Below are 57,085 nucleotides of genomic sequence, written 5' to 3' on the forward strand. Positions count from 1 at the left end.
CAGGGCCGCGTCGAGGATGGCCAGCGTGAAGGCGGGCAGGATCATGGAGTTGAGCGTGCCGTCGGAGATCAGCGGGAACAGGCCCAGGTCCACGAGACGCCCTCTCGTCCAGGCGACCTCCGAACGCGACGACGAGGCGGCCGTCCGAGGCGTAGGACCAGGTCAGGGCCCCGGTGTAGGAGGCGCACCGGGAGCCGTTCGCGCCGGTCCAGAACTGGTTCGAGCCGTCGGCGTCGCCGATGGTCCGGTCGTTCGTGCCGCTGCCGGTGCCGCGGCAGGAGGTGTTGCTCCGGAAGACCGAAGTGCCCGCGTCGAAGGAGAAGTTGCGCTGGGCGTTGTCGATGCCGATGTTGTTCGAGACCGTCATCGAGCCGGGGTTGCTGTTGTACGTGAACCCGTGCTTGCCGTTGTGGAAGGCGATCGTGCGCCGCACCACGTGGTTGACGGCGATGTCCTCCCCGCCGAGCTTGAAGCCGTTGCGGTCGCCGGCCCCGGCCTGGGACCCGTCGCTGAGGGTGCCGTTGTCGTAGGCGAGGGAGTCCTCGATGGTCACGGCCCCGATGGGACCGGTGTCGGGCTTGGTGTAGAGGTCCCAGCCGTCGTCGATGTTGTGGTGGGAGACGGCGTGGCGGAACACGTTCCCCGTGCCGACGGTGAGCTTCGCGGCGAAACCGTCGGCGTCCTCCCCGTCGGAGTCGGCGTTGTCGTGCGACTCCGCGCTGAGGATCAGGTTGTCGGACGGCCACTGCTCGCGGGGCGTGGTGGAGGCGATGCGGCCGAGCTGGAGGCCGGTGTCCCGGTTGAAGCGGGTGACCGTCCGCTCGATGACGTCGTGACTGCCGCCGACGTAGATGCCGTTGTCGCCGGCGCGCTCGACGACGAGGCCGTTGACGTGCCAGTACGAACCGTTCACGACGAGGCCGCGGTGGGCGGGGTCCTCGGTCATGGCGGAGAAGTTCAGCACCGGGGTCTCGCCGGGGTAGGCGGACAGCGTCTTCAGGGCGCCGGCCGTGCCGCTGTTGCCGGGCGGGATGGTGACGGTCGTGGAGTGGCGGTAGGTGCCGCCGCGGAGGTAGACGGTCCCGCCGGGGGCGACCCGGCCGAGGGCCGAGGTGAGCGTCGTGGGGTCGGACCGGGTGCCGGAGGCGCCGTCGGTGCCGTTGGGGGCGACGTACAGCGCACCGCCCGCAGGCGGCGGCGGGGCGTCGGCGGCCGTGACGTTCAGGGAGTCGACGTTGGGCAGGCCGGCGGCTGTGGTGGGGTTGAGCCGGATGGTGTTGCTCCCGGCGTTCAGGGAGACGGTCAGGGTCTTGGTGGTCCAGGCCGACCAGGTGCCGGTGGATTCGAACGAGGGCGTCTGCACGGTCGATCCGTTGACGACGAGGCCGGCGGGCCGCGCCGTGGCGGTCCCGTTGGCGAAGCGTACGGCGAGCGTCGCCGTTCCGGCGGCGGGGGCGTTCACCGTGAACTGCGCGTAGGCGCCGAGGGCGTTGGTGCCGTTGCAGAACCCGCTGCCGGTGTAGCCGGACCAGTCGGAGTCCACGGTGCCGCTGCAGACGGCGGGGGAGGTCTCGGCCTCGTACAGGGTGGACGCGGCGTGCGCGGAGTTCACGGACAGGGCGACGAGCGTGCCGGCCAGCAGACCGACGCAGGCCGTGACGGATCGCAGATGCATCTGGGGGCTCCAGGAGGGGGATGGACAGCGTTCCGGGACTGGACGAGAAAGCGCTTTCCCCGGAAGCTAGAGGGGCTGCCGTGCGGGCGTCAATGGATGTGTACGTGAATGACGTTCACATGACTGAACATTTACGAGGCGGAGGAAGCCCCGTGGAACGGCCTCCGGCGCCGGATCGGCCGCCCGTCGGCGGCCGTCCTCCCGCTGTCGTGAAGTCCCGCGTACCGCCCCCCTGTTGCGACAGCGTGTTCCATCGCCGACACGGGCGAGTGATCATTCGCCGTGACCGCCCTCAGGGGGCAGAAGCGACCGCGCGCCGCACCTAGACTCCCCGCACATGTCGCTCTGGCTCCTCAACCACTTCAGCACCTTCACCCTCGCCGTGGTCACCGTCGGCGGGACCGTCGTCCTCGCCGTGGCCGGCAGCGTGCTGCTCCGCCGCAGGTACCCGTCGCTGGCCCGGGGGGAGCACAACGACATGGTCGGGGTGACGCTGGGGATGTTCGGCGCGATCTACGGGATCATCCTCGCCTTCGTCATCGTCACCCTCTGGACCCAGCTGGACAGCACGCAGACCATCGTCGCCAGCGAGGCCACCGACACCGCGCTCATCGCCCGCGACGCCGCCGCCTTCCCGCCCGCGGTCCGCGCCGACCTCGACGCGGCCCTCGGCGGCTACGTCCACGCGGTCGTCGAGGACCAGTGGCCCCGCATGCGCGCCGGGCAGCCGAGCTACGGGACCACGGAGACGCACCTCCGGTCCGCCTTCGACGTCCTCCAGGCGTACGACCCGGCCTCCCCGCGCGAGGAGATCTTCTACGAGCAGGCCGTCACCCACCTCAACGACGTCGCCGCCCAGCGCCGCGCCCGCCTCAACATGGCCCAGCAGGAACTCCCGCCCCTCCTCCAGGTCCTGGCCTTCGGCGGCGCGATCGTCCTCGTCCCGCTCACCTTCCTCTACGGCATGCGCAAACTCCGGATCCAGCTCCTCTTCGTCGCCTCCGTCGCCGGCCTCATCGGCTTCAGCCTGCTCCTGGTCTTCGTCCTCGACCGCCCGTTCGCCGGCGACCTGAGCGTGAGCCCCGCTCCGTACCGGGAGGGGGCGCTCGCCCAGTACTGGGACCGGTGAGCGACGAGGCGCCGCGCCGGGGTCAGGAGTGGCTGATGACCACTTTGCCGAAGGCCGTGCCGCCGGCGTAGTGGCGGTAGGCGTCGACGGCCTCGTCGAAGGGGAAGACGCGGTCGACGACCGGCCGCAGTCCGTGCGCCTCGATCAGGGCGTTCATGGTGGTGAACTGGGCCCGGCTGCCGACCGCCACGCTGCGGATGGTGGCGCCGGAGGCGAAGAGGGCGTGCGGGTCGAGCGGCCGGGCGGTCCTGCCCGTGAAGCCGACGCACGCGATGGTGCCCGCGAGGGCGATGGCGCGGACGGACTCGTGGAGGAGCCCGGCGACGTCGACGACGCGGTCGGCGCCCCGTCCTCCGGTGAGGGAGCGGACCGCGCCGGCCCAGTCGGGGTCGGCCGCGTAGTCGACGACGGCGTCGGCGCCGAGCTCGCGCAGCCGCGCGGCCTTGGCGGGGCCGCCGGTCGTGGCGATCACGCGCGCGCCGAGCGCCTTGGCGAACTGGAGCGCGAAGAGGGAGACGCCGCCGGAGCCCTGCACGACGACGGTGTCGCCGGGGCGGACCCCCGCTCCGTCGCCGGTCAGCGCGTTCCACGCCGTGACCGCCACGCAGGGCAGGGTGGCGGCCTCCGCGTACGTCAGGTGCGCGGGTACGGTCACGAGCGAGTCCGCGTCGACCAGGGCGTACTCGGTGAGCATGCCGTCCAGGGAGCCGCCGCGCTGCGCGATGTGCTCGACGGCGAAGGGGCCGTCCTGCCAGGACGGGAAGAGCGTGGCGGCGACGCGGTCCCCGACGCGTACCGAGTCGGCGTCCGGGCCGACCGCTACCACCTCGCCGGCCCCGTCGGAGAGGGGGACGACGTCCGGCTTGACCGGCAGGACGTAGGTTCCGTCGAGGACCATGAGCTCGCGGAAGCTCAGGGACGTCGCGCGCACCGCCACCAGGGCCTGGCCGGGGCCGGGCGCGGGGACGTCGTGCTCGCGGACGGTGAGGCCGGAGAGTCCGGCCCCGCTGTGCGACAGGTGATAGCTCCGCATGGGGCGTGCCTTTCGTAAGACGTGGGTGGCGCGGGGGAGACGGTCGACCGCGGCGGGGGCCGGGCGGCCCGGTCCGGGCCTCACGCGGCGTCGGACTCGGCGGCCAGGGGGATCTCTCCGGCCGTCTTGCTGAAACCGAGCGCCTCGACGATCCGGCCGTCGGTCACGCGCATCACGTTGACGCCCTGCACCCACTGGTCGGGTCCGTCGCCGAAGCGGTAGGTCCACACGATCGTCGCGCGGTCGCCGGCCACGATGACCTCCTGCGGGGTGAAGCGCGCGGTGTCGTCGTCGACGAGGGCGGTCCACCACTCCGTACAGGCTTCGCGCCCGGCGACCCGCTCCCCGCGCGGCGCGGGCTGGACGCTCTCCATGACGCAGTCCTCGGCGATCAGATCGGCCAGGAGACCGGCCTCGCGGTCGGTGAACGCGCGGTTGAAGCGGGCGATGACTTCGGCGGTGGTGCGTACGGACATGACGCCTCCTCGGAAGAGATAGACCGTTCGGTCTACGAGGAACATAGATAGACCGGTTGATCTACCGTGTCAAGTGCTGCAGAATCACCCCATGAGCACTTCCGTGAAGCCGGGGCCCCGCGAGCGACTCCTGCTCGCCGCCCAGGAGTTGACCTACCGCCAGGGCGTCGGCGTCGGCGTGGACGCCCTGCTCAAGGAGGCCGGCGTCGCCCGCCGCTCGCTGTACGAGCACTTCGGCGGCAAGGACGGCCTCATCGCCGAGGTGCTGCGCCGCAGTACCGCCGAGGACGTGGAGCGGTACCGCGCCACCATGGACGGCGCGGGGGGCGACCCCCGGGCCCGCCTCCTCGCGGTCGTCGACCGGCTCGGCCGCATCGCCGCCGACCCGGACTTCCACGGCTGCCGCTACCTCGCCGCCGACCTCGCGCTCACGGACCCGGAGCACCCCGGCCACGAGGTCACCAGGGAGTACCGGCGCACCCTCCGGGGCCTGTTCGCGGACGAGTTCGCCGCCCTCGGGCACGCACGGCCCGATTTCGCCGCCGACCAGCTGCTCATCCTCGTCGACGGCCTCCTCGCCGCCGGCGCGACCCGGCCCGACGTCGAGCCCGCCACCGCGGCCCGCGCCCTGGCCGAGCACGTCATCGACGCCGGCCTCGCGTAGGACCTGTCCGAAGAGCTCAGTCCGCCCGTCGGAGCATCGCGAGCCGGCTGGCCGTGCGGTCCAGGTCGCGCGTCAGGGTCTGACCGGCGGGAAGGGCGGCAAGCGGGTAGCAGCCGATGAGGACGAGTCGGACGTCCCGGTCGCAGGCGACGTCGACGAGGTTCGCGAACCGCTGCCGTCCGTCCGCGGAGGCCTCGGTCAGCGGGGGCACGCCGTCCAGGACCAGGGTGGCGAACCGTTCGGCGAGGGCCAGGTAATCGGGCACCGCCGTCGCCGTCTCGCAGAGCGCGTCGAAGCCGAACCAGACGAGTTCACCGCGCACCGCGCGGGCCGGGAGCTCTCGCAGGTGGGCCTGGACGGCGGTGGCCTCCGCGGCTGCCGGGGCGGTGAGGCCGAGCGCCTCCAGGGCGGTATCACCCGGGGGCGCGCACAGGCCCGTCGCGAACCGGCGGCCGCCGTCCGCCGCCGCGGGCACCGCGACGCGGCGGAAGTCCACCGGGCCCGTGACGTCCAGGACGTCCATCCGCTCCTCTATGAGCTTGATGGTGGGCTCGAACAAGTGGTGGTAGAGCGGGTCCGGCATCAGCCCGGCGGGTGGGTAGTTGGAGGTGGTGACCAGGGTGATCCGGCGGTCGAGGAGCGTGCGGAAGAGGCGTGCGATCAGCATCGCGTCGCCCGCGTCGTGTGCGTGGAACTCGTCGAAGACCAGGACCCGGCTGTCGCCGATCAGCTCGTCGAGGGCGCTGTCGACGGCGCTCTGACCGTCGTGGCGGGCGCCCGGCCTGGTCACCCCGTCATGGAGCCGCCGGAAGAAGTCGTGGAAGTGCAGGCGGCGTTTGCGCGGGGTGGGCAGCCCTTCGTAGAAGGTGTCCACCAGCCAGCTCTTCCCCCGGCCCACCGGGCCCCAGACGTACAGGTCGCGGGGCGGCCTGGGGAAGGTCCAGGCCGGCCGGGCGAGTTCGGCCGCCAGGTGGGCCAACCGGTCGACGGCGGCCTCCTGCGCCGGGGCGACCGAGAAGCCGCGCCGCGCGGCGGCCTCGTGGAAATGGTGGCGCATGGCTTGGGCGTGCTGGGTCACCGGTCGATTCATCCGTTCGTACGCTGGGGATCCGTCAGGGTGCCGGCAGAGAGATCAGGCCGGCCCGGGAGCCGTCGCCGTCTCCAGGACGGCCTCACCCAGGTTGGCGCTCGTCCACAGGGGGTCGGTGCCGAGGCTGTCGTTCCACACCTCGGGCCGGGGCGTCGCGACCGCGGTGATCGGCCGAGCCTGGAGGATGCGGAAGACACCCGCCTCGCGCGCCCACTCGACGTCGCGCGGCTCCCCGTACAGCTCCTCGATCGCGAGTCCGAGCCGGGCCAGTTCACTACGTGTCCTGCTGGCCGGCGAAGGACGGGTCGGGCAGGTCCTCCGCCGTGGCCGACGACCGCACGGCGACCGTGCGCGCGCCGTCGCCGAGTTCCGCGTACGCCTTCGAGACGGCCCGTTCCAGGGCGGAGGGCAACGGCCCCTCCTCGAACAGCGCCCGGATACGGGCGCCCGCACCCGTGTCCGAGCCGTCGTCCGGTCCGGAGGCGACGGCGAGTTCCGCGCGGATACGGTCGGCCACGCCGGTCGAGGCGACGAACTCCTGGTACGCGGCGGTCGTCACGTGGAAGCCGCCCGGTACCGGCAGTCCCCCGCGCGCGAGCTCGGACAGAGCCGCTCCCTTGCCTCCCGCCGTCTCCAGCGTGGCGGCAGCAGCGTCCAACGGCAGCACGAAGTCCATGCCCTGATCCCCCGACTCGGCACTCGACAAAGGATCATGATCGTACCGGGCGGGTTGCGGACCGGTCCCGTCCGCCGGCTATGCCTCGTGCACCCGGGTCAGCAGTTCCACCAGCCGTCGGGCCTCTGCCGCGCCGAGCGGCGCCAGCAGCGCGGAGTTGGCCCGCTCGGCCAGCTCCGCGCACCGCTCCAGGGTCCGTACGCCCTCCGGCGTCACCGTCACCGCGTTCTTGCGGCGGTCCCGTGGATCGGGCTGCCGTCGCGCGAGCCCGGCTTCCTCCAGGTGGTTGAGCAGGAGGACCACGTCCTTCGCGTCGAAGCCCAGCGCGCGCACCAGGTCCGCCTGGGCGACCGGGCCGTACGCGGCCACCGCCGCGAGCACGGCGTGCTGCGGGAGCTTCAGCCCTTCCTCGGCGATCGCCTCGGCGACCAGGCTCCGGCCGCGCGCCGCCACGCGGCCCAGCAGCCAGCTCGGCAGGGACTGGATGTGCGCCAGGGCGTGCTGCGGGTCTTCCGTGGGGGCCATGGGGTCAGGCTATCCCGAATTCATTGGACGCCCCAACGTTCTTTCCTCTACGGTGAGATTCATTGGGGATCCCAACGACTTTGGAACCCCCTGCCCCTTGTCGCACCTGGAGGTGTCCATGCGTCGTGTCCGGTACGAGGTGACCGGTGGCCCCGAGGTCCTCTTCGTCGAGGAGGCCCCCGTCCCGGACCCCGGCCCCGGTGAGCTGCTGGTCCGCAACGAAGCGGTCGGAGTCACCCTGCCCGCCGTACGGAAGGTGCGCGAGGGGGCCGAGCCCGGCCCGCTCGGCGGTGAGGTGGCCGGTGTCGTCGCCGCCGTCGGGGAAGGCGTCACGGGCTTCTCCGCGGGCGACCGCGTCACCGGCCTCTGCTTCTCCCACGCCTATGCCGAACTGTCCGTCGTCCACCAGGCGATGGCCTCCCGCGTCCCCGAACGGGCGACGGCCGTCGACGCCGTGGCCCTGGTCCGCAGCGGACTGGTGGCGCGCGGTGCCCACCAGGCCGGCCGGCCCCGTCCCGGCGATGCCGTCATGGTCACCGCGGCGGCCAGTGCGGTCGGCACCCTCGCCCTGCAGTACGCCAGGGCGGGCGGGGCCTCCCGCGTGGTCGCGGCCGTCGGCAGCGCGGAGAAGGCGGAGTTCGTCCGCTCCCTCGGCGCCGACGAGGTCGTGCTCTACGGGGACGAGTCCTGGGGCGACCCCGTCGACGTCGTCGTCGACGGGGTCGGCGGAGAGCTCCTCGGCCCCGCGGTGCGGGCCCTCGCGCCCGGCGGCCGTCTGGTCGCCTTCAGCTCGGGCGGCGGCACGGTCGACGCGTACGAACTGCTGGTCCGGGGCGCCTCGGTCATCGGTTTCCAGATGGCGGCCATCGCCCGGGGCGAGCCCGAGGTGTACGCGCGCTGGCTCGACGAGCTGTGGGAACTCCATCGCGACCGCACGCTCCGCCCCCGCGTCGCCGCCGAGATCCCGCTCGCCGAAGCGGCGCGCGCCCATGAACTCGTCGAGTCCCGGCGCAATCTCGGCAAGGTCGTCCTCATTCCCTGAGCACGGGAGGCGAGGCCGTCCTCATCCCCTGAGTCCGGGGATGGGGGCGGGGACGGGAACGGGGGAGGGGCGGGGCTCAGTGGGTGTAGCGGCCCGTGTCGATCTCCCAGCGGTGGTAGCCGGCTATCCAGGCGGCGAGCCCGTCGACGTACCGCCGGGCCGCCTCCCGAGCGGCCGGGGCGAGGCCCAGGAGGTCGCATATCTCGGGGACTTCTGACGACAGCTCCACGAAGCGGTCGACCATCGCCTGTGCCTCGCGCATCACTTCGACGGCCGCCTCGTCGGGGGTGCTGCCGAGCTCCTCGCGGACGATCATCACGATGTTGGCGACGTCGCCGCGGGCGAGTTCCTGCGCGTACGAGTGCACGTCGTTGGTGAACGACGGTATGTCGGCGGCCAGTTGACGCATCCGCCGGAAGGCCGGGTGGTGCAGCACCTCCTGCGGCAGCTCGAAGCGGTTGAGCCGCTCGACCATGTCGAAGAGGGTCTCCATGGCGGCCGTGCCCCGGCGGAGCGCCAGATAGCTCTCCCGGTCGGGGAGGCGCCCGGTGAGCCGGCCGGCGGCCTCGGCGGGGTGGCAGGCGAAGTACCACTCCCAGTTGTAGGCGGACCGGGCGAGCCACCGGGCCGACATGCCGTGCACGCTGCGCTCCCAGAGGTCGGCGAAGGCCTGCTCCACGGCGGTACGGGCGCCGGGCTCGGGGCCGCTGCCGTGCAGAAGGCCCGTCAGACGGGTGCAGATCTCGGCCACTCGGGCCGGGGACCGGCCGAGTTCCGAGTCGAACCGGTCGTCGAAGAGGAAGTAGAAGCCGAGCAGGTCCGCGGCGAGGACGAGGTCGTCGGCGGCGGAGTCCGGGCTGGTGAACGCGGCGAGGCGGGGCACGTCCCACTTCTCGTACGCCGGCAGGGCGATGGTGACGGCAAGGCCCTCGTGATGGAGGAGCCAGTCCCGGTGGCGCTGCGCGACGGACGTCTGGTTCGGGTTGCTGCGAGGTGGAAACGGCAGGTCGAGCATGGTGGCGTTGGACACTGGCACCCCCAGGTTCTGATCCCGGGTCATCCCGTGACGCCCCCGGCGCGATCGAAGATTACTTGAATTGATCATCAACTGCCAGGAGTGGCCGGCAGATCGCTTTCAAGCCAGTGGAAGTGCGGCGTCCGGATCGGCCGGACGGGAGATTTCCGGCCGACCCCGCGGCCGACGGCACCTGTGGCCCATGGCGACGCGTGAGGGGGCGTCATGTCGGTCACGCGTTCCCCCGTTCGTCGCGACGGGTGGTTCGTCCCCTGTCCGCGCCACCCGTGGGCGGGGGAGCGCGTTGGGGTTGCCGTGACGCCTGGTGCAGTGACGGTTCTGCACCCGGGACCTGCGGGTTCTGTATCGACTGCCGATCGCGGTGGGGCGATGGCGAGAGCGAAGATCTGGATGGTGCGCGGTGCCGGAGATGTGGAATCGGGACGAGGGACACGACGCCCGGCTCGTGGACCGCTTCCGGGACGGTCACGCCCTGGTCGGACGCGACGGCGAACTCGCCGCCCTCCGGGCCGCCGTGTCCGGGCACCGGCTGGTCACCGTGACCGGAGCGGCCGGGACGGGCAAGAGCCGACTGGCCCTGGCGGCCCTCATGCCGCCCTCCGACGGCCCCGCGCGGACGGTGGTGCGGGTGCGCTGGCACGACGGGATCCCCGTCGGACGCCGGGCGCTGACCGCGCGGGTCGCCCGGGCCCTGAGCGGAGCCGGCCTGCCATGGGGTGTCGCCGGGACCCCCAGCGGCCCCGGCCTGTCCTGGGACCCGGCACCCGCGGAGCTCGCCGCGCCCGCTCGGCCCGTCCCGGCGGGCGAGGTGCTCCTCCTCCTGGACGACGTCGACCCCGTCCACACCGAATGCATCGGCCTGGTCCAGACGCTGCTGATGGGCCGGCCGGCGGTACGCGTCCTGGTGACCGCGCGGCGACCGCTCGGCCTCGGGGACGAACAGGTGATCCGGCTGGCGCCCCTGCCCGTGGAGGCGGCACCGGGCCGGCCGGGCGCGTCCCCCGCCGCGGAGCTCCTCGTCTCCCGCGCACGGGAGCGCGGATGGACCGGGGAACCCGATCCGGCGGCCGTGGCCCGGGTGTGCCGGCTGCTCGAAGGCGTCCCCCTGGCACTCGAACTCGCCGCGGGCCGGCTGGGGGAGTGGACGATGGAGGAACTGGCCGACCACCTCGAAACCGGCCAGTGCCGGCTGTCCGACCGGGACCCGCTCCTGCTGCGGCACCGCACGCTGCGCACCTCCATCGGGGCCGTCCACGCCCTGTGCGAACCGGCCCAGCGCAAGGTCTGGCGCCGGCTCAGCGTCTTCACCGGCCCCTTCACGGAGGCGGCGGCGGTCTTCGTGTGCCTGGGCTCCGACCTCGCACCGCACGAGGTGCCTCCCGCCCTGGTGATGCTGAGCGCCACGGGCGTGCTCCAGACGCTCGGGGAGGCGGGCGCGGTGCGCCCGCCCCGCTACCGCATGGCCCGGGCCGCCCGCGACTTCGGTGCGGAACGGCTCGCGGCGGCGGGCGAGCGACCGATGACGCGGGACCGGCACGCCGTCCACTTCCGCGGTGTGGCGGCCGTCGCCGAGACCCTGTGGAACACCGGTCTGCAGCGCCAGGCGCTCCAGACCGTCCAGGAGGAGCACGACGACCTGATGGCCCTCGTGCACCGCGCCGGCGACGGGACCGGCCACGCCGAGACGGCCCTGGAGACCATGCTGCACCTGTGGTTCTGGTGGGCGGTCCACGACCACGCCCGAGAAGGCAGCGACCGCCTGCACGGACTGCTGCCGCGACTGCCCGCCGACAGCCCGCTCGTGGCACGGGGCCGATGGCTCGCGGCCTGGCTCAGCGCGGCGTGGGACCCGCGTACGGCGCACCACCTGCTCTCCCTCGCCTGGCCCGCGGCCGTGCTCGCCGGCGACGACGCCCTCCTCGGCCGCATCGCCCACGTGCACGGGACCCTGGCGTGGCAGCGACAGGACCCCGAATCGGCCGCCCAGTACTACCGGCAGGCGGCGGACACCACGCCCGACGGCGCCCCCTGGGGCCCGTCCCCCGCCGTGAGCCTCGCCGCCCTGGCCGTGGTCCAGGCCCACCACGCCCCCGCCGCGGCGGCCCGCACCGCCCGCCGGGCACTCGCGCAGCCAGGCTGCGCCAACGACGCCTGGGCCACGGCGCTGGCCCACTACGCCCGCGCCTTCGCCGACCACCGCTCCGGACGCACCGGCCGCGCCCGCCACCGGGCCGGCCGCGCCCTGGCGGACCTCGAAGCCCGGCTCGACGCCCCGCAGGCCCGCCGTGCCCTGCGTCTCCTCCTCGTCACCCTCGATCTCGCCGCGACGACGGCCGGCGCGCCCACACCGCGTCCTCGCCCGCACGTCCCCGTACCGCGCGACGGAGCCCAGACCCCGTCGGCGACGGCGAGCCTGGCCCAGCGGTGACCTCCCGCCGCCGGTCCGGGCCGCCGCCGAGGAGTCCCTTCCCGCGGCGGCCCCGCCCCGTCCCGGCCCGGCCGGGCCGCGGCGTACGCCTCGACGGCGTCGCGCTGGTACGCGGCGAGCCCCGGAGCGATCGCCCCGTACGCGGCACGCCACCGCTCGTCGTCCACGCAGGAGCGACCGATGGCGCGGTACTCCCCGACGGGGACGGCACGCGGTTCCGTCAGGGCCCGGTACGGGGCGTCCGTCTCGGCCCGTACGGCTGCGGAGTCGGCCGACAGGCCGGCGGCCATCAGCTCGGCGAGCCGCACCATCCGCGCCGTACGCTCGCGCTGTCCGGCCTCGACGTCCTGCGGGGACATCGTGGCGATCCGGCGCGCCACCGCCTCGGCGTGCTCCGGGAAGCCGCGCAGGCCCTCCTCGTACGGGGAGGACCGGACGCCCTCGGACAGGCTCTCGGCCGGTCTCTCCGGACCTGGTCAGGACGGTGGAAGCTGCCGCAACGGCAACTGCAAGCCCGCGTCCCGGACCGTCACCGGCCCGCTCCCGCGACGAGTTCCTCCGCCACGCGCGTGCGGGCGTACAGCACGGACCGGCCCGCCCGGTGGGCCGAGACGAGACCGGCCGCGCGCAGGGCGCCGAGGTGCTGCGACACCCCGCCGGGGGTCAGGCCCGTGCGCCCGGCCAGGTCGGTCGTCGAGGCCGGTGCGGTGAGCTCCGCGAGCAGCTGCGCGCGGGACCGGCCGAGGACCCCTGACAGCGCCCGGGAGGCGGACTCCGGCGGGGCCTCCCACAGGGTGCCGATGCCGCGCGGGGGATAACGCAGGGCCGGCTGGTAGACGGGGTCCGTCGTCGAGAACACCCGGGGCCACACGAACGCCGAGGGCACGAGCAGCAGTCCCCGCCCGTCCAGCCTGCGCACTCCGTGCGCGAAACGGTGTTCGACGCTCAACGTGCCCGACTTCCAGGCCAGTCGGGGTTCGAGGTCCTCGAAGAGGCTCCGTGTCCCGCCCTCCGCGAAGCGACGGGCCCGGTACTGGATGTCGGCCTCCAGATGCGTCTGGACACGAGGCCAGTACGGGGCCATCGCGAGCTCCCAGAAGGCCGCGATGACATCCGCGAGCCGCCCGAGTCCGCGCTCCGGATCGGCCCGCAGCGCCTCCACGCCGGGCTGCGCCTCGCGCGCGGACGCCCGGAGCCGTTCGTGCGGGGTGGCGCGCAGCGCCGCCAGCTCCACGGCGAGCGACGGACCGGACGTGCTGGGCGGCGGACAGAGGAAGCCGGGGATGGACGGCGCGGGCACCGGCACCAGCGAGGTCAGCGGCGTCAGATCGAGCCGCGCGGCCGCGATCCGGGCGCGCACCTGCGCGGCCCATCGCCGGTGCAGCGCCTGCTCGTCGGCCCCCGCAAGCACCCGGGCCCCGGCCACGACCTCCCAGAGCGGCGAGATGGCGAAGCGGGTGCGCGCCACGTCCTCGGCGGAGAACTCGATCTCCAGCACCGATACCCCTGCCCTTCCCGGCCTGCCGGCGTTCCTCGGATTCACGTGAGGCTAAAACATTGGCTCCGGGCTGTGAGAACCGGCCATCGTGACGGCCATGCCCACCTTCCTCCCCGCCTCCCGGCCCGTGCGGGCTCCCCGGCGCGCACGGCCTCCTCACGGCACCCCGTCCCCCTGGCGCACCAAGGACTTCCGCGTCCTGTTCTCCGCGTCCGTCCTGAGCACTCTCGGGACGAACGTCTCCTACCTCGCCGTCCCGATGGTCGCCGTCCTCGCCCTGGACGCCGGTCCCGGCCAGGTCGGCCTGCTCGCCTCCCTGAGCACGGCGGCGTTCCTGCTCATCGGCCTCCCCGCGGGCGCGTGGGTCGACCGGATGCGCCACCGCACCGTCCTGATCGTGGCGGACCTGCTGCGCGCGGCGCTGCTCGCGTGGATCCCGGTGGCCTGGTGGCTCGACGTCCTGACCTTCGGCGGCCTGTGTGCGGTGGTGCTCCTGAGCGGGGTCGCCACGGTCCTCTTCGACGTGGCCTCGCAGAGCGCCCTGCCCCGGCTCGTCGAGCCCGACGTCCTGATCCCCGCGAACTCGGCCCTGGTGAGCCTGACGGCCGCGGGCAACGTGGCCGGCCGGGGCGCGGGCGGCGCGCTGGTGCAGCTCCTGGGAGCACCGCTCGCGGTGGTCTGCGCCGCGGCCGGCCACCTCGGGTCGGGGCTCCGCCTGCTGAGGATGGCACGCGACGACGCGCACACGGCCGCCCCGGATCCCGCGGCGACAATCCCTGCGGCTCCTGCGGCTCCTGCGGCTCCTGCGGCTCCTGCGGCTCCTGCGGCTCCTGCGGCTCCTGCCGGGACCGGCCTCGCGGTCTCCGCGGCTCCCGCCGGGACCGCTGCCGGTCGCGCGCCGGGGCTGCGGGCGCAGATCGCCGAGGGGCTGCGTCACGTCCTGGGCCACGCGGAGTTGCGCGCCCTCGCGCTCACCGGCGCAATCGGGAACCTGGGGACGGTCATGGTGAACACGATGCTCCCCGTGGTGTTCACCCGTGAACTCGGCCTGTCGGCGGGCGCGCTCGGTCTGTTCTGGGCGGCCGGCGGCATCGGGCTCTTCCTCGGGGCCCGCTGCGCCCGCCCCCTCGCCGACCGGTTCGGTCACGGCCGGGGGCTGGTCGTGGCCGGTCTCTGCCTGGCCCCGGCGGGCCTCCTGGTGCCCCTGATGGACCGGGGCCCCTGGCTCTGGGCGGCGGGCGCCGGATGGGTCGCGTTCGCCATGAGGACGGGGGCGGCCAACGTCCTGGGCGTGAGCCTCCGTCAGCGGCTGACCCCGGGCGATCTGCTCGGCCGTATGAACGCCACCTTCCGGTTCCTTCTCACCGGCTCGATGGCCGTCGCCGCCGCGCTCGCCGGCGCCATCGGCGCGCACTGCTCGCCGCGCACGGCCCTCTGGGTCGGCGGAGCTCTCCTCTGCCTGAGCTTCCTGCCGGTGCTCCTCTCCCCGCTCCGTCGGCGCCGTGAGCTCCCGACCGGCGAAAAACCCTGCGGGAGCGCTCCCAAAGTGGCAGGGTGCACCGGGTGACGACCGAACCGTTCATCCGCCCGTACCAGCCATCGGACCGCACCGCGCTCGGCGACATCTGCGTCAGGACGGCGCACGACGGCGGGGACTCGTCGCACCTGTACCCCGACCCGGAGCTGATGCCGACGATCTTCGCCTACCCGTACGCCGAGCTGGAGCCCGACTTCGCCTTCGTCCTGGACGACGGTGCCGGCAGCGCCGTCGGATACGTCCTGGGCGTTCCCGACACGGCGGCCTTCGCCGGACGGTTCCGCACCGAGTGGCTGCCCGGCGTGACGGACCGGTACCCGCCGCCCACGGGGCCGGCCCGCACGCCCGCCGAGGAGATGACCGGACTGCTGCACGCGCCGGAGCGCATGGTCCGCGAGGAGCTGACCGGCTTCCCCGCCCACCTCCACATCGATCTGCTGCCCGCCTGGCAGGGCCGGGGCCACGGGCGTGCCCTCGTCCGGACCCTCCTGGAGGCCCTGCGCCGGCACGGGGTCCCGGCCGTGCACCTCTGCATGGCGCGGGCGAACACCCCGGCCCGGGCGTTCTACGACCGTCTCGGCTTCCGGCTGCTCCCCGTGGACGACCCCGGCCCCGTCTGGTACCTCGGCAGGCCCACGACCGCGCTCTGACGAACCGCGCCCACGCCCCGAAAAAATTCGGCGGCCGATGTCGAGAACCCGCGTCCCGCTCCGTCCCCGGTGTGAGAGCGACCAGAATGGGCCGCACAAGGACCGAGGAGAACACCATGGCCAAGTACCTGCTGCTGAAGCACTACCGAGGCGCCCCGGCTCCCGCCAACGACGTACCCATGGAGAAGTGGACGCCGGAGGAGATCTCGGACCACGTGCAGTTCATGCACGACTTCGCGGCCCGTCTGGAGAGGACTGGCGAGTTCGTCGACGCCCAGGGACTCGCCCCCGAGGGGACGTGGGTCCGCTACGACGGCGAGGGACGCCCGCCCGTCACCGACGGCCCCTTCGCCGAGACGAAGGACCTCATCGCCGGCTGGATGGTGATCGACGTCGACAGCTACGAGCGTGCTCTGGAGCTCGCCGGGGAGCTCTCGGCCGCCCCCGGAGCCGGCGGGAAGCCGATCCACGAGTGGCTCGAACTGCGCCCGCTCATGGCCGCCCCGCCCACCATCACGGAGTGACCGCCACCATGGACGAGGTCCTGCTCCGAAGCCTCATCCCGAGCGTCCTCGCCGTCCTCGTCCGCCGCGGAGCCGACTTCGCGGCGGCCGAGGACGCCGTCCAGGACGCTCTCGTCGAGGCGGTCCGCGTCTGGCCGGCCGGCCCTCCGCGTGACGCCAAGGGCTGGCTGGTCACCGCAGCCTGGCGCAAGTTCCTGGACGCCGCCCGGTCGGACACCGCCCGGCGACGGCGCGAGGACCTCGTCGACGAGGAACCGGCGCCCGGACCCGTGGCCGCGGTGGACGACACGCTCCGGCTCTACTTCCTCTGCGCCCACCCGTCCCTGACGCCGTCGTCGGCGGTCGCGCTCACGCTGCGCGCCGTCGGCGGCCTGACCACCCGCCAGATCGCCGAGGCCTACCTGGTGCCCGAGGCGACCATGGCGCAGCGCATCAGCCGGGCCAAGCGCACGGTCTCCCGGATACGGTTCGACCGGCCGGGTGACGTCGCCACCGTGCTGCGCGTCCTCTACCTGGTCTTCAACGAGGGCTACTCCGGCGACCTCGACCTCGCCGCCGAGGCCATCCGGCTCACCCGGCAGCTCGCGGCCGCGATCGACCACCCGGAGGTGGCGGGGCTCCTCGCCCTCATGCTGCTCCACCACGCCCGGCGCGCCGCCCGGACCGCGCCCGACGGCAGTCTGGTGCCGCTCGCCGAGCAGGACCGCGGCCGGTGGGACACCGACGCGATCGCCGAGGGCGTCGCGATCCTGCAGGCGGCCCTCGCCCGCGACCGCCTCGGCGAGTTCCAGGCGCAGGCCGCCGTCGCGGCACTCCACGCCGACGCCCCCACGGCCGAGGAGACCGACTGGGTGCAGATCGTCGAGTGGTACGACGAGCTCACGCGCCTGACCGACAACCCGGTCGTCCGGCTCAACCTCGCGGTCGCCGTCGGCGAGGCCGACGGACCACACGCCGGCCTGGCGGCCCTCGCGGAGCTGGACGACTCCCTGCCCCGGTACGCGGCGGTGGCGGCGTACCTCCACGAACGCGCCGGCGACCTCACGACGGCGGCGCGTCTGTACGCCGAGGCGGCGAGGAAGGCGACGGACGTCCTGGAGCGCGACCACCTGACCCGTCAGGCCGCGCGCCTCAACACCCGCCTCGACGCGGACCGGCCGCGCTGACGGAACACCTTCGCCCCCGGCCGCGCTGACGGAACACCTCCTCCCTCCGGCCGCGTTGACGGGACGCCTTCTTCCCTCCCGGCCCCGTCTCGCTCGGTTCTTCGACGAACGTGCCCATTTCACGGAGGAGTTCGCGGCACGGCGTGTACGACGTGGAGGCGATGCGGAGAGCTTATTCAGAAACCTTGTTGAATAACCCCGTACCCCCGGTTCGCACTTGATTTGCTCCTGCCAATCCGCACAGGGTTCTCTCGAACGTTTGACGCCCCACACGTCAACACGAGGAGAGAACCTCTTTCATGGCAACTCACAAGCGATCCAAGGGACTTCGCCACGCGGCCATAGCCACAGGTGTGGCAGCCGCCGCCGTCACGGCGCTGCTCGCCGGCAACCTCGCCGGGGCGGCCACCCCGGCCGAGGGGACCGTGCACGGACTCGGCGCTCCCGGCGCCGTCGACGGCAGCTTCGTCGTCATCCTCGACGCGTCCGCGAACAAGGCGGAGCTCGCGAAGAAGTACGGCGGCACCCTCCAGCGCTCCTACGGCTCGAAGGTCAACGGCTTCTCGGCCTCGGGCCTGACCGTCCAGGAGGCCAAGCGGCTCGCCGCCGACCCCGCCGTCGACACGGTCGTGCAGAACAAGCGTTTCAGCATCAAGGAGACGCAGGAGAAGCCCCCGTCCTGGGGCCTGGACCGGATCGACCAGGCCGAGACGGCCGGTGACGAGAAGTACACCTACCCCGACGGCGGAGGAGAGGGTGTCACCGCGTACGTCATCGACACCGGCGTCCGGATCACCCACCAGGACTTCGGCGGCCGGGCCGTCCACGGCTTCGACGCCGTGGACAACGACGACACGGCCGACGACGGCAACGGCCACGGCACCCACGTCGCGGGCACCATCGCCGGCACCGCCCACGGCGTCGCCAAGAAGGCCAAGATCGTCGCCGTACGGGTGCTCGACGACAACGGGTCCGGCACCACCGAGCAGGTCGTCGCCGGGATCGACTGGGTGACGAAGAACCACTCCGGGCCCTCCGTCGCGAACATGAGCCTCGGCGGCGGCGTCGACGAGGCCCTCGACGCGGCGGTCCAGCGCGCCATCGCCTCCGGCGTGACCTTCGCCGTCGCGGCCGGAAACGAGTCCTCCGACGCCGGCCAGGGCTCGCCTTCCCGGGTGCCCGAGGCGCTCACCGTGGCGTCCAGCACCAAGGACGACGAGCAGTCGGACTTCTCCAACTTCGGTGCGGTGGTGGACCTGTACGCCCCCGGCTCGGACATCACGTCGGACTGGAACGACAGCGACACCGGGACCAAGACCATCTCCGGGACGTCCATGGCCACGCCCCACGTGACGGGTGCCGCGGCGCTCTACCTGGCGGCCCACCCGACGGCGACGCCCGCCGACACGGCCGCCGCGCTGACCGGGGCGGCCACGCCGGACACCATCAAGAACCCCTCCTCCGGCACGGCGAACAAGCTGCTGAAGGTGACGCCGTGATCGTGCGGTGAGAACCGCGAGGGATGGCCCCCACACCGTGGGGGCCATCCCCCTTTTTCCGTTCGCTCCTTTCGCCGGGAACCGGCCGTGGCCAGAATCTGTCCCTGTGGAGGAAGGCTGCCGCGGCGCCGAAGGGGGACGGGGATGAGCGCATGGGTGGTCCCGGGGTACACGGAGTCCCGAGAGCTGGGCGCGGGCGGCAGCGGACGCGTGGCGCTGGCCACCCACGACGCCACCGGCGTACCGGTGGCCGTCAAGTACCTCGGTGAGCGGCTCCGTTCGGACGAGGCGTTCGTCCGCGGCTTCCGCTCCGAGGCCCGGCTCCTCGGCGCCCTCGACACCCCGCACGTCGTCGGGTTCTACGAGTACGTCGAGGCGCCCGGGGGAGCGGCCATCGTCATGGAACTGGTGGACGGCGTCGCGCTGCGCGCCCTCCTCGCCCGGGAGGGCTCCACCGGCCCCGAGGCCGCCCTCGCGGTCCTCAAGGGCTCCCTCCTCGGACTCGCCGCCGCACACCGGGCGGGCGTCGTCCACCGCGACTACAAGCCCGAGAACGTCCTCGTCGCCGCCGACGGGTCCTCCAAACTGGTCGACTTCGGGATCGCGGCCGGACGGGACAGCAGCCCGGGCATCGCCGGGACACCCGCCTACATGGCACCCGAGCAGTGGAATGGCGCCCCCGCCTCGCCCGCGGCCGACGTCTACGCGGCGACCGCGACCTTCTTCGAGTGCCTGACCGGACGCAAGCCCTTCACCGGGGACAACTTCGCCGAACTCGCCCTCCAGCACCTGGAGGCGCCCGTACCCGACGGACAGGCACCGGAACCGCTGCGCCCGCTCATCCGCCGCGGCCTCGCCAAGGCGCCGCACGACCGGCCGGAGAACGCGGACGCGTTCGTCAGCGAACTGGAGTCGGTCGCCACCGCCGCGTACGGACCGGACTGGGAGGAACGGGGACGGGGCCGGCTCGCGGCGCTCGCCGCACTCCTGCCGCTGCTCTTCCCCTCCTCGGGCGGTACGGCCCAGGGCACGACGGCGCTCGCCACGACGACCCTGCCCGAACCGCCGCCACGGCTCCGGCGGCGCATCCCCCACGGGCTGCCCGCGGCCGCGGCGGCCCTCGTCCTGGCACTCCTCCTCGCCCTCGCCGCACGGGCCGGGGGAGAGGAGGCGGCCGAGGACGGGGCCGTCCAGGCCGTCGCGACGACGAACACGTCACCGAGCGCCCGCCCACCGACCCCGAGCCCGACACCGACTCCGAGCCCGACACCGACTCCGACGACCCGGGAACCCTCCCCGTCCTCGGAAACACCGGAACCCCCCTCTCCCACCGGCACGACGGCCGAGCCGACCACGACACCACCGCCCCCGCCCACCACGACGGAGCCGGCGCTCCCGCCCACCACGCCCCCCACGACACCGCCCACGACCCCACCGACCACCCCGCCGACGACGCCCCCGGTCTCCGTCACGGCCGTCTCGGTCACGAGCCTGCGCCAGGTCGGACCGACGGACGCGGAAGCCACCGTCGAGCTCACGACGGACGGAACCGGGCCGGTGACGCTCCTTGTCGAGTGGTTCACCGGCGACGAGAAGGGCACGCCCGGCACGCCGGACGGCTCGGAGACCGTCCGTCGCGAAGGGGCCGACCGGTACACCCTCACGCTCCCGCACACGGTCCGGGGTCCCGGCTGCTACTGGGGAGTGCGCGCGACCACGGACCCCGCCGCCGCGAACGGCGGCTCCCTGCAGCAGATCTTCATCCGGCGGTGTGTGATCACATGAACGACGACGACTACAGCGCCACGGAACTGGGCAGCCACTGGTTCGAGGGCCCGAGCCCGGACCCGGTCCCCGACCGCGTCGAGGGCGAAGTGCTGCGCTTCGGCCCGGGGGTGACCGCGGCCGCCGCCCGCCGCGCCGAGAACACCCCGACGGCGGCCCAGATCTGGCACGGCACCCTGCCCGGCACCCCGCCACCTGGCAGGCCCCGCACGCGCCGGCCGCTCCGGTACGCGCCCGCGGCCGTCATCCTGCTCGTCGTCCTGGCCCTCCTCGCCTGGCGCGAGTACGGCCCCCGGGTCGCGGTCCGATCCGTCACGGTCACCGCCCCCGAGGGGCCGCTCGGCTGCGACGGCACGGCGAACGTGCTGGGCGTCGTACACACCGACGGCCGCCCGGGCACCCTCGCGTACCACTGGGAACGCAGCGACGGCACCCGCTCGGCACCCCTGCGCGAGACCCTGCCCCGCGGCCGGAAGGAGGCCCGCCTCCACCTCCTGTGGACCTTCCAGGGCCGGGGCACCCACCACGCCGTGGCACGCCTGGTGGTCACGTCCCCGTCCACCCACACGGCGGAGGGCACCTTCACGTACCGCTGCGGGTGAATCCGAGCGAGGCGCGACGATCGGCGGCGTGGCGATAATCGCTGGTGCGCGGGGCGACGTGCGTTGTACGTTGGCCCCGCGACCGCGCCTCCGATGCGCTCGGCTGCGGCTACTTCCTTCGAATCCAAGTGATGCCGCCGCCTTTCTGGATCTCGGTGGGCGCGGGCGCCTTCGCCCCGCCGGACGTCGTGGCCGGGGCCGTCCGATCGTTTGAATCCGGGGGGATTCACTGCCTCGTCACACCCCACGCGTCTCCAAGATGTGGTCCGACATGCTCGTCGCCCCGCACGTCCTGGCGGCCGCCCGCGCCGTGCCCCCGTCACCACCACGGCTCCACCACAAGCCCGCCGGGCCCGAGTTCCGCACCTACGCGGGCGGCCCGGCCTTCGTCCGGGAGCCCCGCGACGAGCTCTTCCTCCTCGCGGTCGGCAACTTCGTCTCCCAGCGGACCTTCTACGAGACCGGCGTCGAGCGGGACGACCGGTACACCCGTCTCGTCCGCGAACTCGCCGTCGAGGACCCCGAGTGGACAGCCGGCCTGCTGCGCTGGCTGCGCGGCGAGGGCAACATGCGCACCGCGTCCCTGGTGGGCGCCGCCGCGTACGTACGGGCCCGGCTCGACGCCGGGGCCTCCAAAGGCCCCTCCAACCGGTCCGTGATCGACTCGGTGCTCCAGCGCGCCGACGAGCCCGGCGAGCTGCTGGCCCACTGGATCTCGACGTACGGGCGGAACGTGCCGCAACCCGTGAAACGGGGCGTCGCCGACGGTGTGCGCCGCCTCTACACGTCCCGGTCCCTGCTCAAGTACGACACCGCTTCCAAGGGCTTCCGCTTCGGCGACGTGCTCAACCTGGTGCACGCCTCCCCGGATCCGGCCAAGCCGTGGCAGGGCGCGCTGTTCCGGTACGCCCTCGACCGCCGCCACCACCCGGAGCGGGCCGTTCCGCCGGCCTCCGACCCTCTGCTGACGGCGCGTCGGGCGCTGATGGAGACGGCGGCGGACGACCGGCGGGCCGTGGCGACCGGGCCGGACGGCCCCGCGCGGCTGGCCGCGGCCGGCATGACGTGGGAGGCCCTGGCGGGCTGGCTCCACGGTCCGATGGACGCCGCCGTCTGGGAGGCCGTGATCCCCACGATGGGCCCGATGGCCCTCCTGCGGAACCTGCGGAACTTCGACGGGGCGGGAGTCTCGGACGAGGTCGCGGCCCGGGTCGCCGAACGGCTCTCGGACGCCTCCGAGGTGGCCCGGTCCCGGCAGTTCCCCTTCCGCTACCTGGCCGCCCACCAGCAGGCGCCGTCGCCGCGCTGGGCGGCCCCGCTGGAACGGGCCCTCGGCCACTCCCTGGCCGCCGTGCCCGCCCTGCCCGGCCGGACCCTGATCCTGGTGGACCGCTCCGACTCCATGTTCTGGGACACCGTCTCCGAGCGGTCCGAGCTGACCCGGGCCGACGCGGCGGCCGTCTTCGGCACCGCGCTGGCCATGCGGGCCGAGCAGGCGGATCTGGTGGAGTTCGGCTGGGGCAGCGCGGAGGTGCCGTTCGCACCGGGCGAGCCGGTGCTCGACGTGCTGAAACGCTTCCGGAGCCTGGGAGGCACCTACACCGCGAAGGCGGTACGGAAGCACTACCGGGACCACGACCGGGTCCTGATCGTCACCGACGAGCAGACCGCCCCCTACGAGCCCGTCGGACCGACCGAACCGGTCCCGGCCGACGTCCCGGTCTACACCTGGAACCTGGCGGGATACCGGCCCGCCCACGGCCCCACGGGCCCCCACCGCCACACCTTCGGCGGCCTCACGGACGCCGCCTTCCGGATGGTCGGCCTCATCGAGGCGGGCCGTGCCGCCAGTTGGCCCTGGGCGGAGGGGGTGTCGGGGACGCCGGGGACGGCCGGTACGGCCTGACCCGATCGCCGTCGCCTACCGGCCGACGGCTTCGGGAGCGTGCCGTCGTACGCCGGTGGCTGCCACCACGGCGCCCAGGACGCACAGGGTCCCCGCGACGAGCACCGAGGTGTGCACGCCGTTCATGAACGCCTGGTGGCTTCCTTCGGCGACGGCCGTCCTGAGCGCCGCGGGCATGTCGGCCGTGACGGGCGCGACGCCCATGGCGACGGCGTCCTTCGCCTCGTACAGACCGGCGGCGGTGGGTGCGGGGACCCCGGCGGAGGCGAGCTCGCCGGTGAGCGTGGTGCCGACGCGGCTGCTGATCAGGGAGACGAGGACGGAGGTGCCCAGCGCGCCGCCGATCTGCAGGGTGGTGGCCTGGAGACCGCCGGCCACCCCGCCGTCCTCGACGGGGGCGTTGCCCACGATGGCGTCGGAGGAGGACGCCATCACCATGCCGACGCCGAGACCGAGCGCCACGAACGGCGGCCACAGCACCGCGTAGGAGGAGTCCGGGCTCCAGCCGAGCATCACGAAGCAGGCGACGGCCTGCAGGGCCATGCCGAGCGGCATCGTCAGCCGGGGGCCGAAGCGCTCGGTGAGCGCGGCGCCCAGCGGGGACGCGACGACGGAGGCCAGGCTCAGCGGCAGCGTGCGCACGCCCGCCTGCACGGGGGAGAGGCCGCGGACGTTCTGCAGGTAGAGCATGACGAAGAAGATCACGCCGAGCAGGACGAAGAAGTTGAGCGCCGTGATGACCGTGCCGATGGTCAGCGCACGGTTGCGGAACAGCCGCATCGGCAGCAGCGGCGAGGCGACCCGCGTCTCGTACCGGCCGAAGAGCAGCAGGACCGCCACGCCGGCGGCGATCGCGCCCACCGTGCCGGCCGAGGTCCAGCCCCAGGTCTCGCCCTTGACGACGCCGAACACCACGGCCAGCAGTCCCAGGGCGAGGAGTACGACACCGGCGAGGTCGAACTTCCCTTGCGCGGCCGCGGAGTTCCGGCTCTGCGGCAGGACGGCCGCGCTGAACACCAGCGCGATCACGCCGATCGGGGCGTTGACGTAGAAGACGGACTCCCAGCTGACGTGCTCGACGAGCAGGCCGCCCACGATCGGCCCCAGGGCGGTGGAGACCGAGGAGACCATGGCCCAGATGCCGACCGCCATGCCGAACTTCTTCGGCGGGAAGACGGCGCGGAGCAGGGCCAGGGTGTTCGGCATGAGCAGGGCTCCGAAGAACCCCTGGACGGCGCGGAAGGCGATGACGCCCTCGATGGATCCGGCCAGGCCGATGGCGACGGAGGCGAGGGTGAACCCGGCGACGCCGATCAGGTAGAAGGTGCGGCGGCCGAAGCGGTCTCCCAGCTTGCCGCCGAGGATCAGGGCCGCCGCGAGCGCCAGGAGGTAGGAGTTGGTGACCCACTGCAACTCGGCCGTGGAGGCGCCCAGGGCGCGGCCGATCTCCGGGTTGGCGATGGCGACGACCGAGCCGTCGAGCCCGACCATGAAGAGCCCGAACGCCACGGCGGCGAGAACGAGCCACGGGTTGGCGCGACGGCCGCGGGCCCGCTCGGCCACGGGCCGCGCGAGGGTGGGTGGGGCGGTGGAGGTGGCGGAGGGCATGAAAGTGCCTGTCCTTACGTATGGCAGGGGAAGGAGCCGCAACGGGACGGGCCCGCTGCGGTGAAGGGGGAAGGGAGGAGCACCGACGTACGCGTGTCAGGACGGCAACGCCCCGCCCGGCGGTGTGCTCAGGGCGCGTGGGAGCGGCCCGGAGATGCGCTCCGGGCGAGGGGGACCGGCATGCGGCCGGCGCCGCTGCTCAGCGCGTGGCGCGGTGAAGGTGTCGGCTGAGTGCGTTGAGGGCGCCCAGGGCGGAGCCGAGGGCGTCCCGCTCCCCGTCGCTCAACGCGCGCAGGGCGCGGGCCACGTGCCCGCCCATGAGGTGCTCGACCTCGGCGATCTCCCGCCGGGCGGTCGCGGTGAGGTGCAGGTGCGCGACCCGCTTGTCGCCCGGGTCCTGCCGGCGTTCGAGCAGTCCCTGCCCGGTCAGCTGCCCGACCAGCACGCTGACGTTGTTCGGCTTCATCAGCAGGGCCTCGGCGGCCTCGCGCACGGTGATCCCGTCGTACGCCTCGACGTGGCGCAGCAGCGCGAGTTGGGCCTCGGACGGCTTGGCGGGCTTGGGGCGGGCGTCGTCCAGGTCCACCTGCCGCTCGACGGCCCGGGCCAGCGCGGGGAGGCAGGCCACGAGCCCGGAGGCCACACGGCGGAGGTCCTCGTCGGACGCGCTGCTGTTCAGGGGCACACCCGTACTTTAGATATGGGCGGATAGGTATGTCAACATACCTACTGGGTGCTTCACGAGCCGCCGGTGCGCGTGAACTTGCCCAGGCCCTCGTGGTTCAGGTACTCGACGGTGAAGGACTTCCCGTCCGGGGTGAAGGTGACCCCGGTGGGACCCACGGCGTTCTCGCCGGCCGTCGGGAAGCTGAACGTGTCACCGTCGTAGTGCGTGAGCCGGTACGACTGCGGCTTCGGGCCCAGCTGGAGCGTCAGGGTGCCGTCCGTGGCGGCGACGACCTTCGCGCGCCCGTAGTACGAGTTCTCGAAGGTGCCCGCGTACGTGTCGGCGGCCTTCGCCGGTGCGGCGCCGGACGGCGGGTGGGCGTAGTCGGTCTTCGACCGGCCCGCGTCCGCCTCCTGCTGGTACAGCGCGTCCACGAGCGGAATCCAGTCGCGGCTGACCTTGCCGGTCTGCGCGATGTCGAAGAAGTCCAGGGCGACGGCGTCGGCGACGCCGACCGGCGAGGTGTTGGTCAGGACGACGATGCCGAGCTGCTCACCGGGCAGCATCGTCACGTTGGTGTGCGCGCCCTCCGCGAACGCTCCCGTGTGCGAGAGCCTGAGCCGGCCCTCGTCGTCGTAACTCACGTTCCAGCCCAGGCCGTAGAAACCGGTCCGGCCGGCCGGTGCGTGCGGCGGGTTCGAGACCGACTCGGGCCAGTGGGTGCGCTCCAGGGCGGCGGCGTCGACGATCTGCTTGCCGTCGAGCTTGCCGTTCGCGAGCTGGAGCCTCAGCCACGTCGCCATGTCACGGGCGCTGGAACTGACTCCACCGGCGGGGGACTGGGCGTCCGGGTTCCGTACGAACTCCGCCTTCCAGGCGCCGTCGACCTTGACGTGGCCCCAGGCCCGGTCGGACGCCTTCGCGAAGTCCTGGAAGCGCGAGCTGGTGGAGTTCATGCCGGCCGGCTTGTAGAGCGTGTCGGCGGCGAGCTTCTCCCACGGCACGCCCTTCTCGTCGGCGACCGCCTGGGCGGCGGCCGTGAGCCCGAAGTTGGTGTAGGCGTAGCTGGCACGGAAGGGGGTGAGGGGTTCGTAGCGCAGGTGGGACAGGATGTACGCGCGGTCGTAGCCGAGGTCTTCGAGCAGGTCGCCCGCGTGGTCGGGGAGGCCGCTGCGGTGCGCGAACAGGTCGGCGGCCGTCACGTGGGAAGTGACCCACGGGTCCTTGAGCTTGAAGTCCGGCACGTTCGGGGCGACCGGCTCGGCCCAGCCGTCGACGCCCACGGCTCCGGAGACGACGGTCGAGGCGATCGGCTTCGAGACGGAGGCGAGCTGGAAGACGGTGTCGGCGTCGACGGCGGCGCTCTCGCCTGCTTTCCGTACGCCGTACCCCTTCAGGTGGACCACCTTGCCGTCATGGACCACGGCGACGGCCACGCCCGGCGCTCCGGTGCGCTTCATGGCGTCCCGGACGACTCCGTCGAGCCGGTCGACGGCGCGCTTCACGTCCGCGTCGTCGAGCCGGGGCGGGGGCTGGGCGGGAGGCGGTGAGGGAGACGGCGAGGGTCCGGGCGCCGCGGCGCCGACAAGCGCCGCCGCCAGTCCTGCTGCGGCAAGCCATCGAACGGTGCTCACGTCTCCATTGAAATGCTTGCGCCGCTGTCTGTCGCGCGCTGCCGCAGCCGCCCCCGCGCCGCACGCCGTCGAAGTCCGGTGGATCCCGGGGGAACGGCTTGCCGGACCGGCGATGCTGTTCCTAGCGTCGGAGCATGACCCCTGCTTCCGCCGGTGCCTCCGCCGAGCCCCGCCGCACCGTGACCGTCGCCGTCGCCCAGGCGGCCGCCCCGCTCTTCGACACCCCGGCCGCGGTCGCCCGCGCCGAGGAACTCGTCCGCGAGGCCGCCGCCCGCGGCGCCGAGGTCGTCGTCCTCCCCGAGGCGTTCATCGGCGGCTATCCCAAGGGGCTGGACTTCGGCATCACGGTCGGCAGCCGCACCCCCGATGGCCGCGACCTCTTCCGCCGCTACCACACCGCCGCCATCGAGGTTCCAGGACCGGAGACCGAGACGCTCGCCGCCGTCACCCGGGAACTCGGCTGCCACGCCGTGATCGGCGCGGTCGAACGCCAGGGCGGCACCCTGTACTGCGTCGCGCTCTTCTTCGGCCCCGACGGCTACCTGGGCCTCCACCGCAAGCTCATGCCCACCGCCGCCGAACGCTACCTGTGGGGCCAGGGCGACGGCTCCACCCTGACCGTCGTCGACACCGGTGCCGCCCGCATCGGCGCGGCCATCTGCTGGGAGAACTACATGCCGCTCCTGCGCACCGCCATGTACGCCAAGGGCGTCGACCTGTGGTGCGCTCCGACCGTCGACGACCGCGACGCCTGGCAGGCCACCATGCGCCACATCGCCCTGGAGGGCCGCTGCTTCGTCCTCAGCGCCTGCCAGTACCTGCGCCGCGACGCCCTGCCCGGCGACCTCCACCCCGTCCAGGGCGACGCGCCCGACACCGTACTGATCGGCGGCGGCTCCGTCATCGTCTCCCCGCTGGGGGAGGTCCTCGCCGGGCCGCTGCGCGACGGCGAGGGCGTCCTGACCGCCGAGCTCGACCTCGACGACCTCGCCCGCGCCCGCTTCGACCTCGACACCACCGGCCACTACGCCCGCCCCGACGTCTTCACCCTCCACGTCGACGAGACCGCCCGCACCACCGTGACCAGCGGGTAGAGGGCGCAGCACGCCACCGCCGGTCGGGTTCGCCCCGCGGCCGGCGGTAGACTCGGCGACCGTGGCGGATACCCAGTACGAAGACTTGTTGAAAATGGTGCTCACCTCGGGGACGGCCAAGGCCGACCGGACGGGCACAGGCACCCGGAGCGTCTTCGGACACCAGCTCCGCTACGACCTCTCGCAGGGATTCCCGCTGGTCACCACCAAGAAGGTGCACCTCAAATCCATCGTGTACGAGCTGCTGTGGTTCCTCCGCGGCGACTCCAACGTCGGCTGGCTCCAGGAGAACGGCGTCACCATCTGGGACGAGTGGGCCGACGACAAGGGCGAACTCGGCCCCGTCTACGGCGTGCAGTGGCGCTCCTGGCCCACGCCGGACGGCCGGCACATCGACCAGATCAGCCAGGTCCTCGACACGCTGCGCCGCGACCCGGACTCCCGCCGGATGATCGTGTCCGCCTGGAACGTCGCCGAACTGGACCGGATGGCGCTCGCCCCGTGCCACGCCTTCTTCCAGTTCTACGTCGCCGACGGCAGGCTCTCCTGCCAGCTGTACCAGCGCAGCGCGGACCTGTTCCTCGGCGTCCCGTTCAACATCGCCAGCTACGCCCTGCTCACCCACATGGTGGCGCAGCAGGTCGGCCTCGAGCCCGGCGACTTCATCTGGACCGGCGGCGACTGCCACATCTACGACAACCACGTGGAGCAGGTGACCGAGCAGCTCACCCGCACCCCGTACGACTTCCCCGAGCTGAAGCTGCACAAGGCCGACTCGCTGTTCGACTACGCCTTCTCCGACGTGGAGATCGTCGGCTACCGGCACCACCCGGCGATCAAGGCTCCGGTCGCGGTATGAGTACGGGTGTGAACATCGGGCTCATCTGGGCGCAGACGACCGACGGCGTGATCGGCGCCGACAACACGATCCCGTGGCGCCTCCCCGAGGACATGGCGCACTTCAAGGCGACCACCCTCGGCCACCCCGTGATCATGGGCCGGAAGACCTGGGACTCGCTGCCCGCGCGCTTCCGCCCCCTGGTCGGCCGCCGCAACATCGTGGTGACCCGCGATGCGCGGTGGACGGCCGAGGGCGCGGAGCGCGCCGGGTCCATCGAGACGGCGCTGGAGCTGGCGGCCGGACCGCCGGAGCCGGCCGGCGAGGCTCTCGCCTGGGTGATGGGCGGCGGCGAGATCTACCGTGCCGCCCTGCCCCACGCCAGGACGCTCTCGGTGACGGAGGTCGACACCGCCGTCGCAGGCGACACCTACGCCCCGGCCGTCGATCCCGACTGGCGGATCTCGGAGGACACCGGCTGGCGGGACTCCACGACGGGCCTGCGCTACCGCATTCGCCGCTACGACCGCCCGTAACCGCCTGGCCGAGGCCCTCACGGCCGCGTCCGTCAGCGCGCCTCGCGCACCCCGAGGACGTACGCGGCGGTCAGCGCGACGACGCGGTCCCCGTCGTGGGACAGGTCCGCGAGGGCCCGTGACGCGGCGTGCCCCGGGATGTCGGCGAGGGCCTGGGCCAGGCGCCGACGCGCGGACGGCCCCGTGGCCTCGTGGGCGAGGCGGTCGACGAGCAGGCCGGTGATCCGGTCCGCGAGCGCGGGACGGCTCGCCAGTGTGCTCAGCGCGTCGGCCGCGTCGACGTCGTTCGCCTCCCCGACGACCATGTCGACGAGCGTCGGGACCGCCTCGGGCGCGCCCCGTGCCCCCAGCTCCAGGGCCGCGCACCTGCGGACCGCGATGTCGGCGTCCCCGAGGGCCTCCCGCAGCAGCTCGGTCGCCCTGTCGCCCGGGATCTCCGCGACGGCCCGGACGGCACGGTCGCGCACCTCGGCCAGCGGTGACCCGAGGCCCCGCGCGAGCAGCGGCAGTCCGCCCCCGCCCGAGCGCGCCAGCGCCCAGCGGAGGGCTCCGGCCACGCTCGGGTCCGTCTCGCTCAGCACCGCCTCGACGAGCGCCTCCACCGGCACCGGAGCCTCATCGGCCGAGGACAGGGCCGCGCGCTGCCGCGTCTCGGGACTCTTCGACGCCAGCGCCTGGAGGAGGGCGACGGTCCGGAGGACGTCGTGCCAGCCGGCGGGCTCCGCGGAGCCGATCCGGCGCAGCCGCGTGAGCAGCTCCGTCTCGGCCGCGATGCGTTCGCGCGTCTGCCGGATGAGGTCCTCGACGAGCTCCGAGGGCGCGAAACCGGGATCGTCGAGCGCGCGCCCCACCTCGCGGAGCGACAGCCCCAGGGACCGCAGGCTCTCGATGTGGAAGATGCGCCGGATGTCCTCGTCGGAGTACTCCCGGTAGCCGCCGCCGGTCCGGTCCGTCGGCCGCACCAGACCGAGCGAGTCGTAGTGCCTGAGCATGCGGGCACTGACCCCGGAGTAGCGGGCCACCTCACCGATCAACACCGTCGGTCACTCCTCCTGCTGCCGGTCCGTCCGTCACTTCTCCTGCCGGTCCGTCGGTCACTCCTCCCGCCGGTCCGCCCGTCACTCCTCCCGGCCGGTCGTGCCGAGGGCCACGATCCGCTTCGCCTCCTCGACCGCGAAGTCGAAGCCGGCCTGCGGGTCGCGCGACAGCTCCTCCGTGGCGATCGCGTGCCGGCGCACGGGCGGGCGGGGGTCCGACAGCGCGGCGCGCAGGACCGGGGTCATCGCCTCACCGAGCGCGATCAGCGCCCGGCTGAGGCTCAGCCACGTCTCACGCCCGCCCCGCCCGAGCTGAGATGCCAGCACTCCGGCCAGCTCGGGCTCCTCGCCTTCGGGGACGAGGACGACCGCCGCCCGCCAGGCGCTCCGGGCCACCTCGTCGTCGGCGTCGGTCAGGAGTTCCCGTGTGATCGCCGGCCAGGCCCGCCCGTCGCCGATCTTGGACAGGGTGTGCAGGGCCTGGCTGCGTGCCCGGGCGCGCTCCGAGCGGAGCTCGTCGAGGAGTCGGGGGAGCGTCAGCGCCGACGAGTGGCGGGTGAGCGCCCACGTGAGCATCTCGCGGACCTGGAAGTCCGGCTCGACCGCGCACCGCCCGACGAGCTCGTCGACGCACCGCGGGTCCGGTGCCGTGCCCACCGCCAGCGCGGCCCGCAGCCGGACCGAGGGGCTGTCGCTCCCGAGCCCCCGCAGAGCCCGTGTCGTCTTCGTGTCGTCGTTCGCCATGGTCATCGGGACCACCTCCTCGGCCACAGTGAAGACCTTGTCACCGTGTCAAGGTCAACTGCGGCCGGGCGGACGGCTCTGCGGGGGAGAGGAGTTCAGTACGTGTGTCCGACGTGGGCGAGGGCCTGCTTCAGGAGCGTCCCCTGACCGCCGGGCATCTCGTTCTGCACGGCCGCGGAGGCTGCTTCCTGCGGGCTGAACCAGACCAGGTCGAGAGCGTCCTGCCGAGGGCGGCAGTCGCCGGTCACCGGGACGATGTAGGCGAGGGAGACGGCGTGCTGGCGCGGGTCGTGGTAGGGCGTGACGCCGGCCGTGGGGAAGTACTCCGCGACCGTGAAGGGCTGCAGGGAGGCCGGGACGCGGGGCAGGGCCACGGGCCCGAGGTCCTTCTCCAGGTGGCGCAGCAGCGCGTCGCGGACCCGCTCGTGGTGCATGACGCGGCCGGACACCAGGGTGCGGCTGATCGTTCCCTCCGCACCGATCCGCAGGAGCAGTCCGATGCTGGTGACTTCACCGCTGTCGTCCACGCGCACGGGGACGGCCTCGACGTAGAGGATCGGCATCCGGGCCCTGGCCGTGTCCAGTTCGTCGGTGGTCAGCCAGCCGGGCGTGGTCTCAGTCATGTCAGACATCGCTTGATCATACTTTCCGGGCTGCGTTTCGGCCCAGGCCGCGTGTCCGCCGGCCGGGTGGGACTTCGGAGCGGCCGCCGCGAGGGGGAGGCGCTCAGAGGGGCTGGATCCGGGTCCGCAGAAGACAGAACTCGTTGCCTTCCGGGTCGGCCAGCACGTGCCAGCTCACGCTGTCGCCCTGGCCGACGTCGGCGGGCCGGGCGCCGAGGGCGAGCAGCCGCTCCAGCTCCGCGTCCTGGTCGCGGTCGGTGGGGTTGACGTCGATGTGCAGGGGGAGCTTCCCCCTTCGGGGGTCGCTGCTGGGGCTGAGGAGGAGCGTCGGCTGCGGGTCGCCGAAGACGGCGCCGGGCGGCCCGATCTGGATGCTCCCGTCGTCCTCCCGGCCGATCTCGACGTATCCGAGGACCTCGCTCCAGAACGCGGCGAGCCGCTCGGGGTCGGCGCAGTCGAGGACCAGTTCGGTGATACGGCATGCCATGCCCGCCAGTGTACGTGCGGCGGCGGATGAGGTGACGTCAGATCCCTTCCGGGGGAGCCTTGTTGGTGATCGCATCAGCAGGAAGCCCGGGTCCCGGACCAGCGGGCCCGTGCCCACCGAGTCGCTCACGTTGAAGGCGACGCTCCCCGCGCGGTAGCGGTCCTCCGTCCATTAAGACGCCGGCCGCGGTCCGCCGGATCGCCCACCGGGCGCGCGCCCACGCCGCCGCGCCGAACGTGCGGGGTCGCCTCCCCGGGGGAGACCCGCCGCACCGTCGAGGCGTTCCGCCGGGCGGTCGAGACGGGCGACCTGCGGCGCCTGCTCGATGTCCTCGCACCCGACGTCGTCCTGCCGACCGACGGCGGCCTCACCACCGGCCTCTACGCCGTACGCAACCCCGAGAAGCTCTCGTACCCGGACGAGGAGACCGCCCTGAGCCGCTGAGCCGTCGAGCCCGTTCCCGGAAAGGCCCCGGCTGTCCCTCCTCACCTCTCCTTCCTATGCTGGGGGAAGGAGAGGTGAGGAGGGCCGCGATGGCCGCCGTCGCCGTGCACAGCGCCGTCCTGGGGGAGGGGCGCCCCACGCTCCCGTACGCGGAAGCCGGCCACCCAGGGGGCACACCGCTCGTCCTGGTGCACGGCTACCTGGACTCCTGGTGGACCTTCGAGCCGCTGCTGCGCCGCCTGCCTCCGGGCCTGCACGCGTACGCCCCCACCCAGCGCGGCCACGGCGACGCAGACAAGCCGCCCGACGGCTACCTGCCGGAGGACTTCGCCGAGGACCTGGTCGCGTTCATGGACGGCGTGGGCATCGAGCGGGCGGTCCTGGTCGGCGGGTCGAGCGGCGGGGTGCAGGCCCGTATCGTCGCGGGCCGCCGACCGGACCGGGTGGCGGGCCTCGTCCTGCTCGGCGTCCCGGCCACCCTCGCCGACAAGCCGCAGGTCGTCCAGTTCTGGAACAGAGTGAGGGAGTTGCGGGATCCGGTGGATCCCGCACTCGCGGCGGAGCTCACCGACGGCCTGACCGCGACCCCCATGGGACGCGGCTTCCTGAAGACCGTCGTCGACGAGAACCTCAAAGTCCCGGCCCACGTCTGGCGCGAGACCCTGCGCGGCCTCCTCGAGACCGACCTCCGGGCCACCCTCTCCGGCATCCTCGTCCCCACGCTGGTCGTCTGGGGCGACAAGGACCCCCTCCTGACCCGCGAGGACCAGCGGACGATCCTCGACGCGATCCCCGACTCCCGCCTCCTCGTCTACGAAGGCGTGGGCCACCTCGCGTACTGGGAGGCTCCCGAGCGTGTGCTCCGCGACCTGGCGGACTTCCTGGCCGACCGAGCGTGAGGCCCGGAGGCCAGTGCCGGTCCGCGGCCTTTCCGGGTCTGCGGACCCGATCTCTTGGGCGGTTCGAGTGATGGCATGTCCTTCCCCCTGCCCTTGGGCTGCGCACAGGCCGGCACGATTCAGTTGGCGGACACGTTTCGCTGCTGCTCGATCCGTGAGAGCTCCCGGTCGGCGACGTCCTGCGGATAGAACTGCCGGGCCCAGCGCCGGAACGGGCCGATGGGACCGTCGCCCTGGGCCAGTCGCGGGCGCTGCTCGTACTGCTTGTGGCTCCAGATGGGGAAATCGGCGGCCGTGAAGTCGCAGCTGGACCGGAACAGCGGACGTTCCAGCAGGCGCGCGGCCGTGCGGCTCACCGCCCGGGCGAGGGGGCGCGGCAGTCGGGAGGGTTCGGCCAGGGCGATGCGGTTCGACTGCCTGAGCTGCATCCGGTTGGGCGCGATCGCGGTGGGCATGATCATCGTGCACATCGTGAGTCCGAACCGCGCCGTGTGGATGTCGGCGTGAAGGCAGCTGAGGCCGTACCCGTCGACCTCGACCGTGACGTCGAACTCGCCGATCACCGGAGCACTCTCGCGCACCCGCATCGATACGTGGAATTCCTTGTCGCGATAGGCGACGGGGGCGCCCAGACCGGCCTCGACCCAGCCGTGCAGCGTGGCGAAATGCCCGATGTCCACCGAGTTCTCGATGACCTCCTGGGCGTTGCCCGCCATTTCCCACGCGGCTTGCCGAGCGGGCCGGTGGCCGATCGCGTGCCAGCCGGGGATCTCCCAGTCCGGCTGCCGGCCGTCCTCGTGCCGCCAGACGAAGACGGCACCGTTGACCTCGTGCACCGGCAGCCGGGCCAGGGGCGCCTTCGGGGGTGGTGTGCCGTATCCCGTACGCACGCAGGAGCCGTCGGGGCCGAACGCGAACAGGTGGAAAGGGCACACGAGGTCGTTCCCGTCGAGCTCCGCCAGGCCGAGATGGGCACCGAGATGCGGGCAGTAGGGGCGGATGGCCCGGACATCACCGGTGCGCAGGCGGTAGAGGACCACGTCCTCACCCATGAGGGGTCGGGTCAGAACAGCTCCGGGTTTCAGTTCGTCGGAGAAGGCCAGCGCCGACCAGCCGCTCGGGTAGGGCAGGCCGGGAGCTCCCGCCACGTCGGCCGGGGTCGGACCCTCACTGATCGTGCGTCCGCGTGTGCGTGTCGATCCCATGCGATTCTCCTGAATCGGTGTGGCGGCCTTCGGCTTTCACGCGGGCGTCGTGTCCCGGACGGGCGAAACGCGGCCGCGCAGGTGGTGGGTGAGTGCGAGGCGTCGCAGGGCGGCGAGGAGACGCTCGCCGAGGACGTTGCCGACGATCAGGGTCTCGGTCGTGCGGGCGGGGTCGGTGCGGCGGTCGAGGCCGTCGACATCGCTCGCCGCCACCGTGTCGGCGGCGCGCGCGTACGTGTCCAGCCGCTCGGCGAAGTCCTGGCGGCCGAGCTGGAACAGGGCGGCCAGGACCTCGGCGGCGGCCTCGACCGCGGGGTCGCCGGGGGAGACGAGCCAGCCCTGCCGCCGGACCAGCGCGAGGACCTCGTTCGTGGCGTGGGCGTCCGTGCCCCGTCGGATGGTGCCGGGGGCGGGCTGCTGGGCCACCCGCGGCAGGTGATCCGGGCCGGTGTCGCCGCTGGTCAACGCCGCGAGGACGTCTCCGATCGCCGCCAGGGAGAGGCCGCCGATGTCGAGGAGGGCGCGGATGAGCCGAAGACGGTGAAGGTGCCCTGGGCCGTACTGGGCCTGATTGGTGTGCGTACGGACTCCGGGGCTCAACAGCCCTTCCCGGAGGTAGTACTTGATGGTGGGCGCGGGTACGCCACTGGTGCGGCTGAGCTCCGAGAGGCGCATGGATCTCCTGACGTGGGACTGCGCTCCAGTGATCCAGCAGGTCCTTGGTGTTCGTGCTGGTCAGCGGGGACGATGCGGAGTTTAGGGGTCTGACGGTCCGTCAGGCGCACTCTCGGTGAGGGTCCCCCCGATCGTGTGGATCCGGCACCGGAGTGGACGGGCTCTCGCCGGTGGTCCGGAGCGGGGTCACGGGCCGCCCGTGCCCGGTGCCGGGCCGGACGAAGGCGACCTGCGAGGGGTGCCCGCCCCGGTCAACGCCCGTCGACCCCGTGACCCTTTCGGCGTTCACTCCGCGTCAACATGCATGGGATGCGTTCTGTGTGCAATAGATTACTCAGCGCAATCATCGCTGCCTCTGGGGGGTGCACGAGCGCCTCGGCAGTCTCTGACGTCGTCGGGACACCCGGCCGCCCGTCGCCAACGGCGGGCGGTCCCGCTTGTCCGCAACGCCGCGCACCGGACCACGACCTCACGGATTTCGACATGACAGACACGGGGAACGCCATCAGTCGCGACAAGATCGCAGTCATCGGGATCGGCTGCCGGTTTCCGGGCAGCGCGTCCAACTACCGGACCTTCTGGCAGAACCTGATCGACGGCAGGGACTGCATCACACCGACACCGGCCGACCGGTACGACGTCACGACGCTCGGCAGCCGGGACAAGACCAAGCCCGGGCGGCTGGTCGGCGGTCGTGGCGGCTACATCGACGGCTTCGACGAGTTCGATCCGGCGTTCTTCGGCATCAGCCCGCGCGAGGCGGAGCACATGGATCCGCAGCAGCGCAAACTCCTCGAGGTGGTGTGGGAGGCCCTGGAGGACGGTGGGCAGAAGCCGGCGGAACTGGCGGGCCGTGACGTCGGCGTGTTCGTCGGCGCGTTCACCCTCGACTACAAGATCCTGCAGTTCGCCGACCTCGGCTTCGACACGCTGGCCGCGCACACCGCCACCGGCACCATGATGACGATGGTGTCGAACCGCGTCTCGCACTGCTTAGACTTCCGCGGTCCCAGCCTCTCCATCGACACCGCGTGCAGCTCGTCACTGGTGGCCGTGGACCTGGCGTGTCGGAGCCTGCTACGCGGCGAGAGCGGCCTCGCGCTCGCCGGAGGCACGCTGCTGCACATGGCGCCGCAGTACACCATCGCCGAGACCAAGGGCGGCTTCCTGTCACCCGACGGCCGGTCGTGCACCTTCGACGCCTCGGCCAACGGCTATGTGCGCGCCGAGGGCGTCGGCATGGTCGCGCTCAAGCGGCTGGCCGACGCCGAGCGCGACGGCGACCCGGTCCACGCGGTGATCATCGGCAGCGGCGTCAACCAGGACGGTCGTACCAACGGCATCACCGTGCCCAACGCGGACGCACAGGTGGCGCTCATCGAGCGGGTCTGCGCCGAGGCGGGCGTCGCACCCGGCGACCTGCAGTACGTCGAGGCGCACGGCACCTCGACACCGGTCGGCGACCCGATCGAGGCGGCCGCGCTCGGCCGCGCCCTGTCGATCGGGCGGAAGCCGGGCGCCAGGTGCTACGTCGGCTCGGTCAAGACCAATATCGGGCACACCGAATCGGCCGCGGGTATCGCCGGACTGATCAAGACCGTCCTGAGCCTCAAGCACCGCACCATCCCGCCGCACATCAACCTGACGCGGATCAACCCCGCCATCGACCTGGCGTCCATGCCCTACGAGATCCCGACCCGGCCGGTCGACTGGCCCGAGCACGACGGGCCCGCGCGCGCCGGAGTGAACGCGTTCGGCTTCGGCGGCACCAACGCGCACGTGGTACTGGAGGAGGCGCCGAAGACGGTGGTACGCCACGGGGCGGGCCCGTCCGGTGCCGACCGGTCCGCGGCCGACCTCTCCGGGGCTCCGGCGGCCCCGGCCCTGACCATCCTGCCGCTGACCGCACGGGACCCGGCCGTCCTGCCCCGCCTGGCGGAGGGCATCCGACAGGAGCTCGCGGGCGTCGGCGCCGAGGGGACGCCCGTCGCGCTGTCCGACCTGGGCCACACGCTGGCGCACCGCCGCCAGCACCTGGAGTCGCGGCTGTCCGTCGTGTACTCCTCACGGGCGTCGCTGGAGGAAGCCCTGGAGGCGTACGGGCGGGGGGAGGATCATCCCCGCGTGCTCGTGGGCCAGGAGCGTGATGCCGTAGGACGTCGCCTGGTCTGGGTGTTCACCGGCATGGGGCCGCAGTGGTGGGCGATGGGGCGCGAGCTGTTCGAGAGCGAGCCGGTCTACCGGGAGGCGGTCGAGCGCTGCGACCGCGAGATCGCCAAGCTCACCGGCTGGTCCCTGGTCGAGGAACTCGCCGCCGACGAGGCCGACTCGAGGATGGACGAGACCTGGCTGGCGCAGCCGGCCAACTTCGCCGTGCAGGTCGGCCTGGCGGCACTGTGGCGTAGCTACGGGGTACGTCCCGACGCCGTCGTCGGACACAGCACCGGCGAGGTCGCGGCGTTCTACGAAGCGGGTGTCTACAGTCTTGAGGACGCGGTCGCGGTCGTCGTCCACCGCAGTCGTCTCCAGCAGCGGCTGACCGGCACCGGCACCATGCTCGCGGTGAACCTGCCCGCGGCGGAGGCAGCCCGCCGCGTGCGGCCGTACGGCGACCGGGTGTCGCTGGCCGCGTCCAACAGCCCGGGCTCTGTCACGCTCTCCGGGGATCAGGACGCGCTTCAGGAGCTGGCCGACGAACTCGGCGCCGAGCAGGTCTTCGCCAGGTTCCTCTCCGTGCGGGTGCCGTACCACAGCGCGCGGATGGACCCGATCAAGGGCGATCTGCTGTCCTCACTCGCGGATCTCAAGCCGCGCGCGGCACAGGTGCCGCTGTACCTGACCGGCCGGGAGGGCACCGCCCACGGCACCGAACTGGACGCCGACTACTGGTGGGAGAACGTCCGGGGCAGCGTGCACTTCCGCGCGGCCGTCGACCGCCTGGCCGACGACGGCTACAGCATGTTCCTGGAGATCGGCCCGCACCCCGTCCTCGGCCACGCGATCCAGGAGTGCCTCTCCGCCCGGAACGTCGAGGGCCGTACGCTGCCGTCGATCCGCCGCCGGGAGGACGAGCCGGAGCGGTTCATGAGGTCGCTGGCCGCGCTGCACACCATGGGCGTCGACATCGCGTGGGACGTACTGCAGCCCACCGGACGACCGGTGACGCTGCCGCCCTACCCCTGGAAGCGGGACCGCCACTGGACGGAGCCCGACTCGGTGCGCCGGATCCGGCTCGGTCGGCGGGACCACCCGCTGCTGGGCCGCCGCACGGCCCATGCCGAACCCACGTGGGAAGCGACGCTCGACGTCGAGACGATGCCGTACCTGAGCGATCACCGCATCCAGGGGAGCGTGGTGTTCCCCGCGGCCGGGTACGTGGAGATGGCCGCGCAGGCGGTGCGGGCGATGACCGGGGGCACCGAGGCGGTCCTGGGCGACATCGAGCTGCGCAAGGCGCTGTTCCTGTCCGACGACGAAGCCGCCACGGTACAGCTGTCCTTCTCCTCCGAGGGCGCCGGGTTCACCATCGCGAGCGTGACGGGCGACGGCCGGGACCCGGCCCTGCACGCGACCGGGGTGGTACGTACGGGGCAGCGCCGTCGCGACGGCGGGACACTCGACGCCGACGCGGTCCGGGCACGCACCACCCGCCGTCTCGGCAGCGCCGACTGCTACGCGGAGCTGGCCGCCGCGGGGTACCACTACGGGCCCGCGTTCCAGGGGATCGAGGAGGTGTGGACCGGCCCCGGCGAGGCGCTGGCCCGGATCCGTCCGCCCGAGCCCCTCGGAGACGACGCCGCGCACCACCATGTCCATCCGGCGCTCCTCGACGCCTGCTTCCAGACCCTGCTGACGCCGGGGCTGCCGGCCGACCCCTCGGAACCCCGGGGCACCGGAGTCGTGCTGCCGCTGTCCATCGAGGAGGTACGCGTCGAACCCGTCGGCGACCAGCCGCTGTGGGCGCACGCGACCGTCTCGCGACGCGGCGACGACGAGCTCGTCGGCGACATCGCCCTGTACTCCGACAGCGGCGTGCCGCTCGGCAGGATCGGCGGCTTCCGCGCGGCCGACATCGAGAAGGCGGCGACCACGGTCGGCCTGGGCACGATCGACGGCTGGCTGGCCGATGTGACGTGGGTCGACCCGCCGCTCGACGCGGACGCGACCGAGAGCGCTGCCGCGGCACAGGGCACGGCCGGAACCGCCGGGACCGACGCCGCGCGGGACTGGCTGGTGTTCGCCGACGCGCAGGGTGTCGCCGACGAGCTCGCGGCCGCGGTGAGCGCGGCCGGCGGCCGCTGCCATCTGGTCCGCCCGGGCAGTGGCTACCGCAGGGCGAGCGAGGGCCGCCCCTGGACGGTCGCACCGGACTCCGCCGAGGACATGGCACGCCTGTTCACCGATCTGCGCGAGGACGGCGGGGCGCCGCCCCGCGACATCGCGCACCTGTGGAGCCTGGACCTGCCGTCGATCGACGGGCCCGACCGGCCCGCCTTCGACGGGCACACCGGCACCGGCGTCTACTCGCTGATCGCACTCGCCCAGGCCCTGCCACGCGAACAGCCCGACGCCAGGCTGCACATCGTCACCCGCGGCGCGCAGGCCGTGGCCGCCGAGGACGCGGTGGAGCCGCTGGGCGCGCCCGCCTGGGGCATCGGCCGCGTACTGCGTCACCAGGAGCTCACCGCCCACCGGGGCAAGCTCATCGACCTCGACCCGAACCGGTCGGACGACGCCGGGGACCGCCGGTCCGAGGCCGAGGCGCTGCTGCGCGAGATGACGGCCGACGACGAGGACGAGATCGCCCTGCGCGCCGGCCGCCGCCGCACCAGCCGGCTGACACCGGCCGCCGGCCTCACCCGTCCCCTGCCGCTGAGGCTGCGCGCCGACGGCAGCTATCTGGTGACCGGCGCCTTCGGGGCGCTCGGCCGGCTGCTGTGCCGGACCCTCGTCCGGCGCGGCGCGCGCCGACTGATCCTGATGAGCCGTACGGCCCTTCCCGAGCGCGACCGGTGGTGCGACCTCGACCCCGACACCCCGGCCGGGCGTCACGTGCGCTTCGTCAAGGAGCTGGAGGCACTCGGGGCCCACCCCGTCCTGGCACCGCTGGACATCACCGACGAGGCGGCGCTGACCGAATGGCTGGCCGGCCACCGGGCCGCCGGCTCGCCGCCGATCCGGGGCGTGTTCCACCTCGCCGGACAGGTACGCGACACGCTGGTACCGGAGATGGACCGGCAGGTCTTCGACTCCGTGTACGGCCCGAAGGTCGTCGGGGCCTACCTCCTGCACCACCTGCTGCGCGACGAACCGCTCGAACACTTCGTGCTGTTCGCGTCCGTCGCCTCGCTGCTCACCACCGCGGGACAGACCAACTACGCCGCCGGCAACGCCTTCCTGGACGCGCTCGCGCACCACCGTCGCGGCCGGGGACTGCCCGCGCTGAGCATCGACTGGGGCCCCTGGGCGACCGGGATGATCGAGGAACTCGGCCTTGTCGAGCACTACCGGGTGAGCCGCGGCATGACCTCGCTCTCCCCGGACACCGGCATGGCCGTGCTCGAACGCGTCATCGCTCAGGACCGCGCGCAGTTGCTCGTGGCCACGGTCGTCGACTGGCCGACGTTCCTCGCCTGGTACCCCTCCCCGCCGCGGCTGGTCACCGAACTGGCCGCCGCGGGCGCCGCGGGCGATCACCGCACGGACGGCGCGCACGGCAGCCTCGTCGAGACCCTCCGCGAGGCCGACGACGAGGAGCGGCGACGGCTGCTGACCGAGCGGTTCGCCGCGCTGGTGGCGGGCGTCCTGCGGGTGAACGCGCAGGACGTCGGCCCGGCGGACACCCTGGGCGCGATGGGACTGGACTCGCTGCTCGCGATGGAGCTGCGCGCCCGTATCCACGCGGAGCTGGGGATCGCCCTGCCGGTGGTGGCACTCCTCGGCAACGCGCCGGTCGCCGAACTGGTCGAGCAGGTGCACGCCGCACTGGCCGACCTGCTCGCCGGGGACCCGGCCGAGGGCGACGACGCCGCGGCGGTCGAGGTGTACGACGACGAGCTGCGGTATCCGCTGACCCAGAACCAGAAAGCGCTGTGGTTCCTCAAGCAGCTCAACCCGGACGGCTTCGCCTACAACATCGGCGGCGCGGTCGAGGTGCGCGTCGAGCTCGACCCCGAGCTGATGCGCGCCGCCTTCACCGCCATGATCGAGCGCCACCCCAGCCTGCGGGCCAACCTCGTCATGGACGACGGGCAGCCGGTGCAGCGGATCTCCACGGTGGCCACCCCCGACTTCGGCGCGTACGACGTGCGGGGGTGGGAGTGGGAGGACATCCGGCAGCTGATCATCCGCGAATACCGCAAGCCGTACGACCTCGAACGTGACCCGCTGGTCCGCTTCCGCCTCTTCCAGCGCGAGCCGGACCGCTGGGTGATCATGAAGGCCGTCCACCACGTCATCTCCGACGCCGTCTCGACCTTCACGTTCATCGAGGAGCTGCTCGCGGTCTACGAGGGGCTGCGACACGGCCGCCCCGCCGAGCTGCCTCCGGTGTCCGCGCGCTATCTCGACTTCCTCAACCGCCAGAACCGGTTCCTGGCCGGCCGCGACGCACGGCGGATGCTCGACTACTGGCGGGGCCACCTGCCCGACGAGGTGCCCGTCCTCAACCTGCCGACGGACAAGCCGCGCCCCGCCGTACAGTCCCACAACGGCGCGTCCGAGTTCTTCGTACTGGACGAAGAACTGAGCGCGCGCGTGCACGCCCTGGCGCGCGAGCACAACGCGACCGTGTTCATGGTCCTGCTGAGCGCCTACTACCTGCTGCTGCACCGCTACAGCGGACAGGACGACATCATCGTGGGCAGCCCCGTCACGGGCCGCACCCACGAGGAGTTCGCCTCCGTCTACGGGTACTTCGTCAACCCGCTGCCGCTCTACGTGAACCTGGCAGGCGAGCCGTCGACCGCCGAGCTCCTGTCACGGGTGCGCGACACCGTCCTCGGCGGCCTCGACAACCAGGAGTACCCGTTCGTCCTGCTGGTCGACAAGCTGGGTCTGCAGCACGATCCGAGCCGTTCGGCCGTGTTCCAGGCGATGTTCATCCTGCTCACCCACAAGGTCGCCACCGAACAGTACGGCTACCGCCTGGAGTACATCGAACTCCCCGAGGAGGAGGGGCAGTTCGACCTCACGCTGTCCGCTTACGAGGACGAGGCCGAGCGCCGCTTCCACTGCGTCTTCAAGTACAACACCGACCTCTTCGAGCCCGAGACGATGCGGCGGCTCTCCTCCCACTACGTCCATCTGCTCGACGGGCTGACCCGGGAGCCTTCCGCCCGTCCGGCCACCCGCCTCGCCATGCTCGCCCCCGGCGAGCGCGAGCACATCCTCCGCGAGTGGAGCGGGTCCGGGCGCCGTGCGGCCCACGACGTTCCGGTTCACGAACTGTTCCGCCGGGTCGCCGCCGCGCACCCGGACACGGTCGCCGTGTCGGCCCCCTCGGAGTCCGGCGCCACCCGCCGTCTCACGTACACCGAGATCGAACACCGCTCCCGCGCCCTCGCGCACCGACTGCGGGAGCTGGGGGTGGGCGAGGGCACCGTGGTCGCCGTGTGCCTGGACAAGTCGCCCGAGCTGATCGTCACCCTGCTCGCGGTGCTCCGGGCCGGCGGCGCGTACCTGCCGCTGGACCCCGCGTACCCCGCGGACCGCCTCGCCTACATGGTGGGCAACGCCGACGCCTCCCTCGCCGTCGTGGCGGACGAGGACGGACGCGGGCGGTTGGCCTCGGCGCCCGCCGAGGTGCTGACCCTGGACGAGCTGCACCGGCACGGGCCTCGCGCCGACGCGCCGCTCGACGTCACGGTCGGCCCCGACGCCCCCGCCTATGTCATCCACACCTCCGGCTCCACCGGACGGCCCAAGGCCGTCCGGGTCAGCCATCGCAATCTGGCCTCCGCCTACAGCGGATGGCGCGAGGAGTACCGCCTCGACCAGGACGTGCGGGTCCATCTCCAGCTGGCCAACCCCTCGTTCGACGTATTCACCGGCGATCTGGTCCGCGCCCTCTGCTCCGGCGGCACGCTGGTCCTGATCGGCCGCGAGCTGTTGTTCGACACGGCCCGCCTGTACGAGACGATGCGGGCGGAGCGGGTCGACTGCGGCGAGTTCGTGCCGGCGGTGGTGGTCGGACTGATGAACCACTGCGAACGCGAGGGCGTGCGGCTCGACTTCATGCGGCTGCTGATCGTCGGCTCCGACGCCTGGAAGGTCGAGGAGTACGAGCGCCTGCGAGCCCTGTGCGGCCCGCGGACACGCCTGGTCAACTCCTACGGAGTCACCGAGGCCACCATCGACAGCAGCTACTTCGAAGGCCCTGCCGACGGTCTGGAGCCCAGCCGGATGGTGCCCATCGGGCGGCCCTTCCCGAACAGCGACCTCTACATCCTGGACGGGTACGGCGAGCCCGTGCCGGCGGGCGTGCCGGGCGAACTGTGGATCGGCGGAGAGGGCGTCGCGCTCGGCTACGCGGGCGATCCGGAACAGACCGCACAGCGCTTCGCCACGCTGGCGCTGAACGGCGAGCCCGACGCCGAACCGGTACGGGTCTACCGCACCGGCGACCTCGCGCGCTGGGACGCCGGCGGTGGTGTGCAGCTGCTCAGCCGCCTCGACTCGCAGATCAAGGTCCGCGGCCACCGCGTCGAGCCCGGCGAGATCGAGTCGCAGCTGGCGCTCTGCCCCGGAGTGGCGCGGTCGGTGGTGACGGTACGTGCCGACATGCGGGGAGAGCCGGTTCTGTGCGCCTACTGCGTCCCCGAGGCCGGTGCGGAGCTGGACCAGCGCGAGCTGCGGCGTCATCTCGCCGGCTGTCTGCCGACGTTCATGATCCCGTCGTACTTCGTCCAGCTGCCCGCCCTGCCGCTGTCCGCGAACGGCAAGATCGATCAGGCCGCCCTGCCGGCGCCGCGAGCCGGCGGCGACGACGCCCACGAGCCCCCGGTGACCGACCACGAGCTCCGGATGGCCGAGCAGTGGAAGGCCGTTCTCGGCCTGGAGCGCGTCGGCCTGCAGGACGACTTCTTCGAGGTCGGCGGCAGCTCGATCAAGCTGATCGAGCTGATTCACCGCCTCCAGACCGAGTTCGGCGTCCCGATCCCCGTCAGCCATCTCTTCAAGATCACCACTCTGCAGGGCATGGCCTGGACGGTGGAGCAGATCGCCACGGGCCGGATCGCCGGCACGCAGCCCTACCTGCGGTTCAACGGCGGCGACGGGCCCCAGCTCTTCTGCTTCCCGCCGGCCGGAGGCCACGGCCTGGTCTACCGCCAGTTCGCCGCACATCTGCCGGAGTACCGGATCACCGCGTTCAACTACCTGCCGGACGACGACAAGACCGAGCGCTACGCCGACCTGGTCGAGTCACTCCAGGCCGAGGGGCCCTGCACCCTGCTCGGCTACTCGCTCGGTGGCAACGTCGCCTTCGAGGTGGCCGGGGAGCTGGAGCGGCGCGGACGCGAGGTGTCGCACGTGGTCGTCGTGGACTCGTACCGCATCTCGGAGACGTTCAGCCTCGCCGACGAGCACCTCGAAGCCTTCGAGCGGGAGCTCGGCGAGCACCTGCGCAAGCACACCGGGTCGGAGACCGTCACGAAGGAGACGCTCGACCAGGCCAGGGAGTACATCGACTTCTGCGGCCGCACCCCGAACCTCGGAGCGGTCACGGCCCCGGTCAGCGTGATCTCCGACGAACAGAAGGCCGAGCTGTACGCCGTCGGCCACGAGGGCTCCTGGCACGGCAGCTCCACCACCCGCACGGCGGTCGTCCAGGGCTCCGGTGCGCACGCCGACATGCTCGACCCGGACCACCTGGAGCTCAACACCCGCCTGGTGCGGAACCTTCTGAAGGGAACCGGGTCAAATGCCTCGTGACGCCTCTATGCTCCCGCCGCCGGACTCCAGCCGACAGGAAAGGTCGGCACCCCCCGTGCGCACGCGGAGCGAGCCGCTCGTGTACCCCTTCGAGCGGGGCGCCGGACTCGCGGTTCCCCCCGTCTACGCGGAGTTGCGTGATCAGCCGCTGGCGCGGGTCCGGATGGCCTACGGGGAGGACGCCTGGCTGGCCACCCGGTACGCCGACGTGAAGACGGTGCTTTCGGACCCCCGCTTCAGCCGGGCCGGAGCCGTGGGGCGGGACCAGCCGCGGATGGAGGTGATGGTCCGGGACTACGGCGGGCTGATCTCCCACGACGCGCCCGAGCACACGAGGCTGCGCGGCCTGATGGCCAAGGAGTTCAGCGCGCGCCGGATCGAGCGGCTGCGCGCCCGCGCGCGCGAGGTCGCCGAGGAACTCCTCGACGGCATCGTGGAGTCGGGCCCGACGGTCGACCTGTTCGAGCGGTTCGCCACGCCCTTGCCGACGACCCTCAACTGCGAGCTGCTCGGAGTACCTCTCGAGTACAGCCGTTTCTGGGCTTGGGCGGAGGCCGAGGCGTCCGGGGTCGCACCCGGCGCGGACCCCGGCGAGCTGGCCGCGGCGTTCTTCTCCCAGGTGGCCGCACTGGTCGAACTGCGCCGCGGGGATCCGGGCGACGACGTGTTGAGCTCGCTCGTGCGGGCCTGTGACGAGGACGGCCGGATCACGCAGGACGAGCTGCGGGTCCTGGCGGCCGACCTTCTCCTCGCGGGCTTCGCCACCATCGCCGGCCAGATCGCGGCCTCCCTCTACCACCTGCTGATCCGCCCCGGCGAACTGTCGCGGCTGCGTGAGCGGCCGGAGCTGATCCCCCGGGCCGCCGAGGAGCTGTTGCGGTACGTGCACCTCGACGACTTCATCCTCCCGCGCTACGCCACGGAGGACATCATGCTGGGCGGGGTCCTCGTCAGCGCCGGTGAACCCGTCCTCGTCTCGCCGGCGGCCGCCAACAGGGACCCGTCGGTCTTCCCCGACGCCGACGACCTCGTGCTCGACCGCACCGGCGCCCCGCACCTCGGCTTCGGGCACGGCGCGCACTTCTGCCTCGGGGCCCACCTGGCGCGGCTCGAACTGCAGGTGGCCCTGGAGACGGCGCTGCGACGCCTGCCCGGACTGAGACTCGCCGTCCCCGAGGACGAACTGCGCTGGAAGACGGGGGGCATCGTCGGCAGCCTCGTCGACCTGCCCGTCACCTTCGACCGGCCCACCGGCGTGACGGGTGACGCGTGACGGCTGACACCGAGCAGGACTGGGACACCCGCGATCGCGCTCCGGGCAGCAAGCCCCGGGTCCTCATCATCGGCGCGGGTGTCGGCGGACTGTCGACCGGCTGCTACGCGCAGATGAGCGGGGCGCGGACCCGCATCCTGGAGAAGCACGTCCTGCCCGGAGGCTGCTGCACGGCCTGGGCGCGGGACGACTACCTCTTCGACTACTGCATCGAGTGGCTGATCGGTACGGGTTCGGACAACGAGGCCGCCACGATCTGGCGTGAGCTCGGCGCGCTCGACGGCAAGACGATCACGAACTTCGACACGTTCAACACCGTGGTCGGAGAGGACGGCCGGTCGGTCACGTTCTACAACGATCCCGACCGGCTCGAGCGGCACCTGCTGGAGATCTCGCCGGCCGACGCACGCCTGATCCGGTCCTTCTGCCGGGATCTGAGACGGTTCATCGACATCAACCTGTACCCGTTCCTGACCGCGCCGCCCCTGCGGTCGGTACGTGAGCGGCTCAGCCTGCTCCGTACCGTCCTGCCCGCCTTCCGGCTGTTCTGGCGCACCGCCGCCACCTCCATGGAGTCCTTCTGCGGCAAGTTCCAGGACCCGCTGCTGCGCCGGGCGTTCCCCTTCATCTTCTACCAGGACCACGAGGTCTTCCCGCTGCTGCCGTACCTCTTCAACATGGCGGGCGCGTACCACGGCAACGCCGGTTTTCCACAGGGCGGGTCCCTGGGACTGTCACGCTCCATCGAGGAGCGGTACACCTCGCTGGGCGGCCGGATCGACTACCGGGCGCGGGCGGAGCGCATTCTCGTCGAGGACGGCCGTGCGGTGGGCGTGGAACTCAGGAACGGAAGACGGCACTACGCCGAGCACATCGTCTCGGCCTGTGACGGCCGCACCACGATCTACGGGCTGCTGGACGGGAAGTACACCAACCCCACCATCGACACGCTCTACACCGAGATGCTGCACGAGCCGGAACTCGTCTACCCGGGCGTGGTCTCCGCGTTCGTCGGCCTGACCGGCGACGTGGACCCCGCCACCCCGCACAGCACCACCTATCTGCTGTCGCCGCAGGACAGCACGGAACTCCCGGCCGTGCGGCAGAACAGCATGGTCGTGCAGATGCGGTCGCGTTACTGCGACTCCTTCGCGCCACCGGGCAAGACGGTCATCCACTGCACGTACTTCAGCGACTTCGCCTACTGGAAGACGCTGCGCGGCTCCGACCGGAAGGAGTACCGGGCGCGCAAGCGCGAGGTCGCCGACTTCGTCCGGGGCTTCCTGGAGCGGCACCATCCGGGCATCACGGAGCGCATCGAGGTGATCGACGTGGCCTCACCCGCCACGATGCTGCGCTACACCGGCAACCACAACGGCAGCATCCTCGCCTGGAAGGCCTTCACGAAGGCCGAGGACCTGACGACCAAGCTGGTCAACAAGGACCGTATGCGGCTGCCGGGCCTGCGCGGTTTCTCCATGACCGGTCAGTGGGTCGGCGGTGGCGGCCTGATCCGTACCGCGTCCGCGGGCCGTTTCGCGGTCCAGTACCTGTGCGAGGAGCTCGGCCTTGAGTTCACGGCCTGGGACAGCCCCGGTGCCGGGCCCTGGCACCGCGGAAAGCTGGGCCGGCTGCCCCGACTGGACACCAGGCCCGTGGGCCGGCCGGCCCACGGGCAGACGTGAGGAGGGCGTCGGCGATGCCACGGTCCCAGCAGGACAGACAGTCCATGATCATCATCGGTGGCGGCCTCGGTGGCCTGTCCACCGGCTGCTACGCGCAGATGAACGGGTACCGGAGCCGGATCTTCGAGATGCACGAGATCCCCGGCGGCTGCTGCACCGCCTGGGACCGAGGCGACTTCACGTTCGACTGCTGCGTCAGCTGGCTGCTCGGGAACGGGCCCGGCAACGAGATGCACCAGATCTGGCTCGAACTCGGCGCACTGCAGGGCAAGGAGATGCGGCACTTCGACGTCTTCAACATCGTCCGCGGCCGGGACGGCAGAGCCGTGTACTTCTACTCCGACCCGGACCGGCTTGAGGAGCACCTGCTCTCCCTCTCGCCGGCCGACGCCAGACTGATCCGGGACTTCTGCGCGGGCCTGCGCAGCTTCCGCAAGTGCCTGGCCGTCTACCCCTTCCTCAAGCCGGTCGGTCTGATGGGGCGCCTTGAGCGCTGGCGCATGCTGGCGTCGTTCGTGCCCTATTTCAACGTCATCCGCAAGTCGATCACGGTGCTGATGACGGACTACTCGGCGAGGTTCAAGGACCCGCTGCTGCGAGAGGCGTTCAATTTCATCCTCTACGAGAAGCACCCGGCCTTTCCCGTGCTGCCGTTCTACTTCCAGCTGGCCTCGCACGCGAACCGGTCCGCCGGCGTGCCCGAGGGCGGTTCGCTCGGCCTCTCCACCTCGATCGAGCAGCGCTACCGGCGGCTCGGCGGTGAGATCACCTACAACGCCAAGGTCGAGGAGGTGCTCGTCGAGGACGACCGCGCGGTGGGCGTACGGCTCAGCGACGGACGCGAGTTCCGCTCCGACATCGTGGTCTCCGCCTGCGACGGCCATACGACGGTGATGAAGCTGCTGGGGGGCCGCTACCTCGACGAGACGTACCGGAAGCTCTACACCCGCACCATCGAGGAGCCGGGCATGGTGTTCCCCGGCTACGTCATGCTGTTCCTCGGCCTCAGCCGGCCCTTCCCGCAGGGCGATCCGTGCACCACCCACCTGCTGGACGATCAGATGGCGTCGAAGCTGACGGGCATGCGCCACCCCAGCCTCAACGTGCAGTTCCGCAGCACGCATTACCCGGAACTGTCCCCCGAGGAGACGACGGTCGTCTACGCCACCTACTTCGCCGACGCCGCCCCCTGGCGTGCCCTGAACGCCGGAGAGCCGGAGCAGCGCACTCGCCGGCACCAGGGGAAGACCGTGCACACGGGTCCGCTGCGGCACGGGCGCGAGTACTACACGGCCAAACGCGAGGTGCGCGACGCCCTGGTGACGTTCCTGGACGAGCGGTTCCCGGGGCTGCGGGACGCGATCGCCGTGCGGGACCTGTCGACCCCCCTCACCCAGGTCCGCTACACGGGCAACTACGACGGGACGGTTCTCGGCTGGCAGCCCTTCGTGGAGAGCGGCGAGACCCTGGAGGAACAGATCAAGAAGAACGGGCCGGCCCTTCCCGGCCTGGAGAACTTCTACCTCTCCGGTGTGTGGGCCACCACCGGCGGCCTCATCCGCGCCGCCGCGGCGGGCCGCCACGTCATGCAGTTCGTCTGCCGGGACGACGGCAGGCCGTTCACCGCCGACGTCGACACCAGCGCACCGCCCCCGACGCACGTCGTCATCCCCGTGGGCGAGCGGCCGCCGACCGTGGCCGCCCCCGCGGAACCCTCAGCCATCACGCACTCGGTCCATCGCATCACAGACAAGGCACGCACATGAAGCTTGAGAAATGGGTGGTACGGGAGCACGCCGAGGGCGTGCCCGACGTCAACAGGGTCTACGAGAAGGTGGTCGAGGAGTTCGACGTCACGCTCAAGGACGACGAGATGCTGCTCAAGACCCGGTACGTCTCGGTCGACCCCTTCCTGAACGGACTCACGCAGGTGACCCCGCTGGGCCATCACGCGCCCGGCATGTCGATCATGGAGGTGCTCGACGCCGGGCCCGACGCCTCCTTCCGGCCCGGTGACCTGGTGGAGGGGTTCGGCGGCTGGCGCACCCATGTCGTCAGCGACGGCAGCCCCTACGTGTGGGACACGGGCTCCTTCGAGTTCGACGTCTCCCCCTTCCGCAAGCTGCATACGGAGCGCTACGACCATGAGCTGCCGCTCACGACGGCGCTGGGCGTCATGGGGATTCCCGGGCTGACCGCCTGGGGGACGATGACGAAGTTCTTCACGGTCGAGCCCGGCGACACGGTCGTGGTCAGCGGTGCGACCGGCGCCATCGGAACCCTGGTCGGGCAGCTGGCCAAGCGCGCCGGCGCCCGCGTGGTCGGCACCACCGGCACCCCGGAGAAGGCGGAGTACCTCACCGGCCTCGGCTTCGACGAGGTGATCGTCTACCGACAGGGCGACGACGCCGACACGGTGTACCCGGCACTGCGCCGGGCCGCGCCGGACGGCGTCGACAAGTACTTCGACAACATGGGCGGCACCTTCACCGACGCGGTGTTCACCATGCTCAACCGGTACAGCCAGGTGGCGGTTTCGTGGCAGTGGGAGACCACGGTCGGGGGAGACCGGGTCGGCCCGCGCCTGCTGGAACACATCATGCGACCCCGCACCACGATCCGCGGCATCTACGCGCAGGACTGGTACACCGAGGAGGACTTCGCCGCCCTTCACGAGGAACTGGGCGGCATGATCCGGCGCGGCGAGGTCAGGTACGACCAGACCGTCCATCAGGGTTTCGACAGCATCCCCGAGGCCTACCAGGGCCTCTACAGGAACAGGGCGGCGAGCCGCGGGAAGCTGCTCGTCGAGGTGTGACCCTCACCCGCTCGGGTCGGTGGACGGCACGCATTCGAAGAGGTGGTGTCCACCGGCCAGCCGCTCGACGGCGACGGGGTCGAAGCCCGACCGCCGAAGGAGCCGGCGCAGGTCGCTCTCCCCGAAACCCCCGATGTCCTTCCCGCACATCACCATCTGGAAGAGCACATGGGGGGCGTCGGACTCCTGGTCCAGCAGAGGCTCCACCACGAGCAGCCGGGGCGGGGCCAGGCCGGGCTCACGCGCTTCGGCGGTGCGGCGCATCGCCCGGCCGACGGCGGTCAGGAGACGCACGCACGTCTCCGGCGACCAGTCGTGGAGCACGTTCTTCAGCAGGTACCGGTCGCCGCCCTCCGGCACCTCCTCGAAGATGTCCGCGGGGTGGAAGGTGACGCGTTCGGCGATCCTGTGACCGGCGGACGCGCGCAGGGCCTCCCCACCCCTCGCGCACACGCTCGCGCGGTCGACGCAGACTCCGGTCAGGTGCGGGTGGTCGGCGAGGATCCCGGCGAGCATCGTGCCGTCGCCGCCACCGACGTCCACCACCGTGTTCACGGAGGAGAAGTCGTGGCGTCGCACCAGTTCCGCCACCATCGGCCGGGCCAGCTCGGACATCGCGCCGTCGAAGATCCGCCCGGCCTCCGGATCCCGCTCCAGGTACTCGTAGAGCGGCACACCGAACACCTCCCGGAAACCGGACTCCCCGGTCCGGACGGTGTGCGGCAGCGCGCCGAAGGCGTCGTCGTACGTCTCGGCCATCAGGATGCAGAAGTTGCGCAGGGACCGCGGGTGGTCACCGCGCAGCGCCGCGAACGCCTCGGTGACCCCGAAGGAACCGTCCTCGTCCCGCTCGACGACGCCGCCGAGGCCGAGCACCTGCAGGAGCCGCAGCATCACGTCAGGGTCCGAGCCGGTGCGCTTCGCGAGGTCGTGGTGGGGCAGCCGGCCACCGTCCAGGACGTCCGCGATGCCGAGTCTGGCGGCCGTCGCGAGTGCTCTCGAAAAGCAACCGCCCGCGGCGAGCCGCGCGATCTCCATCTGGTTCGGTAGCGGTTCCATGGACGCCATCGCCTTTCCTCGGGTATCGGTCGTCGACCGGTGGCCGGGCCGGACGCGGCCCTGCGACCACCAGGCGCATTCCGCCCAACGAGCAGGCGTCGCCGGAGAAACGGCACCACGTAGCCGAAGCACCGCCGGGCACCAGGAGGTCGCCCTCGCCGAGGCTGCGTGAGCTCACGGAGGCTGCTTGAGCCCACGCCGTCATCGCGCAGCGCCGCAACCTCGGCAAGGTCTCTTCGGTCCCTGAACGCTTCCTGTGGGATCAGTCCCGCGGCGCGATGCGCTCCCCCGTACCGGCCAGCCGAACGGTGATGGCTTCGGTGGGGCACAGTTCCGCCACTTCGACGAGGTGCTCCCGGGCGGCTCCTGGGGCCGTTGCAGTGCGGGAGCGCGCGTGGCCGTCGTCCAGGGCCAGGTAGGCCGGGGCCGCCATCACGCACTGGCCGCTGGCGGCGCAGGCCCAGGGGTCCACATGAACGGTCAGCTCGCCGGAAGCTTCCGGGGCGAAGTCGGGGGCGTCCGGGGACACGTCCGCTGTCTCGCCCTGAGGCACGTCGGCGGTCACCAGGTGACCTCCAGCCGCAGCGGACTGCGGGTCAGACCGCCCCGACGCCATTCGATCTCCTCCACCGGACCGGCCAGGCTGAGCCCCGGCCACCGGTGGGCGAGGCGGTGCAGAGCGAGCTGCATCGTCATCCGGGCCGTCCAGGCGCCCATGCAGTGGTGAGGGCCCGCGCCGAAGGCGAGGCTCGGGGCGGGGAGGGGGCTGAAGAGGCCGTCCGTGCTGGCACGGAGGTCCGGCGGATACACCTCCGGGTCCGTCCCGGCCGCCATGACATCCGCGACCAGCACGTCGCCCGCGGCGACGGTGACGCCGCCGATCTCGACTTCCGCCGTCGCCCGGCGCTGCAGCCCGGCGCCCTCGACGACATCTGCGCGGGGAACGAACCGCAGAAGGTTCTCCACCAGGGGTTCGGCCTTGTCCTCGTCCTGCTCGGCGAGCCGTTGCCATGCCTCCGGGGCCTCGTCGAGCAGATAGAGGAGGCCGTTGCCCAGGGCTGACTGGGTCGTCTCCAGCCCTGCCACCACCAGCGTTCGGGCCAGCGAGACGAGCTGGGATTCGCTGACGTCGGGAGACTCGTCCGCCGCCGCGATCAAGCCGCTGATCAGGTCGTCACCGGGGTGGCGGCGGCGTGTGGCGAACAGCCTGGCCAGGAAGGAGTGGAACGCGACCAGGGCGTCCCGCGCCTCCTCGGGGGTGGAGGTGCCGTAGGAGAAGGCCATGCCGCTCCAGCGGTACATCTCGGCGTGATCCTGGCCCTCCAGGCCCATCAGGCGACTGATCACCAAGGCGGGCAGCGGTCGGGCGTAGCCCGCGATGAGATCTACCGGCGGCCGCCGGCGGGCCATTTCGTCCAGCAGCTCTTCGACCACCGAGGCGATCCACGGGCGCCAGCGGGCGATGGCCCGGGGGGTGAACGACCGCTGCGCGGTCTGACGCAGCCGACGGTGCTCCGCACCGTCGAGGTGGATCAGCGCTTGTGGGTCTTCCCGGGCGATCGCGACCTCGGGAAGGGGCGGGGCGTCGGGAGCGAGCAGCGACGACCGCCCGATCCTGGGGTCGGTGAGCACCTGGCGCACATCGGCGTGGCAGGTCACCAGCCACACCGAGTGGCCGGTGGTCAACCGCTCCAGCCGGGGCGGCCCAGGCGTACGCAGGGCCGTCCGGTGCATGGGGGGCAGGGGGCAGGAAGGGGCGGGGGGAAGGTCGTTCACAGGCATCCAGACACGGGGGTCTCGTGGATCAGCAGGACACGACCGGCCGCCGAATGCTCGGGACGGCGCAGCCGCCATTCCAACGAGACTCGCAGCGAAGAAACACGGCCTTGTCAGCGCCCCAGGGTGCTTGACACACGATGGTGTGAATCGATTCCGGACTCTGTCGATGCGGCCCCGCGGTCACCGGGGAGACTGTGCCGGGGGCGCCGGTCAGCCTCTCGGCCGCACGCTCTACGCCCCGCTCGCCCGCCACACCAGCACGGCCATCCGCGCGGTGGCCCTCATCGTGCTCGGCGGCCTGACCACCGCCGTCCCCGCCCTCACCTCCGGCCCGTACGGCTGCGTGATCCGAAGCTGAACGCGGCCGGTGAACTCGACTGGTCACGGGCGTGCGTGGACGGTTCCCACGTTCGCGCGAAAAAGGGCGCAGGACGACGGCACGGGATCCTCCTCGTACGGCCGCGGTCGGACGGCCGGCAAGTCCGTACGCTGGACCGCCGACCGGCCGGAGATCCGGCGAATCCCCAGGGAAGCCCCGCAGGGGTGACACCGGACGGAACGCCGGTGCCGGCTCAGACCTCGGGGAGGGAGGGGTCGGGCGTCCACGGCCGGGGTGCGGTGACGGCCCAGCGCTCGTGGTCCCGCCAGTCCCCGTCGATGTAGAGATAGGCGGGCGACACCCCTTCGTAGCGGAAGCCAAGCCGCTGGACCAGGGCCAGGGACGCCTTGTTCGCCGGCTGGATGCAGGCCTCCAGCCGGTGGAGCCGCAGTTCGGTGAAGGCGTACCGAAGGGCGAGGGCGACCCCTTCGGTCATGTACCCGGACCCCGCGGACGGGGCGAAGGCCGCGTAGCCGAGGGACGCGCCCTGGTAGCGGCCCCGGATGATCGAGTTGATGTTGACCGTGCCCGCGGCCTCGCCGGTCTCCCGGACACGGATCAGGAACCCCTGGTTGGTGCCGTCGTCGAAGCGGCGCATCCAGTCCTGGAACGCCTCCGCCGTCGCGGGCAGTTGCATCCACGGCTGGTGCAGTGCGGAGCTGGCCCGCACGAGCGTGCAGAACTCGTCCTGATCGGAGCGGGTGAGCGGGCACAGTTCGACCCGCGGTGTCGTCGTGAGCATGGCCCCACGTTAGGGCCTGTCCGCGGCGGGCTCCGAAAGCCGGTACAGCTCGGGCACCGGGACCTTGACCGGTTCCTGGGTGGTGCGGGCGATCACGACGACCGCGGGCTCGTGCGGGTCCGGGTTCTCCTCGCGGTGGGGGACGAACGGGGGGACGAGGAAGAAGTCGCCGGGTGCGCCGGAGAGGCGGACCTCGCCGGTGCCGTCGTGGAAGACGAAGACGGGATGGCCGCTGACCACGTAGATCCCCGCCTCCGAATCGCCGTGATGGTGGTTGTCCGTCGAGCTGAGCGGCGGGTTCTCCACCAGCCCCATCCAGAGCCTCCTCGAACCGACCGTGCCGCCGCTGATGGCGGCGTGGCCGTCGAGCCGGCCGGAACGGACGTGGTGGACACGGTTGTTCAGCGGGGCGCCGTCCTGGCTCGTCATCGTGTGGTCCTCCGGGTTTTCGATGACCGTCTGTGGAGCCACAGACTGCGCCCGCAACTCCCTTGGCAGCAACCGAAGTTGCCGTTATGGCAAGCCTTCGAGGTGCCCGCCGTGGCAGGGGCGAGGACCCGGCGGGCGAGACTGCCGCACGATTGCCGCTGCCGAGTGCCGACCCCGCGTCTCCGGCGTACCTACGCTCCTGACTCCCAACCACCGTGAGACAGGAGTACGTCATGGAGAGTCCGACGCGTAGGGCGGCCGCGGCCGGTGCCGCCGCGTTGCTGGCCGCGGGCCTGGTGGCCGTGGTCGGTGCGGAGAGCGGGTCGGCGCCGGTCCGGTCCGACCGGATCACGACGGTGGCCCAGCTCAAGGAGAGCATCGGAGTCGCCGCCGAACTCGACCGGCAGGACGGGGCCGCCGAGATCGGCGGCAACACCGGCGGCCAGGCGACGCTCACGTCCCGCACCGCCTGCTGAGCCGGAGAGGTGACCACCGTGGGCGGAAACGAGCCGGTGCAGACGTGGTGCCCCAGCGGCGAGGCGCACACCCCGGAGTCCGTCGTCCTGGGCGTACGGTCCGGGCAGGACGGGAGCGTGGTCTATCTGGCCGACCCGGTGCCGGCGTCCGAGGTGCTCGGCGATGTCCCCCCGGACATCGAACCGCGCCGTATCCTGCGCTTCGCCTCGCACTGCGTGAGCGACTGCGTGAACCGCCGGGGCGCCGACTGCACGCTGGTCGAACGCGTCATGGCGCGGCCGGTCGCGCGTGAGGACGGCTCCGTCCCCCGGTGTCACCTGCGGCCCCGGTGCCAGTGGTGGACCCAGACCGGCGTCGCCGCGTGCCTGCGGTGCCCCGCGGTCGCGACCCGCCATCGCGTCGACGACACCCTGGCCGAACTGGTGGCCGACCCGGCCACGACGCAGGAACAGCTCGACGCCTGGATCGCGGCGGCCGGCTGAGCACCCTGCCGACCGCGTGGAGGCCCCGCCCATGCGGCCGGAGGCCTCCACGCGGTCCCTCTCCACCGGCCGACGGCGCTCCGGTGCCTCAGCCGAGCTCCGCCGGGTCACCGGTGGGGATCTCGAGCCGCTCGGCGAGGCTGGTGAGGGCCGCCCCGAGGGGAAGGGCCACACGGGAGAGGGCGTGGCGGTCGCCGCGCGTCGGATCCCGGTTGATGATCAGGACGGGCTTCCCCGCCTGGGCCGCCTGGCGGACGAACCGGAGGCCCGACATCACCGTGAGCGAGGAGCCGAGCACCAGCAGCGAGGCCGCCTCGTCGACCAGCCTGCGGCAGTGCTCGACCCGCCGGGCCGGGACGGCCTCCCCGAAGAACACCACGTCGGGCTTGAGGACGCCGCCGCAGTGCGCACAGGGCACCACCTGGAAGTCGCCGACCTGCTCGTCGGTCAGATCGGCGTCGCCGTCCGGGTTGATCCCGGCCGCCACCGGCCGGAAACCCGCATTGGCCTCCTCCAGTCGCCGCGCGAGCTCGCGGCGCGGGCTGTACGTGCCGCAGGAGAGGCAGACGACCCGGGCCAGACTGCCGTGGAGCTCCA

48 protein-coding genes and 2 pseudogenes (1 of these 50 cut by a window edge) are annotated in these 57,085 nt (G+C 72.4%); 25 read left to right on the plus strand and 25 right to left on the minus strand.

Annotated features, from left to right (window positions below):
• Window positions 1–1,675 (minus strand): CBM35 domain-containing protein (locus tag ABZ318_RS11505; RefSeq protein ID WP_356902258.1); only part of this gene is annotated, 1,675 nt, incomplete at its 3' end.
• A gap of 337 nt (window positions 1,676–2,012) precedes the next feature.
• On the opposite strand from ABZ318_RS11505, the gene ABZ318_RS11510 reads away from it, so the two are divergent.
• A complete protein-coding gene (locus ABZ318_RS11510) occupies window positions 2,013–2,804 on the plus strand; it encodes a hypothetical protein (protein ID WP_356902259.1) in 792 nt (263 codons plus the stop codon).
• A 22-nt stretch (window positions 2,805–2,826) separates the two neighbouring features.
• Here ABZ318_RS11510 and ABZ318_RS11515 read toward each other — a convergent pair whose 3' ends face one another.
• Together ABZ318_RS11515 and ABZ318_RS11520 are read right to left on the minus strand one after the other, a co-directional pair.
• A complete protein-coding gene (locus tag ABZ318_RS11515; protein ID WP_356902260.1) occupies window positions 2,827–3,837 on the minus strand; it encodes an NAD(P)-dependent alcohol dehydrogenase in 1,011 nt (336 codons plus the stop codon).
• A gap of 80 nt (window positions 3,838–3,917) precedes the next feature.
• Complete coding sequence (locus ABZ318_RS11520; protein WP_356902261.1) at window positions 3,918–4,313, minus strand: nuclear transport factor 2 family protein; 396 nt, start codon at window positions 4,311–4,313, stop codon at window positions 3,918–3,920.
• A 91-nt stretch (window positions 4,314–4,404) separates the two neighbouring features.
• Here ABZ318_RS11520 and ABZ318_RS11525 point away from each other — a divergent pair, with 91 nt between their 5' ends.
• Window positions 4,405–4,977: a TetR/AcrR family transcriptional regulator gene (locus tag ABZ318_RS11525; protein ID WP_356902262.1), complete on the plus strand. Its 573-nt coding sequence runs from the start codon at window positions 4,405–4,407 to the stop codon at window positions 4,975–4,977.
• 16 nt (window positions 4,978–4,993) lie between these two features.
• On the opposite strand, the gene zapE is transcribed toward ABZ318_RS11525, so the two are convergent.
• From zapE to ABZ318_RS11545, 4 genes are all read right to left on the minus strand, one after another.
• Window positions 4,994–6,067 carry a cell division protein ZapE gene (zapE, locus tag ABZ318_RS11530; protein WP_356902263.1) on the minus strand — a complete coding sequence of 358 codons (1,074 nt, stop codon included), beginning with the start codon at window positions 6,065–6,067 and terminating at the stop codon, window positions 4,994–4,996.
• 42 nt (window positions 6,068–6,109) lie between these two features.
• Window positions 6,110–6,337 carry a PEP/pyruvate-binding domain-containing protein gene (locus ABZ318_RS11535; protein WP_356902308.1) on the minus strand — a complete coding sequence of 76 codons (228 nt, stop codon included), beginning with the start codon at window positions 6,335–6,337 and terminating at the stop codon, window positions 6,110–6,112.
• A 4-nt stretch (window positions 6,338–6,341) separates the two neighbouring features.
• Complete coding sequence (locus ABZ318_RS11540; protein WP_356902264.1) at window positions 6,342–6,743, minus strand: PEP/pyruvate-binding domain-containing protein; 402 nt, start codon at window positions 6,741–6,743, stop codon at window positions 6,342–6,344.
• A 78-nt stretch (window positions 6,744–6,821) separates the two neighbouring features.
• Window positions 6,822–7,268 carry a MarR family winged helix-turn-helix transcriptional regulator gene (locus ABZ318_RS11545; RefSeq protein WP_356902265.1) on the minus strand — a complete coding sequence of 149 codons (447 nt, stop codon included), beginning with the start codon at window positions 7,266–7,268 and terminating at the stop codon, window positions 6,822–6,824.
• A 118-nt stretch (window positions 7,269–7,386) separates the two neighbouring features.
• On the opposite strand from ABZ318_RS11545, the gene ABZ318_RS11550 reads away from it, so the two are divergent.
• On the plus strand, window positions 7,387–8,310 hold the full coding sequence (locus ABZ318_RS11550; RefSeq protein WP_356902266.1) for a zinc-binding dehydrogenase: 924 nt from the start codon (window positions 7,387–7,389) through the stop codon (window positions 8,308–8,310).
• A gap of 76 nt (window positions 8,311–8,386) precedes the next feature.
• Here the strand turns inward: ABZ318_RS11550 and ABZ318_RS11555 are convergent, their stop codons facing one another.
• Window positions 8,387–9,346: a terpene cyclase gene (locus tag ABZ318_RS11555; RefSeq protein ID WP_356902267.1), complete on the minus strand. Its 960-nt coding sequence runs from the start codon at window positions 9,344–9,346 to the stop codon at window positions 8,387–8,389.
• Between the two features lie 409 nt (window positions 9,347–9,755).
• On the opposite strand from ABZ318_RS11555, the gene ABZ318_RS11560 reads away from it, so the two are divergent.
• The gene (locus tag ABZ318_RS11560; RefSeq protein ID WP_356902268.1) at window positions 9,756–11,774 is read left to right on the plus strand and encodes a hypothetical protein; all 2,019 of its coding nucleotides are present in this window, start codon (window positions 9,756–9,758) and stop codon (window positions 11,772–11,774) included.
• A 71-nt stretch (window positions 11,775–11,845) separates the two neighbouring features.
• Here ABZ318_RS11560 and ABZ318_RS11565 read toward each other — a convergent pair.
• Window positions 11,846–12,238 (minus strand): annotated as a pseudogene (locus ABZ318_RS11565) (TipAS antibiotic-recognition domain-containing protein); the annotation flags it as partial.
• Between the two features lie 65 nt (window positions 12,239–12,303).
• Window positions 12,304–13,272 carry a DUF5937 family protein gene (locus ABZ318_RS11570; protein ID WP_356902269.1) on the minus strand — a complete coding sequence of 323 codons (969 nt, stop codon included), beginning with the start codon at window positions 13,270–13,272 and terminating at the stop codon, window positions 12,304–12,306.
• Between the two features lie 97 nt (window positions 13,273–13,369).
• On the opposite strand from ABZ318_RS11570, the gene ABZ318_RS11575 reads away from it, so the two are divergent.
• From ABZ318_RS11575 to ABZ318_RS11610, 8 genes are all read left to right on the plus strand, one after another.
• Window positions 13,370–14,839: an MFS transporter gene (locus ABZ318_RS11575; RefSeq protein WP_356902270.1), complete on the plus strand. Its 1,470-nt coding sequence runs from the start codon at window positions 13,370–13,372 to the stop codon at window positions 14,837–14,839.
• Complete coding sequence (locus tag ABZ318_RS11580; RefSeq protein WP_356902271.1) at window positions 14,836–15,459, plus strand: GNAT family N-acetyltransferase; 624 nt, start codon at window positions 14,836–14,838, stop codon at window positions 15,457–15,459. Before ABZ318_RS11575 ends, ABZ318_RS11580 begins: the two co-directional genes overlap by 4 nt.
• Window positions 15,460–15,575: 116 nt before the next feature.
• On the plus strand, window positions 15,576–15,983 hold the full coding sequence (locus ABZ318_RS11585) for a YciI family protein (protein WP_356902272.1): 408 nt from the start codon (window positions 15,576–15,578) through the stop codon (window positions 15,981–15,983).
• Between the two features lie 8 nt (window positions 15,984–15,991).
• Window positions 15,992–17,149: a DUF6596 domain-containing protein gene (locus ABZ318_RS11590; protein ID WP_356902309.1), complete on the plus strand. Its 1,158-nt coding sequence runs from the start codon at window positions 15,992–15,994 to the stop codon at window positions 17,147–17,149.
• A 299-nt stretch (window positions 17,150–17,448) separates the two neighbouring features.
• Window positions 17,449–18,648: a S8 family serine peptidase gene (locus tag ABZ318_RS11595; protein WP_356902273.1), complete on the plus strand. Its 1,200-nt coding sequence runs from the start codon at window positions 17,449–17,451 to the stop codon at window positions 18,646–18,648.
• Window positions 18,649–18,792: 144 nt separating this feature from the next.
• On the plus strand, window positions 18,793–20,433 hold the full coding sequence (locus ABZ318_RS11600; RefSeq protein ID WP_356902274.1) for a serine/threonine-protein kinase: 1,641 nt from the start codon (window positions 18,793–18,795) through the stop codon (window positions 20,431–20,433).
• The gene (locus tag ABZ318_RS11605; protein WP_356902275.1) at window positions 20,430–21,035 is read left to right on the plus strand and encodes a hypothetical protein; all 606 of its coding nucleotides are present in this window, start codon (window positions 20,430–20,432) and stop codon (window positions 21,033–21,035) included. Before ABZ318_RS11600 ends, ABZ318_RS11605 begins: the two co-directional genes overlap by 4 nt.
• 271 nt (window positions 21,036–21,306) lie before the next feature.
• The gene (locus ABZ318_RS11610) at window positions 21,307–22,941 is read left to right on the plus strand and encodes a TROVE domain-containing protein (protein ID WP_356902276.1); all 1,635 of its coding nucleotides are present in this window, start codon (window positions 21,307–21,309) and stop codon (window positions 22,939–22,941) included.
• Between the two features lie 15 nt (window positions 22,942–22,956).
• On the opposite strand, the gene ABZ318_RS11615 is transcribed toward ABZ318_RS11610, so the two are convergent.
• From ABZ318_RS11615 to ABZ318_RS11625, 3 genes are all read right to left on the minus strand, one after another.
• On the minus strand, window positions 22,957–24,549 hold the full coding sequence (locus ABZ318_RS11615) for an MFS transporter (RefSeq protein ID WP_356902277.1): 1,593 nt from the start codon (window positions 24,547–24,549) through the stop codon (window positions 22,957–22,959).
• 199 nt (window positions 24,550–24,748) lie between these two features.
• A complete protein-coding gene (locus ABZ318_RS11620; protein ID WP_356902278.1) occupies window positions 24,749–25,234 on the minus strand; it encodes a MarR family winged helix-turn-helix transcriptional regulator in 486 nt (161 codons plus the stop codon).
• Between the two features lie 53 nt (window positions 25,235–25,287).
• Complete coding sequence (locus tag ABZ318_RS11625; RefSeq protein WP_356902279.1) at window positions 25,288–26,850, minus strand: serine hydrolase; 1,563 nt, start codon at window positions 26,848–26,850, stop codon at window positions 25,288–25,290.
• A gap of 134 nt (window positions 26,851–26,984) precedes the next feature.
• Here ABZ318_RS11625 and ABZ318_RS11630 point away from each other — a divergent pair, with 134 nt between their 5' ends.
• From ABZ318_RS11630 to ABZ318_RS11640, 3 genes are all read left to right on the plus strand, one after another.
• Window positions 26,985–27,944 (plus strand): nitrilase-related carbon-nitrogen hydrolase, encoded by a 960-nt coding sequence (locus tag ABZ318_RS11630; RefSeq protein WP_356902280.1) that lies wholly within the window; start codon window positions 26,985–26,987, stop codon window positions 27,942–27,944.
• A 61-nt stretch (window positions 27,945–28,005) separates the two neighbouring features.
• Window positions 28,006–28,803 carry a thymidylate synthase gene (locus ABZ318_RS11635; protein WP_356902281.1) on the plus strand — a complete coding sequence of 266 codons (798 nt, stop codon included), beginning with the start codon at window positions 28,006–28,008 and terminating at the stop codon, window positions 28,801–28,803.
• A gap of 8 nt (window positions 28,804–28,811) precedes the next feature.
• Window positions 28,812–29,318: a dihydrofolate reductase gene (locus ABZ318_RS11640; RefSeq protein ID WP_356902310.1), complete on the plus strand. Its 507-nt coding sequence runs from the start codon at window positions 28,812–28,814 to the stop codon at window positions 29,316–29,318.
• 32 nt (window positions 29,319–29,350) lie between these two features.
• Here ABZ318_RS11640 and ABZ318_RS11645 read toward each other — a convergent pair whose 3' ends face one another.
• The 4 genes from ABZ318_RS11645 to ABZ318_RS11660 form a co-directional block, all read right to left on the minus strand.
• Complete coding sequence (locus tag ABZ318_RS11645; protein WP_356902282.1) at window positions 29,351–30,355, minus strand: MerR family transcriptional regulator; 1,005 nt, start codon at window positions 30,353–30,355, stop codon at window positions 29,351–29,353.
• Between the two features lie 81 nt (window positions 30,356–30,436).
• Window positions 30,437–31,105 (minus strand): HEAT repeat domain-containing protein, encoded by a 669-nt coding sequence (locus ABZ318_RS11650; protein ID WP_356902283.1) that lies wholly within the window; start codon window positions 31,103–31,105, stop codon window positions 30,437–30,439.
• Between the two features lie 89 nt (window positions 31,106–31,194).
• Window positions 31,195–31,731: an NUDIX hydrolase family protein gene (locus ABZ318_RS11655; RefSeq protein ID WP_356902284.1), complete on the minus strand. Its 537-nt coding sequence runs from the start codon at window positions 31,729–31,731 to the stop codon at window positions 31,195–31,197.
• A 94-nt stretch (window positions 31,732–31,825) separates the two neighbouring features.
• The gene (locus ABZ318_RS11660; protein WP_356902285.1) at window positions 31,826–32,209 is read right to left on the minus strand and encodes a VOC family protein; all 384 of its coding nucleotides are present in this window, start codon (window positions 32,207–32,209) and stop codon (window positions 31,826–31,828) included.
• A gap of 173 nt (window positions 32,210–32,382) precedes the next feature.
• On the opposite strand from ABZ318_RS11660, the pseudogene ABZ318_RS11665 reads away from it, so the two are divergent.
• Together ABZ318_RS11665 and ABZ318_RS11670 are read left to right on the plus strand one after the other, a co-directional pair.
• A pseudogene (locus ABZ318_RS11665) lies at window positions 32,383–32,653 on the plus strand (hypothetical protein); the annotation flags it as partial.
• An 89-nt stretch (window positions 32,654–32,742) separates the two neighbouring features.
• On the plus strand, window positions 32,743–33,552 hold the full coding sequence (locus tag ABZ318_RS11670; RefSeq protein WP_356902286.1) for an alpha/beta hydrolase: 810 nt from the start codon (window positions 32,743–32,745) through the stop codon (window positions 33,550–33,552).
• A gap of 119 nt (window positions 33,553–33,671) precedes the next feature.
• Here ABZ318_RS11670 and ABZ318_RS11675 read toward each other — a convergent pair whose 3' ends face one another.
• Together ABZ318_RS11675 and ABZ318_RS11680 are read right to left on the minus strand one after the other, a co-directional pair.
• A complete protein-coding gene (locus tag ABZ318_RS11675; RefSeq protein WP_356902287.1) occupies window positions 33,672–34,757 on the minus strand; it encodes a Rieske 2Fe-2S domain-containing protein in 1,086 nt (361 codons plus the stop codon).
• Window positions 34,758–34,793: 36 nt separating this feature from the next.
• The gene (locus tag ABZ318_RS11680; RefSeq protein WP_356902288.1) at window positions 34,794–35,432 is read right to left on the minus strand and encodes a MerR family transcriptional regulator; all 639 of its coding nucleotides are present in this window, start codon (window positions 35,430–35,432) and stop codon (window positions 34,794–34,796) included.
• A 483-nt stretch (window positions 35,433–35,915) separates the two neighbouring features.
• Between ABZ318_RS11680 and ABZ318_RS11685 the strand changes: the two genes are divergently transcribed.
• Genes ABZ318_RS11685 through ABZ318_RS11705 form a run of 5 tightly spaced genes read left to right on the plus strand, consistent with a single transcriptional unit; the run spans window position 35,916 to window position 51,141 of the window.
• Window positions 35,916–45,365, plus strand: coding sequence for an amino acid adenylation domain-containing protein (locus ABZ318_RS11685; protein ID WP_356902289.1), 9,450 nt, complete (start codon window positions 35,916–35,918; stop codon window positions 45,363–45,365).
• Between the two features lie 55 nt (window positions 45,366–45,420).
• The gene (locus ABZ318_RS11690) at window positions 45,421–46,638 is read left to right on the plus strand and encodes a cytochrome P450 (protein WP_356902290.1); all 1,218 of its coding nucleotides are present in this window, start codon (window positions 45,421–45,423) and stop codon (window positions 46,636–46,638) included.
• Entirely contained in the window at window positions 46,635–48,323 is a 1,689-nt protein-coding gene (locus tag ABZ318_RS11695; RefSeq protein WP_356902291.1) for an NAD(P)/FAD-dependent oxidoreductase, read from the plus strand. Before ABZ318_RS11690 ends, ABZ318_RS11695 begins: the two co-directional genes overlap by 4 nt.
• A gap of 44 nt (window positions 48,324–48,367) precedes the next feature.
• Window positions 48,368–50,089 carry an NAD(P)/FAD-dependent oxidoreductase gene (locus ABZ318_RS11700; RefSeq protein WP_356902292.1) on the plus strand — a complete coding sequence of 574 codons (1,722 nt, stop codon included), beginning with the start codon at window positions 48,368–48,370 and terminating at the stop codon, window positions 50,087–50,089.
• Entirely contained in the window at window positions 50,086–51,141 is a 1,056-nt protein-coding gene (locus ABZ318_RS11705) for an NADP-dependent oxidoreductase (RefSeq protein ID WP_356902293.1), read from the plus strand. The genes ABZ318_RS11700 and ABZ318_RS11705 overlap by 4 nt, the downstream gene beginning before the upstream one ends.
• Window positions 51,142–51,144: 3 nt before the next feature.
• Here the strand turns inward: ABZ318_RS11705 and ABZ318_RS11710 are convergent, their stop codons facing one another.
• From ABZ318_RS11710 to ABZ318_RS11720, 3 genes are all read right to left on the minus strand, one after another.
• Window positions 51,145–52,200: a methyltransferase gene (locus tag ABZ318_RS11710; protein WP_356902294.1), complete on the minus strand. Its 1,056-nt coding sequence runs from the start codon at window positions 52,198–52,200 to the stop codon at window positions 51,145–51,147.
• Window positions 52,201–52,462: 262 nt separating this feature from the next.
• Window positions 52,463–52,765 carry a ferredoxin gene (locus ABZ318_RS11715; RefSeq protein ID WP_356902295.1) on the minus strand — a complete coding sequence of 101 codons (303 nt, stop codon included), beginning with the start codon at window positions 52,763–52,765 and terminating at the stop codon, window positions 52,463–52,465.
• Window positions 52,762–53,934, minus strand: a complete 1,173-nt coding sequence (locus ABZ318_RS11720; RefSeq protein WP_356902296.1) for a cytochrome P450 — start codon at window positions 53,932–53,934, stop codon at window positions 52,762–52,764. Before ABZ318_RS11720 ends, ABZ318_RS11715 begins: the two co-directional genes overlap by 4 nt.
• Before the next feature lie 211 nt (window positions 53,935–54,145).
• Between ABZ318_RS11720 and ABZ318_RS11725 the strand changes: the two genes are divergently transcribed.
• Complete coding sequence (locus ABZ318_RS11725; protein WP_356902297.1) at window positions 54,146–54,337, plus strand: hypothetical protein; 192 nt, start codon at window positions 54,146–54,148, stop codon at window positions 54,335–54,337.
• 214 nt (window positions 54,338–54,551) lie between these two features.
• On the opposite strand, the gene ABZ318_RS11730 is transcribed toward ABZ318_RS11725, so the two are convergent.
• Together ABZ318_RS11730 and ABZ318_RS11735 are read right to left on the minus strand one after the other, a co-directional pair.
• Window positions 54,552–55,100, minus strand: coding sequence for a GNAT family N-acetyltransferase (locus ABZ318_RS11730; protein ID WP_356902298.1), 549 nt, complete (start codon window positions 55,098–55,100; stop codon window positions 54,552–54,554).
• 9 nt (window positions 55,101–55,109) lie between these two features.
• The gene (locus ABZ318_RS11735) at window positions 55,110–55,529 is read right to left on the minus strand and encodes a cupin domain-containing protein (RefSeq protein WP_356902299.1); all 420 of its coding nucleotides are present in this window, start codon (window positions 55,527–55,529) and stop codon (window positions 55,110–55,112) included.
• Between the two features lie 233 nt (window positions 55,530–55,762).
• On the opposite strand from ABZ318_RS11735, the gene ABZ318_RS11740 reads away from it, so the two are divergent.
• Both ABZ318_RS11740 and ABZ318_RS11745 read left to right on the plus strand, forming a co-directional pair.
• On the plus strand, window positions 55,763–56,005 hold the full coding sequence (locus ABZ318_RS11740; protein ID WP_356902300.1) for a hypothetical protein: 243 nt from the start codon (window positions 55,763–55,765) through the stop codon (window positions 56,003–56,005).
• Window positions 56,006–56,023: 18 nt separating this feature from the next.
• The gene (locus tag ABZ318_RS11745) at window positions 56,024–56,488 is read left to right on the plus strand and encodes a hypothetical protein (RefSeq protein ID WP_356902301.1); all 465 of its coding nucleotides are present in this window, start codon (window positions 56,024–56,026) and stop codon (window positions 56,486–56,488) included.
• A gap of 88 nt (window positions 56,489–56,576) precedes the next feature.
• Here the strand turns inward: ABZ318_RS11745 and ABZ318_RS11750 are convergent, their stop codons facing one another.
• On the minus strand, window positions 56,577–57,085 hold the 3' portion of the coding sequence (locus tag ABZ318_RS11750) for an NAD-dependent protein deacetylase (protein ID WP_356902302.1). It continues 394 nt past the right edge of the window; the window shows 509 of its 903 coding nt (coding positions 395–903); its start codon lies off the right edge, out of view; the stop codon is at window positions 56,577–56,579.

The organism is Streptomyces sp. NPDC006197 (assembly GCF_040613865.1).
Lineage (GTDB): Bacteria > Actinomycetota > Actinomycetes > Streptomycetales > Streptomycetaceae > Streptomyces.

Excerpts from the sequence above, each read along its gene's own strand:
- ABZ318_RS11510 (WP_356902259.1), top strand. The coding sequence starts at position 2,013 with ATGTCGCTCTGGCTCCTCAACCACTTCAGCACCTTCACCCTCGCCGTG.
- ABZ318_RS11515 (WP_356902260.1), bottom strand. The coding sequence starts at position 3,837 with ATGCGGAGCTATCACCTGTCGCACAGCGGGGCCGGACTCTCCGGCCTC.
- ABZ318_RS11520 (WP_356902261.1), bottom strand. The coding sequence starts at position 4,313 with ATGTCCGTACGCACCACCGCCGAAGTCATCGCCCGCTTCAACCGCGCG.
- ABZ318_RS11525 (WP_356902262.1), top strand. The coding sequence starts at position 4,405 with ATGAGCACTTCCGTGAAGCCGGGGCCCCGCGAGCGACTCCTGCTCGCC.
- zapE (WP_356902263.1), bottom strand. The coding sequence starts at position 6,067 with ATGAATCGACCGGTGACCCAGCACGCCCAAGCCATGCGCCACCATTTC.
- ABZ318_RS11540 (WP_356902264.1), bottom strand. The coding sequence starts at position 6,743 with ATGGACTTCGTGCTGCCGTTGGACGCTGCTGCCGCCACGCTGGAGACG.
- ABZ318_RS11545 (WP_356902265.1), bottom strand. The coding sequence starts at position 7,268 with ATGGCCCCCACGGAAGACCCGCAGCACGCCCTGGCGCACATCCAGTCC.
- ABZ318_RS11550 (WP_356902266.1), top strand. The coding sequence starts at position 7,387 with ATGCGTCGTGTCCGGTACGAGGTGACCGGTGGCCCCGAGGTCCTCTTC.
- ABZ318_RS11560 (WP_356902268.1), top strand. The coding sequence starts at position 9,756 with ATGTGGAATCGGGACGAGGGACACGACGCCCGGCTCGTGGACCGCTTC.
- ABZ318_RS11575 (WP_356902270.1), top strand. The coding sequence starts at position 13,370 with ATGCCCACCTTCCTCCCCGCCTCCCGGCCCGTGCGGGCTCCCCGGCGC.
- ABZ318_RS11585 (WP_356902272.1), top strand. The coding sequence starts at position 15,576 with ATGGCCAAGTACCTGCTGCTGAAGCACTACCGAGGCGCCCCGGCTCCC.
- ABZ318_RS11590 (WP_356902309.1), top strand. The coding sequence starts at position 15,992 with ATGGACGAGGTCCTGCTCCGAAGCCTCATCCCGAGCGTCCTCGCCGTC.
- ABZ318_RS11595 (WP_356902273.1), top strand. The coding sequence starts at position 17,449 with ATGGCAACTCACAAGCGATCCAAGGGACTTCGCCACGCGGCCATAGCC.
- ABZ318_RS11600 (WP_356902274.1), top strand. The coding sequence starts at position 18,793 with ATGAGCGCATGGGTGGTCCCGGGGTACACGGAGTCCCGAGAGCTGGGC.
- ABZ318_RS11605 (WP_356902275.1), top strand. The coding sequence starts at position 20,430 with ATGAACGACGACGACTACAGCGCCACGGAACTGGGCAGCCACTGGTTC.
- ABZ318_RS11610 (WP_356902276.1), top strand. The coding sequence starts at position 21,307 with ATGCTCGTCGCCCCGCACGTCCTGGCGGCCGCCCGCGCCGTGCCCCCG.
- ABZ318_RS11615 (WP_356902277.1), bottom strand. The coding sequence starts at position 24,549 with ATGCCCTCCGCCACCTCCACCGCCCCACCCACCCTCGCGCGGCCCGTG.
- ABZ318_RS11630 (WP_356902280.1), top strand. The coding sequence starts at position 26,985 with ATGACCCCTGCTTCCGCCGGTGCCTCCGCCGAGCCCCGCCGCACCGTG.
- ABZ318_RS11650 (WP_356902283.1), bottom strand. The coding sequence starts at position 31,105 with ATGACCATGGCGAACGACGACACGAAGACGACACGGGCTCTGCGGGGG.
- ABZ318_RS11655 (WP_356902284.1), bottom strand. The coding sequence starts at position 31,731 with ATGTCTGACATGACTGAGACCACGCCCGGCTGGCTGACCACCGACGAA.
- ABZ318_RS11660 (WP_356902285.1), bottom strand. The coding sequence starts at position 32,209 with ATGGCATGCCGTATCACCGAACTGGTCCTCGACTGCGCCGACCCCGAG.
- ABZ318_RS11670 (WP_356902286.1), top strand. The coding sequence starts at position 32,743 with ATGGCCGCCGTCGCCGTGCACAGCGCCGTCCTGGGGGAGGGGCGCCCC.
- ABZ318_RS11675 (WP_356902287.1), bottom strand. The coding sequence starts at position 34,757 with ATGGGATCGACACGCACACGCGGACGCACGATCAGTGAGGGTCCGACC.
- ABZ318_RS11680 (WP_356902288.1), bottom strand. The coding sequence starts at position 35,432 with ATGCGCCTCTCGGAGCTCAGCCGCACCAGTGGCGTACCCGCGCCCACC.
- ABZ318_RS11685 (WP_356902289.1), top strand. The coding sequence starts at position 35,916 with ATGACAGACACGGGGAACGCCATCAGTCGCGACAAGATCGCAGTCATC.
- ABZ318_RS11700 (WP_356902292.1), top strand. The coding sequence starts at position 48,368 with ATGATCATCATCGGTGGCGGCCTCGGTGGCCTGTCCACCGGCTGCTAC.
- ABZ318_RS11705 (WP_356902293.1), top strand. The coding sequence starts at position 50,086 with ATGAAGCTTGAGAAATGGGTGGTACGGGAGCACGCCGAGGGCGTGCCC.
- ABZ318_RS11710 (WP_356902294.1), bottom strand. The coding sequence starts at position 52,200 with ATGGAACCGCTACCGAACCAGATGGAGATCGCGCGGCTCGCCGCGGGC.
- ABZ318_RS11720 (WP_356902296.1), bottom strand. The coding sequence starts at position 53,934 with ATGCACCGGACGGCCCTGCGTACGCCTGGGCCGCCCCGGCTGGAGCGG.
- ABZ318_RS11725 (WP_356902297.1), top strand. The coding sequence starts at position 54,146 with ATGCGGCCCCGCGGTCACCGGGGAGACTGTGCCGGGGGCGCCGGTCAG.
- ABZ318_RS11730 (WP_356902298.1), bottom strand. The coding sequence starts at position 55,100 with ATGCTCACGACGACACCGCGGGTCGAACTGTGCCCGCTCACCCGCTCC.
- ABZ318_RS11735 (WP_356902299.1), bottom strand. The coding sequence starts at position 55,529 with ATGACGAGCCAGGACGGCGCCCCGCTGAACAACCGTGTCCACCACGTC.
- ABZ318_RS11740 (WP_356902300.1), top strand. The coding sequence starts at position 55,763 with ATGGAGAGTCCGACGCGTAGGGCGGCCGCGGCCGGTGCCGCCGCGTTG.